Origin of the sequence: Bacillus sp. FJAT-27245 (assembly GCF_001273955.1) — a bacterium.
Lineage (GTDB): Bacteria > Bacillota > Bacilli > Bacillales > Cytobacillaceae > Bacillus_D.
In genome coordinates this window covers 735,251-791,660 of record NZ_LIGI01000001.1, presented here as the reverse complement: position 1 = coordinate 791,660, position 56,410 = coordinate 735,251, and the positions used below count along the sequence as shown (strand labels likewise).

At 46.3% G+C, this 56,410-nt stretch carries 56 protein-coding genes, 13 tRNA genes and 2 riboswitches (1 of these 71 only partly in view); of the genes, 14 read left to right on the top strand and 55 right to left on the bottom strand.

What is annotated here, in order from left to right:
- Together ADU24_RS03835 and ADU24_RS03830 are read right to left on the bottom strand one after the other, a co-directional pair.
- On the bottom strand, positions 1-1,071 hold the 5' portion of the coding sequence (locus tag ADU24_RS03835; RefSeq protein WP_053365384.1) for a GAF domain-containing sensor histidine kinase. Its footprint begins 48 nt before the window's first position; only the first 1,071 of its 1,119 coding nucleotides appear in the window; the start codon lies at positions 1,069-1,071; its stop codon lies beyond the left edge, outside the window.
- Positions 1,072-1,252: 181 nt separating this feature from the next.
- Positions 1,253-2,977 (bottom strand): phospho-sugar mutase, encoded by a 1,725-nt coding sequence (locus ADU24_RS03830; protein WP_053365383.1) that lies wholly within the window; start codon positions 2,975-2,977, stop codon positions 1,253-1,255.
- A 187-nt stretch (positions 2,978-3,164) separates the two neighbouring features.
- Here ADU24_RS03830 and ADU24_RS03825 point away from each other — a divergent pair, with 187 nt between their 5' ends.
- Complete coding sequence (locus tag ADU24_RS03825) at positions 3,165-3,599, top strand: disulfide formation protein C (RefSeq protein WP_053365382.1); 435 nt, start codon at positions 3,165-3,167, stop codon at positions 3,597-3,599.
- Positions 3,596-4,081: a thioredoxin family protein gene (locus ADU24_RS03820; RefSeq protein ID WP_053365381.1), complete on the top strand. Its 486-nt coding sequence runs from the start codon at positions 3,596-3,598 to the stop codon at positions 4,079-4,081. The genes ADU24_RS03825 and ADU24_RS03820 overlap by 4 nt, the downstream gene beginning before the upstream one ends.
- A gap of 43 nt (positions 4,082-4,124) precedes the next feature.
- Here ADU24_RS03820 and ADU24_RS03815 read toward each other — a convergent pair whose 3' ends face one another.
- Complete coding sequence (locus ADU24_RS03815) at positions 4,125-4,520, bottom strand: DUF5365 family protein (RefSeq protein ID WP_231689559.1); 396 nt, start codon at positions 4,518-4,520, stop codon at positions 4,125-4,127.
- Between the two features lie 130 nt (positions 4,521-4,650).
- On the opposite strand from ADU24_RS03815, the gene ADU24_RS03810 reads away from it, so the two are divergent.
- Positions 4,651-5,571 (top strand): RluA family pseudouridine synthase, encoded by a 921-nt coding sequence (locus tag ADU24_RS03810; RefSeq protein ID WP_231689558.1) that lies wholly within the window; start codon positions 4,651-4,653, stop codon positions 5,569-5,571.
- A 63-nt stretch (positions 5,572-5,634) separates the two neighbouring features.
- Here ADU24_RS03810 and ADU24_RS03805 read toward each other — a convergent pair whose 3' ends face one another.
- Together ADU24_RS03805 and ADU24_RS03800 are read right to left on the bottom strand one after the other, a co-directional pair.
- Positions 5,635-5,892 carry a GlsB/YeaQ/YmgE family stress response membrane protein gene (locus ADU24_RS03805; protein ID WP_053365379.1) on the bottom strand — a complete coding sequence of 86 codons (258 nt, stop codon included), beginning with the start codon at positions 5,890-5,892 and terminating at the stop codon, positions 5,635-5,637.
- A 436-nt stretch (positions 5,893-6,328) separates the two neighbouring features.
- Complete coding sequence (locus ADU24_RS03800; RefSeq protein WP_053365378.1) at positions 6,329-7,156, bottom strand: aldo/keto reductase; 828 nt, start codon at positions 7,154-7,156, stop codon at positions 6,329-6,331.
- 287 nt (positions 7,157-7,443) lie between these two features.
- On the opposite strand from ADU24_RS03800, the gene ADU24_RS03795 reads away from it, so the two are divergent.
- Together ADU24_RS03795 and ADU24_RS03790 are read left to right on the top strand one after the other, a co-directional pair.
- Positions 7,444-8,061, top strand: a complete 618-nt coding sequence (locus ADU24_RS03795; RefSeq protein WP_053365377.1) for a DUF47 domain-containing protein — start codon at positions 7,444-7,446, stop codon at positions 8,059-8,061.
- Positions 8,062-8,073: 12 nt separating this feature from the next.
- A complete protein-coding gene (locus ADU24_RS03790) occupies positions 8,074-9,072 on the top strand; it encodes an inorganic phosphate transporter (RefSeq protein ID WP_053365376.1) in 999 nt (332 codons plus the stop codon).
- Between the two features lie 148 nt (positions 9,073-9,220).
- Here the strand turns inward: ADU24_RS03790 and aspA are convergent, their stop codons facing one another.
- The 6 genes from aspA to ADU24_RS03760 form a co-directional block, all read right to left on the bottom strand.
- Positions 9,221-10,663, bottom strand: a complete 1,443-nt coding sequence (gene aspA, locus ADU24_RS03785) for an aspartate ammonia-lyase (protein ID WP_053365375.1) — start codon at positions 10,661-10,663, stop codon at positions 9,221-9,223.
- Positions 10,664-10,800: 137 nt separating this feature from the next.
- Positions 10,801-13,677, bottom strand: a complete 2,877-nt coding sequence (locus ADU24_RS03780) for an ATP-binding protein (protein WP_053365374.1) — start codon at positions 13,675-13,677, stop codon at positions 10,801-10,803.
- Positions 13,664-14,035: a response regulator gene (locus ADU24_RS03775; protein WP_053365373.1), complete on the bottom strand. Its 372-nt coding sequence runs from the start codon at positions 14,033-14,035 to the stop codon at positions 13,664-13,666. The genes ADU24_RS03780 and ADU24_RS03775 overlap by 14 nt, the downstream gene beginning before the upstream one ends.
- 106 nt (positions 14,036-14,141) lie before the next feature.
- Complete coding sequence (locus tag ADU24_RS03770) at positions 14,142-15,554, bottom strand: glycosyltransferase family 2 protein (RefSeq protein WP_053365372.1); 1,413 nt, start codon at positions 15,552-15,554, stop codon at positions 14,142-14,144.
- A gap of 2 nt (positions 15,555-15,556) precedes the next feature.
- Complete coding sequence (locus ADU24_RS03765; RefSeq protein ID WP_053365371.1) at positions 15,557-16,591, bottom strand: HEAT repeat domain-containing protein; 1,035 nt, start codon at positions 16,589-16,591, stop codon at positions 15,557-15,559.
- Positions 16,581-18,188, bottom strand: a complete 1,608-nt coding sequence (locus ADU24_RS03760; RefSeq protein ID WP_053365370.1) for a diguanylate cyclase — start codon at positions 18,186-18,188, stop codon at positions 16,581-16,583. The genes ADU24_RS03765 and ADU24_RS03760 overlap by 11 nt, the downstream gene beginning before the upstream one ends.
- Positions 18,189-18,437: 249 nt before the next feature.
- Between ADU24_RS03760 and ADU24_RS03755 the strand changes: the two genes are divergently transcribed.
- Positions 18,438-19,052, top strand: a complete 615-nt coding sequence (locus ADU24_RS03755) for a DNA-3-methyladenine glycosylase (RefSeq protein WP_053365369.1) — start codon at positions 18,438-18,440, stop codon at positions 19,050-19,052.
- A gap of 49 nt (positions 19,053-19,101) precedes the next feature.
- Here ADU24_RS03755 and ADU24_RS03750 read toward each other — a convergent pair whose 3' ends face one another.
- From ADU24_RS03750 to ADU24_RS03735, 4 genes are all read right to left on the bottom strand, one after another.
- A complete protein-coding gene (locus ADU24_RS03750; protein WP_053365368.1) occupies positions 19,102-19,497 on the bottom strand; it encodes a cytidine deaminase in 396 nt (131 codons plus the stop codon).
- A gap of 20 nt (positions 19,498-19,517) precedes the next feature.
- A complete protein-coding gene (locus ADU24_RS03745) occupies positions 19,518-19,688 on the bottom strand; it encodes a XapX domain-containing protein (protein WP_053365367.1) in 171 nt (56 codons plus the stop codon).
- 25 nt (positions 19,689-19,713) lie between these two features.
- Entirely contained in the window at positions 19,714-20,388 is a 675-nt protein-coding gene (gene deoC / locus ADU24_RS03740; protein ID WP_053365366.1) for a deoxyribose-phosphate aldolase, read from the bottom strand.
- A gap of 89 nt (positions 20,389-20,477) precedes the next feature.
- Positions 20,478-21,428 carry a sugar-binding transcriptional regulator gene (locus ADU24_RS03735; RefSeq protein ID WP_197277467.1) on the bottom strand — a complete coding sequence of 317 codons (951 nt, stop codon included), beginning with the start codon at positions 21,426-21,428 and terminating at the stop codon, positions 20,478-20,480.
- Between the two features lie 216 nt (positions 21,429-21,644).
- Between ADU24_RS03735 and ADU24_RS03730 the strand changes: the two genes are divergently transcribed.
- Complete coding sequence (locus ADU24_RS03730; protein WP_053365364.1) at positions 21,645-23,825, top strand: MMPL family transporter; 2,181 nt, start codon at positions 21,645-21,647, stop codon at positions 23,823-23,825.
- Between the two features lie 115 nt (positions 23,826-23,940).
- Here the strand turns inward: ADU24_RS03730 and ADU24_RS03725 are convergent, their stop codons facing one another.
- The 9 genes from ADU24_RS03725 to ADU24_RS03680 form a co-directional block, all read right to left on the bottom strand.
- The gene (locus tag ADU24_RS03725; RefSeq protein WP_053365363.1) at positions 23,941-24,282 is read right to left on the bottom strand and encodes a cupin domain-containing protein; all 342 of its coding nucleotides are present in this window, start codon (positions 24,280-24,282) and stop codon (positions 23,941-23,943) included.
- 371 nt (positions 24,283-24,653) lie between these two features.
- Positions 24,654-25,205 carry a 2-oxoacid:acceptor oxidoreductase family protein gene (locus ADU24_RS03720; RefSeq protein ID WP_053365362.1) on the bottom strand — a complete coding sequence of 184 codons (552 nt, stop codon included), beginning with the start codon at positions 25,203-25,205 and terminating at the stop codon, positions 24,654-24,656.
- 2 nt (positions 25,206-25,207) lie between these two features.
- Positions 25,208-25,951 (bottom strand): thiamine pyrophosphate-dependent enzyme, encoded by a 744-nt coding sequence (locus tag ADU24_RS03715; RefSeq protein ID WP_231689557.1) that lies wholly within the window; start codon positions 25,949-25,951, stop codon positions 25,208-25,210.
- The gene (locus ADU24_RS03710; protein WP_053365361.1) at positions 25,948-27,012 is read right to left on the bottom strand and encodes a 3-methyl-2-oxobutanoate dehydrogenase subunit VorB; all 1,065 of its coding nucleotides are present in this window, start codon (positions 27,010-27,012) and stop codon (positions 25,948-25,950) included. The genes ADU24_RS03715 and ADU24_RS03710 overlap by 4 nt, the downstream gene beginning before the upstream one ends.
- Positions 27,013-27,084: 72 nt before the next feature.
- On the bottom strand, positions 27,085-27,315 hold the full coding sequence (locus ADU24_RS03705) for a 4Fe-4S dicluster domain-containing protein (protein ID WP_053365360.1): 231 nt from the start codon (positions 27,313-27,315) through the stop codon (positions 27,085-27,087).
- Positions 27,316-27,327: 12 nt separating this feature from the next.
- On the bottom strand, positions 27,328-27,999 hold the full coding sequence (locus ADU24_RS03700) for a hypothetical protein (protein ID WP_053365359.1): 672 nt from the start codon (positions 27,997-27,999) through the stop codon (positions 27,328-27,330).
- Positions 28,000-28,199: 200 nt separating this feature from the next.
- Positions 28,200-28,520, bottom strand: a complete 321-nt coding sequence (locus ADU24_RS03695; RefSeq protein ID WP_053365358.1) for a hypothetical protein — start codon at positions 28,518-28,520, stop codon at positions 28,200-28,202.
- Between the two features lie 329 nt (positions 28,521-28,849).
- Positions 28,850-30,973 carry a putative bifunctional diguanylate cyclase/phosphodiesterase gene (locus tag ADU24_RS03685; protein WP_053365356.1) on the bottom strand — a complete coding sequence of 708 codons (2,124 nt, stop codon included), beginning with the start codon at positions 30,971-30,973 and terminating at the stop codon, positions 28,850-28,852.
- Positions 30,974-31,239: 266 nt separating this feature from the next.
- Positions 31,240-32,391, bottom strand: a complete 1,152-nt coding sequence (locus ADU24_RS03680; RefSeq protein WP_053365355.1) for a S1C family serine protease — start codon at positions 32,389-32,391, stop codon at positions 31,240-31,242.
- A 216-nt stretch (positions 32,392-32,607) separates the two neighbouring features.
- Here ADU24_RS03680 and ADU24_RS03675 point away from each other — a divergent pair, with 216 nt between their 5' ends.
- Positions 32,608-33,888, top strand: coding sequence for an ArsB/NhaD family transporter (locus ADU24_RS03675; protein ID WP_053365354.1), 1,281 nt, complete (start codon positions 32,608-32,610; stop codon positions 33,886-33,888).
- Between the two features lie 14 nt (positions 33,889-33,902).
- A complete protein-coding gene (locus tag ADU24_RS03670; protein WP_053365353.1) occupies positions 33,903-34,181 on the top strand; it encodes a hypothetical protein in 279 nt (92 codons plus the stop codon).
- Positions 34,182-34,203: 22 nt separating this feature from the next.
- On the opposite strand, the gene fbpA is transcribed toward ADU24_RS03670, so the two are convergent.
- The 7 genes from fbpA to ADU24_RS03640 form a co-directional block, all read right to left on the bottom strand.
- A complete protein-coding gene (gene fbpA, locus ADU24_RS22470) occupies positions 34,204-34,371 on the bottom strand; it encodes a Fur-regulated basic protein FbpA (protein ID WP_082306800.1) in 168 nt (55 codons plus the stop codon).
- A gap of 84 nt (positions 34,372-34,455) precedes the next feature.
- Positions 34,456-34,555: riboswitch (SAM riboswitch) on the bottom strand.
- A 67-nt stretch (positions 34,556-34,622) separates the two neighbouring features.
- Positions 34,623-34,725, bottom strand: a riboswitch (SAM riboswitch).
- An 89-nt stretch (positions 34,726-34,814) separates the two neighbouring features.
- Positions 34,815-35,114 carry a hypothetical protein gene (locus ADU24_RS03665; protein ID WP_053365352.1) on the bottom strand — a complete coding sequence of 100 codons (300 nt, stop codon included), beginning with the start codon at positions 35,112-35,114 and terminating at the stop codon, positions 34,815-34,817.
- A gap of 30 nt (positions 35,115-35,144) precedes the next feature.
- On the bottom strand, positions 35,145-35,873 hold the full coding sequence (locus ADU24_RS03660; RefSeq protein ID WP_156324507.1) for a hypothetical protein: 729 nt from the start codon (positions 35,871-35,873) through the stop codon (positions 35,145-35,147).
- 264 nt (positions 35,874-36,137) lie between these two features.
- The gene (locus ADU24_RS03655) at positions 36,138-36,764 is read right to left on the bottom strand and encodes a class I SAM-dependent methyltransferase (protein ID WP_053365350.1); all 627 of its coding nucleotides are present in this window, start codon (positions 36,762-36,764) and stop codon (positions 36,138-36,140) included.
- On the bottom strand, positions 36,764-36,970 hold the full coding sequence (locus tag ADU24_RS03650) for a DUF3951 domain-containing protein (RefSeq protein ID WP_053365349.1): 207 nt from the start codon (positions 36,968-36,970) through the stop codon (positions 36,764-36,766). The genes ADU24_RS03655 and ADU24_RS03650 overlap by 1 nt, the downstream gene beginning before the upstream one ends.
- A gap of 19 nt (positions 36,971-36,989) precedes the next feature.
- On the bottom strand, positions 36,990-37,367 hold the full coding sequence (locus ADU24_RS03645; protein ID WP_053365348.1) for a PH domain-containing protein: 378 nt from the start codon (positions 37,365-37,367) through the stop codon (positions 36,990-36,992).
- Positions 37,367-38,146 carry an NRDE family protein gene (locus ADU24_RS03640; protein ID WP_053365347.1) on the bottom strand — a complete coding sequence of 260 codons (780 nt, stop codon included), beginning with the start codon at positions 38,144-38,146 and terminating at the stop codon, positions 37,367-37,369. The genes ADU24_RS03645 and ADU24_RS03640 overlap by 1 nt, the downstream gene beginning before the upstream one ends.
- A 119-nt stretch (positions 38,147-38,265) precedes the next feature.
- On the opposite strand from ADU24_RS03640, the gene ADU24_RS03635 reads away from it, so the two are divergent.
- The gene (locus tag ADU24_RS03635; protein WP_053365346.1) at positions 38,266-38,832 is read left to right on the top strand and encodes a hypothetical protein; all 567 of its coding nucleotides are present in this window, start codon (positions 38,266-38,268) and stop codon (positions 38,830-38,832) included.
- Positions 38,833-38,845: 13 nt separating this feature from the next.
- Positions 38,846-39,415 (top strand): hypothetical protein, encoded by a 570-nt coding sequence (locus tag ADU24_RS03630; protein WP_053365345.1) that lies wholly within the window; start codon positions 38,846-38,848, stop codon positions 39,413-39,415.
- A 169-nt stretch (positions 39,416-39,584) separates the two neighbouring features.
- Here the strand turns inward: ADU24_RS03630 and yhbH are convergent, their stop codons facing one another.
- From yhbH to queG, 7 genes are all read right to left on the bottom strand, one after another.
- Positions 39,585-40,754, bottom strand: coding sequence for a sporulation protein YhbH (yhbH, locus tag ADU24_RS03625; protein ID WP_053365344.1), 1,170 nt, complete (start codon positions 40,752-40,754; stop codon positions 39,585-39,587).
- Positions 40,755-40,966: 212 nt separating this feature from the next.
- On the bottom strand, positions 40,967-41,164 hold the full coding sequence (locus tag ADU24_RS03620) for a hypothetical protein (protein ID WP_053365343.1): 198 nt from the start codon (positions 41,162-41,164) through the stop codon (positions 40,967-40,969).
- 90 nt (positions 41,165-41,254) lie between these two features.
- Positions 41,255-43,150: a PrkA family serine protein kinase gene (locus tag ADU24_RS03615; protein ID WP_053365342.1), complete on the bottom strand. Its 1,896-nt coding sequence runs from the start codon at positions 43,148-43,150 to the stop codon at positions 41,255-41,257.
- Between the two features lie 348 nt (positions 43,151-43,498).
- Positions 43,499-44,248, bottom strand: a complete 750-nt coding sequence (gene nfsA, locus ADU24_RS03610) for an oxygen-insensitive NADPH nitroreductase (protein WP_053365341.1) — start codon at positions 44,246-44,248, stop codon at positions 43,499-43,501.
- Positions 44,249-44,378: 130 nt separating this feature from the next.
- A complete protein-coding gene (gene trmL / locus ADU24_RS03605) occupies positions 44,379-44,852 on the bottom strand; it encodes a tRNA (uridine(34)/cytosine(34)/5-carboxymethylaminomethyluridine(34)-2'-O)-methyltransferase TrmL (protein WP_053365340.1) in 474 nt (157 codons plus the stop codon).
- A gap of 99 nt (positions 44,853-44,951) precedes the next feature.
- Complete coding sequence (locus ADU24_RS03600) at positions 44,952-45,839, bottom strand: amidase domain-containing protein (RefSeq protein WP_053365339.1); 888 nt, start codon at positions 45,837-45,839, stop codon at positions 44,952-44,954.
- A gap of 91 nt (positions 45,840-45,930) precedes the next feature.
- The gene (gene queG / locus ADU24_RS03595) at positions 45,931-47,064 is read right to left on the bottom strand and encodes a tRNA epoxyqueuosine(34) reductase QueG (RefSeq protein WP_053365338.1); all 1,134 of its coding nucleotides are present in this window, start codon (positions 47,062-47,064) and stop codon (positions 45,931-45,933) included.
- A 107-nt stretch (positions 47,065-47,171) separates the two neighbouring features.
- Here queG and ADU24_RS03590 point away from each other — a divergent pair, with 107 nt between their 5' ends.
- On the top strand, positions 47,172-47,846 hold the full coding sequence (locus ADU24_RS03590) for a B3/B4 domain-containing protein (protein WP_053365337.1): 675 nt from the start codon (positions 47,172-47,174) through the stop codon (positions 47,844-47,846).
- 19 nt (positions 47,847-47,865) lie between these two features.
- Positions 47,866-48,285: a hypothetical protein gene (locus ADU24_RS03585; protein ID WP_053365336.1), complete on the top strand. Its 420-nt coding sequence runs from the start codon at positions 47,866-47,868 to the stop codon at positions 48,283-48,285.
- Positions 48,286-48,338: 53 nt separating this feature from the next.
- Here ADU24_RS03585 and ADU24_RS03580 read toward each other — a convergent pair.
- The 3 genes from ADU24_RS03580 to ADU24_RS03570 form a co-directional block, all read right to left on the bottom strand.
- A tRNA-Gly gene (locus ADU24_RS03580) sits at positions 48,339-48,412 on the bottom strand.
- Positions 48,413-48,696: 284 nt separating this feature from the next.
- Positions 48,697-49,041, bottom strand: a complete 345-nt coding sequence (locus ADU24_RS03575) for a hypothetical protein (RefSeq protein ID WP_053365335.1) — start codon at positions 49,039-49,041, stop codon at positions 48,697-48,699.
- A 258-nt stretch (positions 49,042-49,299) separates the two neighbouring features.
- Positions 49,300-49,950, bottom strand: a complete 651-nt coding sequence (locus ADU24_RS03570; RefSeq protein ID WP_053365334.1) for a YdeI/OmpD-associated family protein — start codon at positions 49,948-49,950, stop codon at positions 49,300-49,302.
- Between the two features lie 297 nt (positions 49,951-50,247).
- Between ADU24_RS03570 and ADU24_RS03565 the strand changes: the two genes are divergently transcribed.
- The gene (locus ADU24_RS03565; protein ID WP_053365333.1) at positions 50,248-50,640 is read left to right on the top strand and encodes a nuclear transport factor 2 family protein; all 393 of its coding nucleotides are present in this window, start codon (positions 50,248-50,250) and stop codon (positions 50,638-50,640) included.
- A 71-nt stretch (positions 50,641-50,711) separates the two neighbouring features.
- On the opposite strand, the gene ADU24_RS03560 is transcribed toward ADU24_RS03565, so the two are convergent.
- From ADU24_RS03560 to ADU24_RS03495, 14 genes are all read right to left on the bottom strand, one after another.
- Positions 50,712-53,837, bottom strand: a complete 3,126-nt coding sequence (locus ADU24_RS03560; RefSeq protein WP_082307020.1) for a S8 family serine peptidase — start codon at positions 53,835-53,837, stop codon at positions 50,712-50,714.
- A gap of 435 nt (positions 53,838-54,272) precedes the next feature.
- Positions 54,273-54,854 (bottom strand): DUF6241 domain-containing protein, encoded by a 582-nt coding sequence (locus ADU24_RS03555; protein WP_053365331.1) that lies wholly within the window; start codon positions 54,852-54,854, stop codon positions 54,273-54,275.
- 510 nt (positions 54,855-55,364) lie between these two features.
- A tRNA-Leu gene (locus tag ADU24_RS03550) sits at positions 55,365-55,446 on the bottom strand.
- Positions 55,447-55,474: 28 nt separating this feature from the next.
- A tRNA-Cys gene (locus ADU24_RS03545) sits at positions 55,475-55,549 on the bottom strand.
- A gap of 8 nt (positions 55,550-55,557) precedes the next feature.
- Positions 55,558-55,632, bottom strand: a tRNA-Gly gene (locus ADU24_RS03540).
- Positions 55,633-55,636: 4 nt separating this feature from the next.
- Positions 55,637-55,711, bottom strand: a tRNA-Gln gene (locus ADU24_RS03535).
- A gap of 21 nt (positions 55,712-55,732) precedes the next feature.
- Positions 55,733-55,808, bottom strand: a tRNA-His gene (locus ADU24_RS03530).
- A 15-nt stretch (positions 55,809-55,823) separates the two neighbouring features.
- Positions 55,824-55,897 (bottom strand) — tRNA-Trp (locus ADU24_RS03525).
- A gap of 7 nt (positions 55,898-55,904) precedes the next feature.
- A tRNA-Tyr gene (locus tag ADU24_RS03520) sits at positions 55,905-55,989 on the bottom strand.
- A 7-nt stretch (positions 55,990-55,996) separates the two neighbouring features.
- A tRNA-Thr gene (locus tag ADU24_RS03515) sits at positions 55,997-56,072 on the bottom strand.
- A gap of 10 nt (positions 56,073-56,082) precedes the next feature.
- Positions 56,083-56,155: transfer RNA gene (locus ADU24_RS03510), tRNA-Phe, on the bottom strand.
- Between the two features lie 5 nt (positions 56,156-56,160).
- Positions 56,161-56,237 (bottom strand) — tRNA-Asp (locus ADU24_RS03505).
- 3 nt (positions 56,238-56,240) lie between these two features.
- Positions 56,241-56,314: transfer RNA gene (locus tag ADU24_RS03500), tRNA-Met, on the bottom strand.
- A 20-nt stretch (positions 56,315-56,334) separates the two neighbouring features.
- Positions 56,335-56,410, bottom strand: a tRNA-Val gene (locus tag ADU24_RS03495).

Here is a 56,410-nt window from a genome sequence, read left to right as displayed (position 1 = left end):
TTCGATACGGAAAGAGCCGCCAAGCCTTTCCGCCCGCTCCTTCATGCCCTTCAGCCCTAGGGAGGGCAGCTCATTTCCGCCAACATATTGGAACCCGCAGCCTGGGTCGGTGATATCCAGTGACAGCCAATTTCTTTCAACCTCTATTTTTATTGTAATTTTTGTTTGCCCGGAATGCTTTTTGCAATTGGCCATTGATTCCTGGCCAATCCGCCAAATTCCTTCTTCAATTTTTCCCGGCAGGTTCAGCACCCCTTTAACAAGGATGTCCAGCTCGAGGCCAAGCATTTGCGCGTAGCCACGAAGAGCGCTGACGATGCCATTCTCAAGGCCTTGGGGGCGTAATTGCCAAATCAGCGCCCTCATTTCATTCAACGCTTCCTGGGCGAGTTCCTGAATATAGGTGAAAGTCTCTTTCACTTCGGCATTTTCCGCCATTGAAACCCCTCCCTTGGCCGTCAGGCTCACAGAAAACAGCAATTGGTTAACAGAATCATGCAAATCCCTGGCAAGCCTGTTCCGTTCTTCGGTAAGGGCAAGCTCCTGTTCACGCTGGCCAAGTTTGATTCGCTTTAGGGATGTGCCAATTTGAAGGGCCACCGATTCAAGGAGCGCCAATTCCTCTTTGTTAAAATGGGTTTTATGCGGGGAGCCGACATTCAATATCCCAAACTTTTCATCACCCGCTCTTAACGGAACCGTTGCATGATGCGTCAGCTCTCCGGTGTCGCCAAGATTGTTCAGGATCGCATCTTCCAGCCTTTTGCATTCCATGATGTTTGTTGCCTTCGCTAGCCTGCCATTTCTGTACTTTTCGATACACCAGCATTCCCCGGCACACATGGGAGCAAAGTCCGAGCGGGACAAAGCTTCGGGAAGGTTTGTCCGTGCCGCGAGCCTGTAGGAGCCTTCTTCATCAAGCAGAAAAATCCAGCCCGTTTTTAGACCGGTAACACTGAGTAATTTTTCCAAAACATCCGAGAGAAGTTCATCCGTCTCCGTACCTTTATTCAGCAGCTCGGCAATTTCCTTTAAGATGCCAAGCTCCTGCAATCTTGACTCCGCCTCCATCCGATTTCCCCCACCTATGTTTTCTTTCATTATACATTTTTCTGAAAAGTTTGCCTTAGCCAATTGAATGGGAATGGCTACGACCTAAGCCTGAGTTTTTTTAAAAAAAAGCAGCGGTTGAAGTACATTATCCGGAAATACGAAAAACCCGGGAATCCATTCAGGTTCCCGGGCGAATCCATTATAGTTTTGTATTTACCAGTTCCATGAACTCGGCTTCAATCTGCTTTAGTTTCTTCCTGCTTGCTTCAAGGCTCTTGTCATTTACCCCGAAGTAAAATTTGATTTTCGGTTCGGTTCCCGATGGCCTTAGGCAAACCCAGGAGCCGTCCTCAAAGAAATATTTCAAGACATTTGATTTTGGCAACTGGATCTTTTCAATTCCTGCTGAAGAAATCCTGACACTTTCAAGATAATCCTCCGAAGTAACGACCGACATGCCGGCAAGTGCTGAAGGCGGATTGGAACGGAAGCCCGCCATGATTTTTGCGATTAGCTCGGCCCCATCCTTTCCCTTCATCGTCATTGATTGGAGTCCTTCCTGGAAGTAACCATATTTCTCAAACACATTCATAAGGCCGTCATAAAGGCTCAATCCCTTTTTCTTGTAATGCGCGCAAACCTCGGCTGACATGAGCGCGGCTTGAACTGCATCCTTGTCACGGGCAAAATCGCCAATCAGGTAACCATAACTTTCCTCATAACCAAAAAGGAAAACCTTGTCACCGGCCGCTTCATATTCCTTGATTTTCTCGGCGATGAATTTGAATCCTGTCAGGACATCGATTGTCTCCAGTCCATAGGCCTCGGCAATCCTCCGGCCAATTTCGGACGTGACAATCGTCTTCAGGACGACCCCGTTTTCCGGAAGGGTTCCTTTTGCTTTTTTCTGATCAAGAATATAATCAAGAAGGATAGCCCCAGTCTGGTTTCCTGTCAGAACTTCATATTCACCGGCATGGTTCTTAACGGCGATGCCGAGCCTATCCGCATCCGGGTCGGTGGCAATTAGGATATCCGCGCCAACCGTCTTTCCGTCGCGAATGGCCAGTTCGAATGCCGCATGTTCCTCCGGATTTGGGCTTTTTACTGTTGAAAAATTCGGATCCGGACGTTCCTGTTCACGAACGATGTGGACGTTTTTATAACCGAGCGCTTCCAAAGCCGCCCTGACAGGTTTGTTCGCCGTCCCATGGAGCGGAGTAAAGACAATCTCGATTGGCGACTTCTCGGCAATTGATCGATTTTCCGAAATTGTAGCCAGCTTATTAATATAGGCGTTGTCTATTTCATTTCCAATTGTTTCAATAAGGCCAGCTTCTCGCAGTTCTGCCTCACTTTTTACGTCAATGAGCAATTCATTATCGATTTGATTTACCTTGGCAATCACTTCATCCGCCGCGGCAGGAGGCAATTGGCCGCCGTCTTCCCCATACACCTTATAGCCATTGTACTCAGGCGGATTGTGGCTTGCCGTAATAACGATTCCAGCTGCCGCGTTCAAGTACCGGACCGCGAATGAAAGCTCAGGTGTTGGACGCAGCTCATCGAATACATAAGCTTTAATCCCCCTTGTCGCAAGCGTCCTTGCAGCCTCCATTGCGAACTCCGGGGACTTGTGGCGGGAGTCATACGCGATGGCGACGCCGCGCCTTTTCGCATCCTCACCTTTTCCTTCTATGTAAGAAGCAAGGCCGTTGGATGCCTTACGGATGGTATAGACATTCATCCGGTTCGTACCCACGCCGATTTCCCCACGCATTCCCCCGGTGCCAAACTCCAGGTTCTTATAAAAAGAATCCTCAAGAAGTTTGTCATTATCCTTCATCGCTTCCAATTCAGACTTTAATTCGGAATCCAGCCCTGTGAATTCCATCCATTTGGATGCTTTCTTTCTCCAGTCCATTGTAATTCCTCCGCTTCTCAAAACCTATTTTCTATTTGCCTATAGCAAAAAGACCGCTGTCTTCTTATATCATCTCTATTCTAAAGGGTTACCCAGCGATTTTCCACAATCGTCAATTTTCGACCCGGCCTGGGATTGTACAAAATTAAATTTTTCCCTTAAGATATTGAAAAAGAGGTGAACAATAGTGAAAAAGGACAGCCGGGAGAACATTTTATTTTTCGCATGGGCCGTATCCATTTTGGCGATGTTCGGGAGCCTTTATTTTTCGGAAATCCGAAAATACGAACCGTGCGAACTGTGCTGGTATCAGCGTATCCTCATGTACCCACTAGCGCTCCAGCTTGGCATTGCCACTGTGAAAAAGGATTACCGGTTTGCGCTGTACAGTGCGTGGGTGTCAGCAATCGGCATGAGCGTTTCCGCCTATCATTACTCCCTGCAGAAGCTCCCATTCATGGCAGAAGCAGCCCCAGTGTGCGGTAGGGTGCCATGCACCGGCCAATACATTAACTGGCTCGGCTTCATCACCATCCCATTTCTCGCCCTAACGGCGTTTACTCTCATTTTTGTATGCAGCATGATTATTTTGAAAAGAAACAAGGGGGAACATGTATCGTGAAGAAAGTACTAATATTTCTCGGAGTCGTTGTCCTGCTCTTCATTGGCACGGCCTATCTGACAAATAAACAGAATGAAAATAAAACAAGCGGGAACAACCCGTATGGAGACAAAAAACTCGCTCCTGAAACAATTGCCCAGTTGGATGACCCAAATTACCAAAATATCGTCACTCTCGAAAATCTTGAAAAAAAGCTCGCCAACCACGGGGATTTGACCGTTTATTTTTATAGCCCGACTTGCCCGCACTGCCAAAAAGTGACGCCAATCCTGATGCCGCTCGCCAAGGAAATGGACGTTGATATTCTGCAACTCAATGTGCTTGAATATGATTCCGCCTGGGACGTTTACAAAATTGACGGAACCCCAACCTTGATCCATTTTGAAAATGGCGTTGAGACAGCTAGAATCGTCGGTGAAAGGAATAAGGAGCAATTACAGGAATGGCTAAAGAAAAACGCATTGGAAAAATCCGCGGAATAACAAAAACGCCTGCTGCCGGCAGGCGTTTTTGCTTTGGGACGGATTAAACAAGAAGCTGATTGGCCGCGGGTGTAAACACACTGAAAAAGGAATCGGCGCGTTTTCGCGATGGCAGGAAAGAATCATACTCGAACGGAAAGAGTAGGCCATAGTAACGCAGATTTTCGGCATTCTTCATAAAAAGCGCCTTGTGATGGTCACTCGGTTTAGGCGATTCAAGGATGGAAATAAGCGTTTGCAGGCTTGCCATAACATAAAAAGCATCCCGTAACGTCCCGTATGCGTCCTGGCTGTTCCCGTTATGTAACACTCCAAGCCTTTCAAATTTTTTGATTTCCTTGTCCGAGAAATACCTTGGAAAAATGCCTGTATAAAAATGCTGAATTAAGTCACCGATTTCTTCATCCTGGCCAGGGGTCGAGGCAAAAACGATTTTCACGGAAAAACCACCTTTGTTACATTTGTAATACTGACGTAATATATCATTAGAATAGCACATCTAGAACTGTAAATTGGATGGTAATTTCAACCACATACAACCAGAAATGGGAGTGGAAAGGAGCGGTAAGGTGCTGAATACCAAAAAAACAGGAAACTTTCTGGAATTGGCGATTCCCGATTCATGGGAAGGCATAAAAACAGCGCAGATTTTCACGGAAAAATGGGGGGTTCCGAAAAAACTTACCCACCAGTTCAGAATGGAAGGGAAAGTTCTTATGAAGGGTAAAAGGGTAGATTGGGAAATGCCGCTGCCTGCCGGAACAAAAATCCATGTTTTGCTTTACGAAAACACGGAGCCGCAAGTTGAGCCATTTTACATGGATTTGGACATTCTCTATGAGGACAGCCATTTGCTGATAGTGAATAAGCCACCCTTTATAAATACCCACCCAAACTCCCCAGGCGATAACGAAACGCTCGTGAATGCAATTACAGCCTATCTCCAGTCGTCCGGAAATGGCGGGATTGTCCAGCAAATCCATCGTCTCGACCGGGATACCACAGGTGCGATCGTGTTCGCAAAGCATCCCCTTGCCGGCGCCATTCTTGATAGGATGCTCGAGGAGAGGGCAATCAAAAGAACGTACATCGCCGGGGTACAGGGGACAGCGCTTAGGAAAAAAGGGACAATTAAGGAACCAATCGGAAGAGACCGCCACCACGCAACCCGGAGGCGGGTTTCCAAAACAGGCCAGGACGCTGTAACTCACTACCGGGKTTTAAAAACCGACATTACGAAAGGCGTGTCATGGGTCTCCTGCTGGCTCGAGACAGGCCGGACGCACCAAATCCGGGTCCATTTCAGCCATATTGGGCATCCGCTGGCAGGCGACTTGCTATATGGCGGGAAACCTATCTTTAAACGGCAGGCCCTCCACTCAGCAAAAATTGAATTTTCACATCCCATAACGATGGAACAGATTAGTGTACACGCGCCGTTTCAGGACGAACCGCAGATATTTGAAGGAATTGATGTGGAAAAGATATGAGGCGTTTCGTTTTTTCCTTGGCATTAAAATAGGCCTCCCAAAAGTGGGAGGCCCTAATAATTATTAATGATTTGACCTTCTGAACGATTTCATAATCAAGCTTAGCAGGAAGACAAGGATTACTGCGCCAATAATGGCCGGAATTATCGCAAAGTCAGCTACGACAGGACCCCAGTCACCCAAAATCGCTGTACCCAACCATGCACCTACAAAACCTGCAATAATATTACCTATAATTCCGCCTGGTACATCCCTGCCAACGATCATTCCTGCTAACCAACCGATGATACCTCCAATAATTAATGCCCATAGAAAACTCATGTAAATTCACTCCTTGAATAGTAGTTGTTTTGTTAAAAAATGCGCCTTTTGTTCCGGCTGCTGCAGCCACAAACAGTGACGGTGTAACAAGCGGGACGGCGATGCCGTCTCTTGTTTTTCCCTAACTGTTTGTACCTATAAAATACCCCCATTTTATTAAAATAAACACAATCAATTATTCTCCATTTTATTAGGAAGAGAGATATTCTTCACAAAAATGCCAGAAACTTGTATACCGTGGTTTTAAACTATGCACACTCATTGGAAGACCTGGCCAATTTGAGCGACAATCAAAAACCGAGTATATAAAACGGGTTTGCGTGCCATTCTTCCTGGACTTTGCCCTACTTGTCACCGATAAAGAAATTGGACATTTCATCGTCCCGCTAAACTAAAAAGCCTGCGCTAATGCGGCAGGCTTCACATATTAATCACATTAAAAATCAAAATTATCCGGATCCGCCCCAAAACGGGTACCCGCATCCAGGCTATTAATCAATTCCATATCTTCCGCCGATAATTCAAAGTCAAACAAATCCGCATTTTCCCTAAGCCTCGTTGGTGTTATCGACTTTGGGATGACTGCAACGCCGTTTTGGAGATGCCAGCGGAGAATGACCTGCGCTGGTGTTTTTCCATTTTTTTCAGCGAGTGCGGTAAGGACTGGATCAGCAAGGATCCTTCCTCTCGCAAGGGGAGACCATGCCTGGACAAGGATGTCATTTTTCACACAAAACTCCCTCAGCTCCTTTTGGGCGAGTGCGGGATGAAGTTCGACCTGGTTGACCGCCGGCTTTAACATGCTTTGGCCCATCACGTCCTCCAGATGGTGAATATTGAAATTGCTCACCCCAATGGCCCGTACCTTGCCTTCCTCATACAGTCGCTCGAGCGCTTTCCACGTTTCAACGTATTTGCCTTTCACAGGCCAATGGATTAAATAAAGGTCTATGTAGTCGAGCCCAAGTTTGCCAAGGCTTGTTTCAAAAGCCTTCAAGGTTGAATCGTACCCCTGGTCGCTGTTCCACACTTTTGTCGTTATAAAAATTTCTTTACGGGGAATGCCGCTTTTGCGCACTGCCCGGCCAACTCCCTCTTCATTTTGGTAGAGTGCCGCCGTATCAATCAACCGGTAGCCAAGCCTAAGCGCCTCCGCTACAGTTGCTTCAACTTCAGTTCCCTCCTCCACCTTATAAACTCCAAGGCCAAAATAAGGAATCTCTACTCCGTTATCCAGTCTCGCAGTTTCAGTTATTGACTTCATCTTCATCAGCCTCCTTATACAAATTCTACATTTTATGCCGGGAAGATGCACAATATAAGGAAGAAACTTTTCCCCGGGCGGTTTTATTGCATTTCTATAGGATATATATAGAAAGAATTTGTTTTTAGTGGCAATCTTTATAACGTTGAAAAACCTTAAATTCGATCCGTCCTAATGTTAAGTTTTTGTAAATTCAACGTAAATTACTTTTCTTTTTCGACAAATTTCATTTACAATAGTTTCGTTTGGCACGTTTTTTAAACGCAATAAAAAATGGGGGTATTCGAATGGCTTTTAAAAAGAATGACAAGTTCACCACCCTTCTTGGTGAAATTGCTGCAAACCTAAAAGAAAGCGCCAATTATTTCACAGACTATAAACTCAAAAATGTCAGTGATCTTAAAACATTTTCCGAGAGCATGAAAGAATATGAATCCAAGGGCGATACGTATGTTCATTCGGTTATTAAGGAATTAAATGACGCTTTCATTACCCCGATTGAGCGGGAGGATATCCTGCATCTTGCCAACAGCATGGATGATGTCCTTGATGGCCTTGAGCATTGCGCGGCTTTATTCGAAATGTATTCAATTACGGACGCGGACGACTTTATGCTTCAGTTCACCGACGCTATCCAAAGCAGTGTAATTGAAATTGAAAAAGCGGTAACACTTCTTGCAACGAAGAAACTGCTCCAAATCCGTGAACACGCAATTTCCATCAAGGATTACGAATCAAAATGCGATGGAATCCTGAGACAGTCGATCAAACATCTCTTCTCCGTTGAAAAGGATCCAATCCGGATAATCCAATATAAAGAGATTTACGAAACACTTGAAGACATTGCTGACAGCTGCCAGGGAGTGGCTAACACGCTTGAAACCATAATCATGAAAAACGCGTAAGGAGCTTTAACTATGGATTCTGTATTTATATTTACCGTAGCGATTGTTATTTTCGCTCTTGCGTTTGACTTCATTAACGGTTTCCATGATACGGCGAATGCGATTGCCACCTCCGTATCGACCAAGGCATTAAAACCGCGGCATGCAATTGTTTTGGCTGCCGTTATGAACTTCGTGGGTGCGATGACGTTTACCGGGGTTGCAAAGACGATTACGAAGGATATAGTTGACCCCTTTACTCTCCAGAACGGGACAGTGGTCATTTTGGCGGCGCTTTTGTCGGGAATTACCTGGAACCTGCTCACCTGGTATTTTGGCATCCCAAGCAGTTCCTCCCATACTCTAATCGGTTCGATTGCTGGAGCAGCGATTGCTTCCTCAGGGTTTAGCACAATCGAATATCAGGGCTTCCTGAAAATTCTTCAAGCCTTGATTTTCTCGCCAATTTTGGCTTTTGTCGTAGGTTTTATCGTTTATTCGATTTTTAAAATCATTTTTAAGGATGCCAATTTGACTAAAACAAACCGCAACTTTCGGTTAATCCAAATTGGAACAGCAGCCTTGCAATCTTATACACACGGTACCAACGATGCTCAAAAGGCAATGGGGATTATCACAATGGCCCTTATTGCCAATGGGTATGTAACAACTTCGGACATTCCATTCTGGGTACAGTTTGCCTGTGCGACAGCAATGGGTCTAGGAACATCTGTCGGAGGCTGGAAAATCATTAAGACTGTCGGCGGAAAAATCATGAAAATCCGCCCGATCAATGGCGTTGCCGCCGATTTAACTGGAGCAGCGATCATATTCGGTGCGACATACATCCATCTCCCGGTCAGCACAACCCATGTCATCTCCTCTGGTATCCTCGGTGTGGGTGCCTCCCACCGCCTCAAGGGCGTAAAATGGGGAACGGCGCAAAGGATGCTGATCACATGGGTCATCACCTTGCCAATTTCAGCGGCGATGGCGGCAGGTTTCTATTATATTTTGAACCTTTTCCTATAAAAAAAATGGGCCTTCCGATTAGTGAAGGCCCTTTTCGTACTAGGATAAGGCTATACTAAATTTGCAAATACATATTGATTGTATAGTTATCTTATCTAAAAAAGCAGGAGGCATCTTCATTTATTTGAAGATGCCTCCTGTCATTTGCTTATGCCTCAACCAATACTTTCTTCTTTAAAAGCTCTTTTCCCGCAATGCCTGGATCGGTCATTTCAAACGGATGGAGGATGGCGTCTAGCTCAGCCTCAGTCAAAACTTGTTTTTCCAAGCATAGCTCACGGACCGATTTTCCGGTCTCAATGGCCTCTTTTGCAATGGCGGCAGCCGTTTCGTATCCCACATGCGGGTTGATTGCGGTAATGATGCCGACACTGTTATTGACATACTCCTCAAGCCTTTCGCGGTTTGCCTCTATTCCCTCAAGGCAATACTTACGGAAAACCTCAAAGACATTTGTCATGATCTTAATCGACTGCAACAGGTTGAATACGAGGACTGGTTCCATGACATTCAACTCGAATTGGCCCGCTTCAGAGGCGAGGCAAATCGTATGGTCGTTGCCGATGACCTGGAATGCCACCTGGTTCAACACTTCGGCCATGACTGGATTTACTTTGCCCGGCATAATGGACGATCCCGGCTGGCGCGGCGGCAGCATAATTTCAGCGAGTCCCGCCCTAGGTCCCGATGCCATCATCCTCAGGTCGTTCGCAACCTTCGACATATTCATCATGCACACTTTAAGCGCAGCCGAAACTTCGAGATAGCAATCCGTATTTTGGGTTGCATCGACGAGATGCTCCGCCTTTACAAGCGGAAAACCGCTGTTTTGGGCAAGGTAGCCGACGACACTTTCGATATAGGCCGGATCGGCATTCAAACCGGTTCCGACAGCCGTCGCGCCCATATTCACCTCATAAAGATGCATCCTTGAGTTCCTGACTCTTTCAATATCCCGCCAGAGCACTCTCGCATACGCCTGGAATTCCTGGCCAAGCCTGATTGGAACCGCATCCTGCAAGTGGGTCCTGCCCATTTTGATCACATCGTCAAATTTCTTCGCCTTTTCAGCAAACGCATGATTAAGGGCCTCCATATTTTTCAAAAGGCCTTCAAGCGAAGAAAGCACGGCGATATGAATTGCAGTCGGAAATGCATCATTTGTCGATTGCGCCATATTTACATGCGTATTCGGGCTGATGTATTGATAACTGCCTTTTGGCTTTCCAAGCAGTTCAAGGGCCCGGTTAGCAATTACCTCGTTTGCATTCATATTTACCGATGTACCCGCGCCGCCCTGGATTGGGTCAACGATAAACTGGTCATGCCATTTTCCTTCAATCACTTCATCTGCGGCAGCAATGATCGCGTTAGCGATTTTGCCATCAAGCTGGCCTGTATCCCTGCTGGCCATGGCCGCCGACTTCTTTACAACCGCCATCGATTTGATTAGGCTTGAATCAATCGTGTAGCCAGTAATCGGGAAATTTTCAACCGCCCGCATTGTTTGAACCCCATAATAGGCTTCATTTGGGACTTCCTTTTCCCCGAGGAAGTCTTTTTCGATCCGGTATTCTTTCTTTATGTCCATTTTTTCCGCCCCTTCGCAAGTCCCTTCCCATCTTAAATCCCTAAACACATTTATTATACCTTAAATAAGGTAAGAAAATCAGGAAGATTCAATGACATTTCGCCCCCTTTTTAAAATGGGGAAATTGATTTGGCTTTTTAAAAGTTGTCGCCTTGGCCCGGAACGAAGATTTGTCCAGACTTCCCCAAATTCAAAAGAGTTTGCATAATTGTTTTCGACAGTTGGCTCGGTTTGTATGGTTTTACGAGATAGTCCTGCGCTCCAAGGCCAAGCCCCCGTATTTTTTCATCCAGGGCACTGGAAATGATAATCGGAAGGTTTTTCAAGTCTTTACTTTTCTTCATTCTGTTCATTATTTCCCATCCGTCCAATTCTCCTCCCCCTAAGACAATATCAAGGACCAGGGCGTCTGGGGGCCGTTTTGCCATTGCTTCGAGTGCGGCTTCCCCATTGGAAAAATAGGTGACTCGAAAACCATTTTCCCGTAATTCCTGAACAATTAGTTCCCTAAGGCTGGAATCATCCTCAACCACCATCACCCGGTAACCAGAGCCGTTGCCCTCTTCTATGTCGGCCTTCTCCTCAATTTTTTTCAGATAGGCGGGGAATGTTACGGTAAAAGTAGAGCCTAAATCAGGAACCGAGCTGACTTTTATATCTCCTCCGTGCTCTTTAATAATTTCCTGTACAATTGCGAGCCCCAACCCTGTCCCGCCTATTTTCCGCAGGTCCGAATTATCGACGCGGTAGAATTTTGAGAACAGCTTGCCCATCGCCTCTTCCGGAATGCCGATTCCAGGGTCCGAAACCTCAACATTCAGATTGCCGTTGTCCCCAAAAACAGTAATGGTAATCGTCCCGCCTTCAGGAGAATATTTAATCGCATTGCTGAGGAGATTCCTGAATACTTGTCCTATCTTTTCCTCGTCTCCAATCATAGTGGCCGGACTATCCGCTACGACAAAGTGGATTTCATGTTTCGTAGTTGTATCTTTATAAAGGTCAACCACTTGTTGGACGACTTCGTTTAGGTTGATTGGTTTTTTATCGTACTCCATTTTTCCGGCTTCCATCTTTTGGACATCAAGGAAGTCATTAATCAGGCTTGTCAAACGCTTCGCCTCACTTAAAATTGTCGTCGTATACTTTTTCTGCCTCTCCGGCTTTAGATTCCGGTTCAGCATAAGCTCGCTAAAACCGAGAATACTTGCCAGGGGCGTCCTTAATTCATGGCTTACGGTGCTGACAAACTCCGATTTCATTTGGTCGACTTCAAATTCCTTCGTAATATCCCTGTGGACAAAAACCGTTCCAAGCCGTTTCCCTGCGTGGCAAACAGCCTCGCTATAAACCTTGATAACCTGGCCAGTATCCTTTTTAGTATACGTAAACGTATGAGATTCACCATTCTCTTCACCCAAAAAGGCTTCAGTTAAGTAGACAAGAAACTCATCATTTTCATCAATAAAGGAATCCAGCATGGTAGTCCATTGCTCTCGGCCTATTCCTATTGGATGGCCATCATTTAACCCGAACATTTCGCAAAATTTCCTATTCAACTGCAGGATGGTGCCTTCCTGATTAACGAGCTGGACTCCTTCCTTGATTGAATCGAGTATACTTTGATTGAGCTTCCTTTCCTTTTCCGATAGTTCAAAAATAGAAATTTTATCTACAGCTATGCCTATATTTTTTGATAAGATTAGCCAGTCTTCATAATCCTCTTGCACGAATGGTTTTCCCAGCCTCGTAAAACACATGACCGCGGCGATATCCCTTTCCGCTGTAAAAACCGGAATATAAAGGTCCTGGCAAAAGAAACTCTCATCGTGCAACCCTTCTTCTCCGGACTGTGTGCGCCTTTCAATTAAAATGGGACCTTGTTCCGCAACAATTCTTCCAACCATTCCTTCCTTTAAGTGCTCGATAAAGTTCCTGCTTCCCTCGCTTGAAACCCCTTCAGCGGCAAATGACTCATCGGATAAAAGGACGATAATTCCCTTGTCCGCTCGCAAGATTCTTCTCATATTCGAAATGACGCTGCCAAGCACTTCCTGTTTGTTCAGGGAACTGGACATCCTGTTGATCAATTCGTTCCGGCTGCCAAGTTTCCTTTCATTGTTTTTCAATTCGAGAAGCGTTTTTTCAAGCTCCTCCTGCTGGGCATGGAGTTCCTCCTTTTGGTCAATGAGTGTAGTGTTCTGCTTAAGCAAATCCTGTTCCTTTTCCAACACGTTTTCTGCCATGATTCGGAAGGCAAGTGAAAGGACCCCTATCTCATCTTCCCTGTTTTCAGCCTTTGGAAGGTAGGCAGTTTTGCCATCGGCAATGTCGTTTGCGGCGGCGGAAAGCTCGGAAAGGGGTTTGCCAACCTGTCTTAGCATCAACCTTATTAGTACTAGTACTGTTAGAAGGATTCCAATAATAAATAAGATAAATGTAAGCGTCACAATTGTTTGCTTTCGAATCAGCTTGCTATACCGGTCGTCCAGTTCATCCTCAAGCCCGGCTAGATACGAGCTAAGAAAACTTCTAAAGTCCTTAACCCTCTTGGTGACTTCAGGATTGGCTTTCGCAAGCTCGGGGCCCTTTACCCCATTTTCAAATGCAGAGAATAGCCGGGTAGTGACTTCACCAAAATAGTAGTCGGAAAAACTGTCAACTTCCTGAAGGAACACTAGATCCTTTTCTGATGAAGCCTTCTGTCCAAAATCATCACTAAGCCTTCTAATTACTTCCTCCTTTTCAATTGTACTGTCCCTCATATTGTCATTTCCGAAAGCAAAATAGCCCCTTGCGTCAAAGAAGGCCTCGTTATAAGCTTCACTTATTTTCTGGGCTGTCAATGCCTTTTTCTTTAGGGTAGTCCTTTCTTCTGTATAGGAATCGCTAATTTCGTTCAGGATTAAGAGCAGAATGCCGGTTCCCACGAGAAAAAAGAGCAGGAATCCGCCCATCATCACGCCAAATCGCCGTGCAAGGCTTTTTCTCAGGTAGTTTCTAATCATTTCCATTCAGTATTTCCTCTACCTTCCCCAAAAGCTGGGCCGGGCTGAAAGGCTTCGATATGAAATAGTCCGCACCCGCATTTAGGACCTTCTCCTGCTCGTACTGCTGGCTTTTCGCTGACAGCATCACAATTTTCGTCCCTTCGCTCCTCGCCTTTCCACGAATCATCCCAATAAGTTCAAGGCCAGTATACACGGGCATCATATAATCGAGAATGATTAGATCATACGTATTCTGTTTGATCAGGTCGAGCGCTTCCTGGCCATCGGCGGCTTCATCGATCTCAAAACCACTGTCCTCAAGCGTATCCATTATGAGCATCCGTAAAATTTCTTCGTCTTCCGCCAGCAAAATCCGTTTCATCACGATTCCCCTTTCGTGCTTGCTGTTTTTTATATCTCATATCTGATAGCAACGCCAAAAACATCGATTTAAGCAGATTGATAAGAAAACCTTTTTTTATTTTGCATCATTGGGACACCCCTTTTCTTTTCATTTCTCCCCAACTCTTATCCCTTTTAATTAATTTCCATATCCCTTCGCAGCGCCAAAGGACGGTTAGTGGCCTGTACCAAATCGTCTCGGTCAGGGAGTACAAAAAGAGCTTCACAATATCCCGAACCTGAGGATATTTTGTTAAAGACCATTCTTCCAACACGACAGCCGCCATGGAAATAATCGAACCATAAAGCAACGACAACAGGAATATAAGTGTCCCAAATTCAAGATACGTTCCCCCTAAAAACAGAGACAGGATGATAAAGATATATCCAGACAATTCAAAAATCGGTCCTAGAAACTCGACTAACCAGAAATAAGGGAAGGCAATAAAGCCAATTGATCCGTATTTCGGATTGAAGGTCAATTTCCGGTGGGCCCAAAGGCTTTCAAACAGTCCACGATGCCACCTGCTCCGCTGCCGGCGCAATGTGGTCATGTCCTCAGGCACTTCCGTCCAGCACACGGGATCGGGGACATAGACAACCTTTTTCTTCAGGCCCTTTTCCTTAATAAGGCGGTGCATTCGGACAACGAGTTCCATATCTTCCCCGACCGTATCCGTCTTGTAGCCGCCAGCTTCTACAACCCAGCGTTTCGAGAAAACTCCGAACGCCCCGGAGACGATAAGCAGCAGATTGTGCCGGCTCAGGCCAATCCTTCCCAGCAAAAACGCCCGCAAATACTCAATGATTTGCATAACAACAAGAGGATGGCTCGAAATCCCGATTTTTAATATATGGCCATCCCGAATTTTACAGCCGTTCGCAATCCGGACGCTTCCCCCTGACGCAATGACTTCCTCATCTGAATCAATAATTGGCTTCATAACCTTCTGAAAAGCATCGTGTTCAAGGACAGAGTCCCCATCAAGGGAGCAAATATAAGGATAGTTGGAAAAATTCAGCCCGGCATTCAATGCATCCGCTTTACCGCCATTTTCCTTGTCAATCATATAAAGGTTGGGGAGAAGCGACGATTGATAGATTCCCCTGATCGGTTTTGAAACGAGCTGCTTCCGGATAACTTTGCTGATTTCCTTCATCTCATAATGATCAATCATTTTTTTTAGTGTTTGATCCTTTGAACCATCATTTACAACGATGACTTCGAAAAGAGGGTAATTCAAGGACAGGAGGGAACGGACGCTTGGAACGACCCCTGCCTCCTCGTTATATGCCGGGACTATGATTGATACCGGCTTTGTATAAATCTCGTTTGTATACTCCATGTATGCCTGTTTCCTGTCGAGCTGCAATTCTTTTCGAAGCTGGGCAACAGAAATAAATAAAATGATCCAATAAAAAATAATAACTCCACACATATAGATGGCAATAAACCAGCCAAAAAACGTCATAATATCAAGCCACTCAAGATTTGCCATCGTTAAACTCCTTTATTGATCCACTCTAGGGCCATATCCCTGGCAAACTCATCCTTCGTTGTATTAACTATTTCCTGGAGGATGGCACTTCCGCCAGGAAATTTGGCAAGCGCTTGCCCTGCTTGGGAACGGACCCACCACGTTGGATCATGGATCAACTCTACGAGACGCGGAATCCCTTTTTCATCCCTCATCGAGCCTATGATTCTTGCGGTAAGCATCCTTTCTTCCCAGCTGCCTGATGTTGTGAGCGGCAGGTAATCGCCAAGATTGCTAACGTAGCCGATCGAAGCGATTGCCTTCAGTGCCCGCAATCTTGTTTCCCCGCTGTACGCTTGGAAAATAGATTCGAGAAAAGGCAAGTAGCGGATGTCCTTCTTTACTCCTATCACGTCCAATACGGCATGCCGCAGTTCTAGCCTGGCTTGGTGGAAGCCAATTGTGAATTGGTCAAAATGTCCATCCTCAAGCCTGATTAGAATATTGCGGCATTCAAATTCCGATAATAATGAAAATCTCCTGTTCAAATATTCATAAAGATTGATAAACTGGAAATTGGCAAGGATGCGCAAAATATGGATTAGTTCATCCCTTGAAGTCCGTTTTTGCCCAAGCATCGTAAACAAGTCTTTCAGGAGGGTGCCCATTTTAAAATTTTCGATAGAGTAGAGGGCATTCATCCTTGAACTCCATTTGCGGCTTTTCAATTTGTGGCGGTAATAATCCGTAAGGTGCAGGACAGCCAAATCTGTCAGGTTCTTCCGTTCTTCACCCTCTTCAAGGATTTCCGCGTATTTAGCGAGAAGCTCCTCCACGGCCTTTTTTTCGACTCGGCTCCTTGGAACAAGCTTTCTGGAGACGGCGCCTTCCGTTATATACTCAAATAGATATGGATTGTATTTTTCTTTGTATTCATTAACCTGGGCCCTTTTCTTGTTCGCCACAGTCTTCCTGATGGCGAGATAAAGCAAGAGCAGGAAAAGGATGCCTATGAACACTGCAGCCAAGATTGAAAGCGCGTACAGTTCAGCTTCCATTATTCGGCCTCTGGATCAAAACTTTAATTCTTGCTTCAAGCTCCGTTAAACTAAACGGCTTTGTGACATAATCATCTGCACCAAGCTTAAGTGCCCTGGCTATATCGTACTCGTTCTTCCGTGCAGTCAGCATGAGGATTTTTACTGATGTGCCTTCCGATTCTTTCCTAACCTTCTGGAGTACTTCAAGCCCATCCATTACCGGCATGACCCCATCTAGAATCAGGAAATGCTCTCCCTCGAGTGTCAGCTGATTTGAATCAAAAAATAATCGGCCATTTTCAAAGGCTTCAACGTGGATGTGAACTCCCGGAACTTCCATCCCCCTAATTATTTTGGAAAGCATTGACCTGATGATGGCATCGTCATCGATTATGGATACATGGAGCTTCTTCGTAAAGGGTTCTCCGCCGCCCCCGCATTTTGTTGCCACTTGGGACCTTCCATTTTCTTTGGCCATATAAAGGCAGCGGTCGGCTCCCCCTATTGCGTCTTCCAATGTTACCTGGTCATTGTTGACTAAATAAATCCCCGCGGAAAAGGTGACTGAGAATGACTTTCCGTTCTCCGAAAATACATGATTCCTGATTTCATTAAGAAGCCTGTTCAGGATGGCCTCCGCTTCCTGAATGCCCGTTCCAGGCAGGATAATCGCAAATTCTTCCCCTCCAAAACGGAACGAACTGTCCGTCCCCCTTGTTCTTTCTTTAATTTGGGAAGCGATAAATGATAATACGCGGTCTCCTGTCAGATGGCCAAACTCATCATTAATTTCCTTGAAGTGGTCGATATCAAGTATCGCGAGGCAAAATACCTTATTCGTCCTCGACAGTGAAGCAATATTTCTTTTGAAAATATCTTTCAGAAATCTCCGATTATAAAGACCGGTCAGTTCATCCAAAAGGGCAATCTGGTTAAACAGTTCTTTCCTCTTTAATAGCCGACCGGCCCTAGCAATAAGTTCTTCCATCTCAAACGGTATTTCAACAAAATCATCCGCGCCTCGCTTATAGGCTTCCGCCCTTTCCTTCCAGCTGCTCACATTGCCAATTACCAGCACTGGGATAAAGGAATTGCCATAATGCCTTTCAAAGTCTTCCAGTATGCCTGTTCCAAACGTTCTTCTGCTATCCACGATGATGAGATCCGGCTTGAAATCATAATTGCTTCGGAACACTTTCTCGGGAGTCGTGTAAGGCATAACTATCCAGCCATTTTCCTCGAGGGCGTCTTTGACAAGCACAATTCCGGAAATATCCTCGCTGATAATTTGAATAACAGGCAAATTAGCATCAATGTTTTTGATGCGGGAATCGTTCTCATATTCATATGTAAGGCTAATTAGGCCGTGCATAAAATTCTTTAGGTCGTTCTGTTTCCATTGCCTTGAACCATCCTCATCTAATTGCACCATCAGGTTTTCTGCCAATTCCGTAAAAGCTATAAAGCCGACTGACCCTGCCGTCCCTTTAATCGAATGAAGGAACCGGAACAGTTCGGCGTCGCTCGGCATATTAGCTCCTTGTACATCAAACCAGTCCGATAATTGGTTTTTTATTTTATCAAGCAGCATTTTTTCGAATTTTTCCATTCCCATTTCATCAACTCCAACAAAAGCCAATATGGGTAATTTAACCAAAATAGGCCGGTAATTACCGCTGAACATTCATATCCTAGTTTAGTAGTTGTACAGATTGGAAACAACGGCATAAAGCCGGTGATTCCCAGAAGTGAATTCCACTAATTTGAAGTTTATTTGTACTTTTGTCCTAATTTCCTTTTTTTCCGGGTTAAAACATGCAAGAGAGGGGAAGCGTTTTAAAAAAGGCCTAAGTTGGAGGTTTTCATGGAGATTATTGACAATGGAAAAGAAGGGCCGTATCTGGTTCCGCTTGAGCGGGAATTTTACGACCAACCGACACTCGACCTCGCCCGTTCCCTGCTCGGATGCATTCTGGCAAAGGAAACGGCGGAGGGGCTGGCCGCCGGATATATAGTTGAAACTGAAGCCTATATCGGCCCTGGCGACCGGGCGGCGCATAGCTATAGGAACAGGCGGACTAAGCGGACAGAGGTGATGTTCGGGGAATCCGGAAGGGCCTATACGTATGTCATGCATACCCATTGCCTTTTCAATGTTGTTAGCGGGGGTGAGGGCAATCCGGAGGCGGTGCTAATCAGGGCAGTGGAGCCTGTTTGCGGGGAGGCGCTCATGTATGAACGGAGGGGTGTGGACCAGACCATTAAACTGACAAGTGGTCCAGGCAAACTGACGAAAGCACTTGGTATTACTATGGAGGATTATGGGCGAAAGGTGACGGAACCACCACTTTTCATTGCCAGGGGAATAGTCCCCGACTCCATTTCAACAGGGACGAGGATTGGAATCGGCAATTCCGGGGAAGCAAAGGACTATCCATGGCGGTTCTGGATAACCGGGAACCCGTTTGTTTCAAAATAATCGATTAAATGTCAAAAAGCCGGCAGGCAGCCGGCTTTTTGGATTACTATTATTCGAGGTCTTTTGGAAGGAATGCCCCTGGCAAAATATCCTCCGAACGGACACGCAATACTTCTCCCTTCAAATTCGTAAGGATAATATCGACTTCCGGCCCGCACAGCTCCGCAATTACCTGGCGGCAGGCACCGCATGGCGAACAAGGCCTGTCTGTATCGGCGACAACGGCAATTGCCGAAAACTCCGTAACCCCTTCGGACACCGCCTTGAATATCGCTGTCCGCTCAGCGCAGTTCGTCATCGGGTAGGCCGCATTTTCAATATTGCAGCCGCGGAATACTTGGCCGTCCTTTGACAGCAGCGCGGCGCCAACCGAGAATTTGGAATAAGGGACATACGCAAGCTCCCTCGCCTTAATCGCTTCCTGGATTAACTCCTTTTCATTCATCCTGTCCACTCCCCTTGAGCTTAGCTTTGGAAAAACCTTATTAACCATTCATAAACGACTCCGCCAAAATAAACACCAAACACTCCTACTACAGCTGAGAACACTGGCGGAGCGGGCAAAGGCAGCTTGATGAATTTAAAGAGAAGCCCAACCAGTATGCCCCCTGCCAATGCCATTAGGATTTCTTTCATCGCATTCCCTCGTATTCATTCAATTTTAATAGGCGCTATTGGAAGTTTCACCTTTTACAATCGCAACGCCTGAGCTTGCGCCAATTCTCGTGGCTCCAGCATCAATGAGCTTAAGGGCGTCTTCCCTGCTCCGGACACCTCCGGAGGCCTTGACGCCGAGTTCAGGTCCAACAGCGGCGCGCATTAGCCGGATATCCGCTTCAGTTGCGCCCCCTGTTGAAAAACCAGTGGATGTTTTAACGAAATCCGCACCCGCTTTTACTGCAAGCTCGCAAGCTCTTTCTTTTTCTTCGTCAGTCAAAAGCGCTGTCTCAATGATAACCTTTGTGAGCGCCTTTCCTTTTGCCGCCTCGACGACAGCCCGGATGTCACGCTCGACCAATTCATGGTCCCCATCTTTCAGGGCACCGATGTTAATAACCATATCAACTTCAGTAGCGCCATTTTCAATCGCATTCTTCGTTTCGAATGCCTTAGTTTCAGGGGTATTTGCCCCAAGCGGGAAGCCGATGACCGTGCAAACTTTCACCTCGGGCGTCTCCGCGAGCAGCTCAGCGGCCGTTTTTACCCATGTCGGGTTTACGCAAACTGAAGCGAATTTATATTCCCTTGCTTCCTCGGCCAGCTTTGTAATTTCCGCTTTCGTTGCATTTGCTTTCAATAATGTATGGTCAATCATGCCTGCAATATTTTGAGACATAGCAATTCCTCCTTTTTTTACACTTTAACTATACCAAATTCAAGGAACATTTGTAAAAACAATTATGAACAAATGTAAAAGATTTTTCGTCATTCGTGTTCGACTTTTTCAAGGAGGAATTGCGCGGTAAAGTGATCGGTCACCAGGATATTTGCGTAGCGCCCTTTTAGCGCCCCGTAAATTCCTTCTATTCTGTTCTGCCCGCCAGCCACCAGGATGGAGTGCTCCTTCCTCTTCAACTCCTCAAGATCGATGCCAAGCGTCCGATCATTCAGGCTTTCATTGCAGATCTTCCCGTCCCTGTCAAAAAATCTGGAGCATATATCCCCAACAGCCTTCCCATACAGGGAATCCAAATCACTTTGCGAAAAATAGCCCAACTGGAAGAGGAGCGATTCCTCTTTTACCGTGCCAACTGCAAACATCGCGATGTTTGCCTGCTTGCCAAGTTCAAGAATCCTTTTAATATGCCTGTCAGCCTCCATTGCCTGCTTCACAACAGGATGGTCGACAATTGCCGGTAGCGGTAAATTGTGCGGTGCTGTATTGAATGCTTTGCCAAACAGATAGAGAATTTCGGACGCGTATGTGTTCGTTTCCGAATGGCTGACTCCTCCCTTCAGTTGCACAACTTTCACATTGTTCACTGCTTTTTGCTTTAATTCTACCGCAGCATGGTAAACAGTCGTCCCCCAGGTCACCCCGATAATATCGCCATCTTTAACGATTTCATCGAGATAGGCCGCCGCCGCTTCGCCAAGAAATGTTTTGATGATTGTCTCTTCATATTGTGGAATGGAGACAACGATTGCCTTTTTCAGGCCGAACTTCCTTTCCAGCTCCTCAGCCAGGCTCTCTACATTTTCCATCGGATCTTTAATCGTTATCTGGACAATGCCTTCGGACTTTGCAGCCTGCAGAAGCCTTGAGACAGTCGGCCTGGAAACACCAAGCACTTTTGCGATATCATGTTGATTGTAGTCAAGAAGATAATAAAGCTTGGCCGCTTCTATTATTTTATACAATTTGTCTTTATCCACACACATCACCTACATCCTGTATCATGGTTTAATTTTACCAAAAAAACAGTCAATTAACAGAGGGTGTGCCATCCGATGGTTTTGCATGTCCCCGCGAAGGATATAGGTCTTTGTAAAAATCTATACGATTTTATGAAAAATAGCCATACATATCAAACTTCATTGTAAATTTGTGGCACAATGCAAGTAATCGGAGGAAGAACAGGAGGTAAGCCAGTGGGACGGCTAGGAAGATTTGCGGACAAATATAAGTATGTGGTGCTGGCGATCTGGGTGGCGGCAATTGTGTTTTTCGCCATTTTCGCGTTCAAGCTCCCATCCGTTTTAAGCGGCAACGGCTTTGAATACGATGGGGAATACAAACAGACAAGACACATTCTTGAGAAGGATTTTGGCCAGCCCAAATCGACCATCATCCTCCTCTTTGAAAAAAAGCATCGAGTTTCAACTGAAAAGTGGCATGCCTTTATTAATGATACGTTTACAAGCCTTGAAAAGTATAAACCGGCTTCAGGACTCATATCCCCTTTTGAAACGGACGGCATGATGAAAGGAAATTATGCTTATGGGGTTATCACATTCAATAGGGATGCCGGCAGCCTGGCGGATGAAATCGGTGAGCTTGAGCCATTTCTAAAAGATAAAAAAGGTTTAAGTGTAAAAATGACCGGCGAACCGGTTATCGTAAGGGATCTAAATGAGGCGAGCCAAAAGGACTTGGCCCGTGCCGAAATGATTGGCCTGCCTATCGCCCTCGTTGTCCTCGTCCTTGCTTTTGGCGGCCTGGTCGCCGCATCGGTCCCATTGATAATCGGGATTGTTTCCATTCTGATGACGATGGGAATCGTCTATTTCTTCAGCCATACAACGAATCTGTCCATTTTCATATTAAATATTGTTCCAATGATTGGGCTTGCACTGAGCATCGACTTCGCCCTTTTGATCATTAACCGGTACAAGGAGGAGCTGCAGACCAAATCGGTTTCGGAAAGCATTGAGGTGACTGTCGCAACCGCAGGCAGGTCGATTGTATTTTCAGCGCTGTGCGTGTTTATCGGCCTTTCAGCATTGCTTTTCATCCAGATTGATATTTTCCAAAACGTTGCCCTCGGCGGAATGATTGTTGTCTTTGTTTCGGCACTATGCGCCATCACCTTCCTGCCAGCCTTCCTTTCCATTCTTGGCCCAAGGATCAACAAGTTTACCGTTTTAAAGCCGCAGGGCAACCGGAAGAGCGGCTGGCATAAGTTTGCGAGTACGGTTATGAAGCATCCTGTCCTAATGATGCTTGCCGCCCTAGTGATCTTGCTTGCGGGGCTTATTCCCGTTAAGGATATGCATTTGACGATCCCGGGAACGAATTCGCTTCCGAAAAACTACGAATCACGCGCAGCTTACGAGACGTTCCGAAAAGAGTTCCAGCCCGAAGGAAAGCGGGACTATCAAACAGTCACAGTCATCCTTGAATCGGATGGGAGCATGGCGGAGGAATCTAATCTTGATGCGGCAAGCAATGCCATTGCAAAGTTAGCGGAAAGCAAGCTTGTCAATTCAGTGGAATCGCTCTTTTCCGCTGCGGGGGTAGCCACCGGCAAGGAGTATGCCGGTACGAAAATGCTTTTGCAGGCCGACCCAGGCCGGCTTGCCCAGCTCCAGCAGCTAGAAGGCCACTTTATTAAAGGCGGCAGGATGCTCGTAAAAGTGTATTTAAAAACCGGCGAGCATTCGGATAAGGCCCGGGAATGGGTCCGGGATTGGGCCAAAAAGGACTATGGATTGAAAACCTATTTTGGCGGTAGCATCAAGTTCGAGCAGGAAAACTTTGATGAAATTTACGAGAAAGCGCCGTACGGTCTGGTCCTCATCATTGTTTCTACTTTCATTATCCTGATGGCGGCATTCCGTTCGGTGCTCATTCCGATAAAAGCAATTCTTATGAATATGCTGAGCTTGGGGGCAACCTTCGGGATTGTCGTATATATTTTCCAGGAGGGCCATTTGGGGGCAGATCCGGCCGATATTGCCTTGATTTTGCCAGTGTTTGTTTTCTCACTCGTCTTTGGCCTGTCGATGGACTATGAGGTTTTCCTTATTTCCCGTATCCAGGAATACTATTTGGAAACAGGCGACAACAGTAAGGCGACAATCCTCGGCCTTACAACAACTAGCAAAATTATCACGTCCGCCGCGGCAATCATGATTGTCGTAACCGGCGCTTTTGCTTTTACCGGCGTCATGCCTGTGAAACAGCTTGGCGTCGGGATTGCGATTGCCATCTTTATCGACGCCACCCTCATCCGAATGGTATTGGTCCCTTCCCTGATGAAACTTCTAGGCGATTGGAATTGGTGGTTCTTTGGAAAAGGAAAGAAGGCGCCGAGTGGTGGAAAGGCGTAATGAACATACGATAAAAAATGGCGGTCCGCTCTCCGGGCCGCCTTTGTCGTTTATCATCTTTGGGTGCCTTGTTTGGGTGCCTGGCACCGTAACAAGGGCAAGGCACTTTGACGCATCAAAAATCTTTCGCATACTCAGGTGACGGAACTTTGGTTAAAACAACATACAGGCTGGCAGGTTCGCTTCCACTGTTGCTAAAGGCAAGCATTTCTTCTCCGCTGCAATGGACCGCATCGTTTGCGGCAACCTGAAGTTCCCTTCCATCGATCATGAATGCCCCCGAACCGCACACTACGAGCAGGAACACTTCTGTTCCCGGATGCCTATGAGGCGGAAGCTGCTGCCCCGGGGCAAAGTTCAAGACAAACGCGGTGCTATCACCTTTTTTAAAAATGACCCGTTTCGTTAATTTATCATCGCTATATTCCATGTATTCTACCAGTGAATGCTTTTCCATTTTAATACGCCTCCTGAGAGTTTTGTCGTTCTATTTTTAGTATAGTTGAAAATGATTTTCAATTAAGTGAGGTGAATCACGCTTGATGGAAAACTTTCCGTAAATGCTTTTTTTCAACGGAACCAGGCTTTATATTGGACACAGAAACTGCTATACATGACGTTTCGTTTGGATGGAAAAGTGAATTTTCTGGGTGGTGCGTGTCCAAAGATGACTGATGTTTGGACAGCAATGTGAATTTCCGGGGGCTGTGTGTCCAAAGATGACCGATGTTTGGACAGCAATGTGAATTTCCACAGGATGCGTGTCCAAAGATGCCACACGTTCCATTTAAAAAGCCGGAGCCTGTATGCCGGCTCCGGCTATTCTGATTACTTCATGGCGGCTTCCTGGACAATGGCTGCCCCCTTGGCCAACGCCTGCCTGTTAAGGTCGATCAAGTGGTGTTTGTCGGCGGATAGAACTTTTTTCAAAGATTCAATGAGTGAGTTATACGAAAGGATTCCGGTCGCTTCGATAAACGCCCCTAGCAGTACCATATTGGCTACCCTGCCATTCCCGAGCCCATTTGCAATGCCGGTCGCATCTATTTCAATTGACCGAATGTCGCTGCGGGCCGACTTGGCTGGGACAAGCGAGCGATTCGTTATTAGCACCCCGCCCGCCCTTACCTTTGGCTCGAATTTTTCGAACGAGGGAATGTTCAGGACAATTGCCGCGGACGGTGAACTGACTAAAGGGGAGCCAACCGGTTCGTCACTGATGACGATTGCGCAATTCGCAGTCCCTCCCCGCTGTTCGGGTCCATAGGATGGAAGCCAGGATACATTTTTCCCTTCATGCAGGCCGGCATAGGCAAGCAATTGGCCCATCGACATGATGCCCTGGCCGCCAAAGCCCGCAATGATGATTTCTTCAAGCATCCCTAATTCCCTCCTTTATAAATACCTAGAGGATAAACAGGGACCATGCTATCCTTCACCCAATCGAGCGATTCATGTGGGTCAAGGCCCCAGTTGGTCGGGCACGTCGACAGAACTTCCACCATCGAAAACCCGAGTCCTTTTTTCTGTGTTTCAAAAGCGCGCCTGATTGCCTTTTTGGCTTTTATAATATTCGGGACATCATGGGAGGAAACGCGTTCGATATATGCCGCGCCGTCCAAAGTTGCAATCAGTTCACTCACCCGAATTGGCGACCCCTGAAGACGCTGATCACGTCCAAATGGGCTCGTAGCTGTTTTCTGGCCAATGAGCGTTGTGGGCGCCATTTGGCCACCGGTCATTCCGTAAATCGCATTGTTCACAAAAATAACTGTAATGTTCTCCCCGCGTGCGGCTGCGTGAATGACTTCGCTGATTCCAATTGATGCAAGGTCGCCGTCTCCTTGGTACGTAAATACAAACCGGTCGGGCAGGACTCTCTTGATTCCGGTAGCGACTGCGGGTGCCCGGCCGTGCGCCGCCTGGGTCATGTCACAATTAAAATATTCATAGGATAGGACGGAACAGCCGACGGACGCAACCCCCACCGTATCTTCAAGAATCCCCATTTCCTCAAGCACTTCACCGACAAGCCTGTGGATGATTCCGTGGGTGCAGCCCGGGCAATAATGGGTCGGGTTTTCAGTCAGCCCAGTTGTTTTTTCAAAAACAGTTTTCATGCTCATACGGCAACCCTCCCCGCTAGCTCGGCAATTTTCGCAAAAATCTCTTCCTGGGTCGGCACAACCCCGCCATTCCTTCCGTAAAACTCCACAGACGCGCGCCCTTCCACCGAGAGGCGGACGTCCTCCACCATTTGTCCAGCGCTCATTTCGACAGATAGATACGCTTTTACACGGTCCCTTGTTTCATGAAATGGCTGTTCCGGGAATGGCCATAACGAAATTGGGCGAATCATGCCCACTTTGATTCCTTGCTGGCGCGCCCTGTTAATCGCATTCATTGCAATCCGGGCGACCGTACCAAAGGCAGCCACGATAAATTCGGCGTCCTCTATTAAATATGTCTCGTATCGGACTTCATTCTCCTTGATTTCGGCAAACTTTTTCTGGAGCTTGATATTGCGTGCCTCAAGGGCATCAGCATCGAGGTCAAGCGAAGAGATGACCCTCCGTTCGCCGTCACCGCGAGTTCCAGTCGTCGCCCATTTCTTGGGAACTTGCGCCCGTTCTGCTAAATCGCCAAATTCCACCGGCTCCATCATCTGCCCGAGCATTCCATCCCCCAATAAAATTACCGGGGTCCGGTACCGTTCTGCCATATCGAAGGCATCCTGAGTCAAATCAACAATTTCCTGGAGGCTTGAAGGTGCAAGGACCGGTGTATAATAATCCCCATGCCCGCCTCCCTTCGTTACCTGAAAATAGTCGGATTGGGCCGGCTGGATATTCCCTAATCCCGGGCCTCCCCGTACAACGTTCACGACAACCGCTGGAAGCTCCGCCCCAACAAGATAAGAGATTCCCTCCTGCTTAAGGCTGAATCCCGGGCTTGACGACGAGGTCATCACCCTGACTCCGGTACATGCGGCACCATAGACCATATTGATTGCCGCCACCTCGCTTTCGGCCTGGAGAAACAGGCCGCCTACTTCGGGCAATCGCCTTGCCATATAGGCAACAAGCTCGCTTTGGGGTGTTATCGGATAGCCGAAGAAATACTTGCACCCGGCATGGACCGCCGCTTCCGCAATAACTTCATTGCCTTTCATCAGTACTTTTGCCATAATTTTTTCCCCTTTTCTGACAGATAGGAAATGTTCGTTCTTCAATTTTATTAACTTTTTCCGGCGCGTGCCCTATATGGTTTGCCTCTTTTTCTCAGGGCGGTAGACGGTTATGACCCCATCCGGGCATATCTGGCCGCATTTCGCACAACTTATGCACTTTTCCTGATCCGTGACTGTTGCGGGTCGATAGCCTTTTCCATTCAGATAATCTGCCAGGAAGATAATCGTTTCCGGACAAACGTTTACACAAAGGCCGCAGGATTTGCAATACGCTTCGTTAAATACAACTCTTTCCTCCATCTTGTTTCCCCCTTATTCCCATGGCAATTTCATAAATCGGTCGATGAATAAGCAATCTTCCCTATTGGCAAAAACTCCGATTCCCTCCATGCCTCTCGAAACAGCGGTCGCCAAAACCGGAATGGCTAGCCGTTCAGCGGCCGCGTTTGCAAGGCATTCCCCTTTTAAAATATCTTCAGGCACGGTTTCCCCGCCGAGATTCGTGTTGTTTATAATCCCGGCTACCGGGAGCCTCGCCGCTTTCTCAATCCCTTTTATCGTCTCAATAATCCCATCGACCGTGCTGACATATGGCCGGTTCGCATTAAGGACAAATATAAGCTTTGCTCCCATATCCTTCCACTCGTGAAAATATTGGCCTAGCACAGTCGCACCGTCCTTTTCCCCACCAGCATCAATGATGACACGGTAAGAAGGGTCATGGATAACGCGGTAGATTTCCCCTGATACAACCGGCAAATCCGAAGATGCAAGCCTTGCGGACGGACCGATAAGTTCGATGCCGTTCTCTTTTAAAACCGAAACCGCATCCCTTGACCTGAAATACGGATTAATCACATCCAAATCGGCAATCGCAACCTTCTGATGCACCTTCCGTTCACGGAGCGCCAAATTAAGGGCAAGCTCTGTCTTCCCACTCCCAAAATGCCCTGCCAAAATGGTGATCCTGGCATCCATCCTCATCTCTAGCCCCACTCCCCTAACTTGTAAACGCTTACATAGGATTTTTCGATTATCCTGCCACTGCCATTATAAATCACATTTTTGCAGTTTGGCTTTGACCTTTGTCACACCTTGGAAGGAGCAGGATTCATATTATCCTTCTAATAGATAAAGCGGCCCTTTTTCATAAAAAAGACCGCTTTTAATTTGCACATATTCTTTTAGCTCATGAAGGAAAGGATGACTTTTTGCGGGATTTCAGGAGCCGTCTCTGACTTTTTCCTCAATTGGCCGCAGGAAGGCATTTCATATGAAAATTCTTCGACTTCCTCAGGAATGATTCCTTCTTCCTTGAGTCGGTCGAATACCCGCTGCATAGCGTCATCCGTATCAATCTTCTCATTTGTTCCATTTTCCTGGAAGCAATCCACACACGTTTCAACGATATTTTCATTGATCCGCTCCTCCGCGAAGACAAGCTTGCCGCCAGCCCTATTCTCAACTTCCGTGTTTTCGAGTTCAATAATTGTGGTAATATTCATTTTCCGCACCTCCGCTTTTGTATAAGTCCATTATAAAAGAACTCCACCGTGTTGTTTTCCTTCGAAAAGGAAATTCGAATAATCTTCATATGTTTGTGGCGAAATTCTGTCAGTTTTGCAGAAATTAACGAGTGGCTTCCTCTCCCATTCACTTTCACTATTTTTCGTTTTTGTTGAAAAATAATTCCTTGAATTGATTTTGAGCCTTCACCCACAAAACAGATAACAAACCAGCACGATGGTTTAAACTGTTTTTTTTGAAAACGATTGTTCACAATACGGAAAACCACCCTGAATAGTTAAAGAAAACACGGATCTATTTTTATCAATCAAACAAGCAATTGGGAGTTTTTCAAAAAGGAAAATGCCCTATCCGCCTCCAATGGCCTGCTTATAAAATAACCTTGTGTATAGTTGCAGGTGCTGCCCTCAAGAAAGCCGAGCTGCTCGGCAGTTTCCACCCCTTCCGCAACTACCTTAAGCCTTAGGCTATGGGCTAGATTGATAATCGCGGATGCGATTGATGCGTCGGTAGTATCCCGTTCAAGATTCATAATGAAAGAGCGGTCTATTTTTAATACATCAATCGGAAAATGCTTCAAATAGCTTAACGAGGAAAATCCTGTCCCGAAATCATCAATCGCGATCGTAACCCCTAGCGATTTCAAATTGCACAATACTTCGGCCGCCCGTTCAGGATCATGCATAACAATTCCTTCGGTAAGCTCCAGCTCCAGCGCGCAAGGTGGCAGGCCGGTTTCCTCGAGAATTCCCCCAATAAGCTTTTCGAGGTTTTGCCGCCGGAACTGTAACGGAGACAAATTTACGCTGATTGAAAGATGGTCATAACCAAGGTTATGCCACTTTTTGCACTGCATGCACGCTTCCCGGAGCACCCATTCCCCAATCGGAACGATAAGCCCTGTTTCTTCCGCGACATCGATGAACTCGCCGGGATAGAGGATATTTCCTCCCCAGTTCCACCGTACGAGCGCTTCAAAGCCATACACATCATTTGATTTCAAATTCAGCTTTGGCTGGTAATGCAGGATGAAGCTTTTCGTTTCCAATGCTTGGCGGAGCTTTATTTCCGTTTCCATCCTTTCCATGGCCCGCGTATCCATTGTCGGATCAAAAAGGCGATACCCATTTCGGCCATTTTCTTTCGATTTGTACATCGCCAAATCCGCATTCCTAAGCAGCATATTCATTTCATTACCATGCCTGGGGCTGATGCTGATTCCTATACTTGTCGTGATCATAATCCCGCGCCCATTAATTTGGAAGGGCTGTTTCATGATTTGGATGATTTTTTCACTGGCAACGGCCGTTTCTTCATCCTCCTCCAATTCAGGCATGAGCACGACAAATTCGTCACCCCCGAACCGGGCGACAATAATTCCCTGGGAACAAACCGAACGGAGCCTCGCGGCGACCTCCTTAAGCAATTTATCCCCCGCCTGGTGCCCCATGCTGTCATTGATTACTTTAAAATGATCCAAATCCAAAAGCAGGATCCCAAGCTTTTTATCGGTTGCCCCATGGAAATAATCTTTCAAAAATGACTCGAGGTACCATCTGTTTGGAAGGCCTGTCAAAGCGTCGTGGAAGGCCATATGATTGATGGCCTCTTCTGATTTTTTCCTGTCCCGGATATCCCGGCAAAGTGCAAGGTATACTTGCTTCCCTCCGATATGGATGAGGCGGAAATTAATGTCGACGGGAATTTCCGTTCCATCACTGGCAGCCATTCTGTCCTCGAAATGGCAGGAACGGTTTTTCTCGGGGKTTTCCTGAAGCTCGCTCATCTTAGCGGGAAGAATCCCGAAAATATGCCTGACATTCTTGGTGAGCAATTGATCCTCTCGATACGCAAGCAGCTCCATGGCCGCCGAATTCACATTTAAAAAGCCACCGTCTAGCCCGATAAGAAAAAAACAGTCCGCGGCCTGGTCGACCACATTCCTGAATTTCTCCTCGCTCTCCCTTAGTTTCTGCTCCGTATTTACCCGATCGGTTATATCGAGGCCAAATCCAAGCAAGAAATCCTCGTTCTCCGTCTGGATAATTGTTTTCCCGGTATACATGACCCTTTCCTCACCCTGGAAGCCGACAGGAACTTCCTTGGCGATCAGTTTCCGCTGCCGCCAAACCTCGAGGTCATCTGCCCTGTTGATTTCGGCAATATGCTTCGGAAAAAAATCATACACTGTCTTTCCAATCAAATCATCCAGTGCCATACCGTGTACTCTCAGAACCTCAGCGTTCGCAAACAGCGTCCTCCCCGCCCTGTCCTCCAAAAAAATATTGATTGGCAAAGAATTGAGTACGTTCAGTTTCATCGACTCGCTAATCCTGAGTTTTTTTGAAAGGTCCTGCTCTTTTTCTTCCAACTCTTCCACACGCTTAAGTAGTGCCAGATAATCCGCTTTGATTTTCTCGATCGTCTCCATCCCGCTGCCCTTCCCAGTTCAAGTTCCCCCATGCTTCTTCCCCAGATATTGAACTGTCAGTGTTAGAATAAGTGGAATTTCCATGTCCGTAAAAATGGCATAATGACATAAGTCCTTTACCAATATTTTATAATGGCAGCAGCAGCCAAAGCCCGCGGTTTGCCAAAAATTCATAAAGTTGTCGATTACTGGCTGTTCTTTGCAATACGTATGCATGGAAAAAGCCGTCCAGGAACGAACCTGGACGGCTTCAACTGTTAACGTGCTTAGGGAGCACCGTTCTCCAATTCTATTGTCGTTTTCTGCTTTTTCCCACCTCTGTAATAGGTCGCGGAAACCACGTCCCCCTCTTTCGCATCCTTAAAGAGGAAGCTGCGTAGATCCAGTACCGAATGAATTTTTTTCCCGTCCAATGAAGTGATAACATCATATTTTTCAAGCCCTGCCCTTTCAGCTGGTGAATCAGGGCTCACTTCCATGACCACGACGCCTTTTGTCACATGCTGCGGAAGATGAAGAGGATCCTTCCAATACTGGGACGGAATATCCTGGAGTGATACCGGGCCAATCCCTAGGAATGGGCGCCGTACCTCTCCATGGCTTTCAAGGCTTTCAATGACAGGGGAAGCGGCATGTACCGGGATGGCAAATCCAATCCCTTCAACTTCTTCCATAGCGATTTTCGCCGAGTTGATGCCAATCAGCTGGCCGTTAATGTCAATCAGAGCCCCGCCACTGTTTCCCGGATTAATGGCGGCATCCGTTTGAATGACTTCTGTCTGCCAATCAACCGTCCCATTTTGGTCAACGTCCACAGGCATCGTCCGTGCGGCAGCACTGATGACCCCTTTTGTTACCGTTCCTTCCAAAAAGCCAAGTGGGTTTCCAATTGCGATGGCGGAAGCCCCTGGCTGCAAATCTTTTGAATTGCCAATTTCAATAACATCCTTAACCTCGTCCCCATCGACAGTCATGACCGCCAAATCTGTCATCGGGTCGGAGCCAAGCAATTTCGCCTTCAGTTTTTTGCTATTTGTGAGGGTAACCTCCAGCTGGGTTGCTTTATCAACAACATGGTGATTCGTCACAATAAAAGCCTTTGAACCTTCTTTTTTATAAATTACACCTGAACCCGATCCGGCTTTTGCCGGGGAGGTTCCATCCAACATACTTCCTCCCTGGAAATTCGTCACACTGACTACCGCGTCTTTCGCCTTTTTGACCGCCGCTGTCACTTCCGTTTCACGGTTATCATCATCAGCATGCGCCGTTGATGATATCCGGACAGGAGAAGCTGTATCCATTTGCCCCGCGGGTAAAGTTTTTACAAGCAGCAGGCTAAGCAGGATTCCGGCAGCCATTCCCGCAAGCACGGGAACTAACCATCTTTTCCAAGATGGCCGGCCATTGATGTCCATAGTACCGCTCCCCTCTCAGTTGGTAAGCCTCCGCAAATCGCGGCAAAGCCTTCAACTCTATTTCCCTGTCTAACACAGAGGGCAAACTGATAGTTTCTTCCAGACTTGTATTCCGGCTATTGTGTTTTTTATTTTATTTAAATATAATTTTAGAAAAGCATTATTAAAAAATTTAAACAGCTATCATTACACTTTTGACATTGGGAGATGGGGATTTTGACAAATCAAGCATTGCTTGCCATTGGAATTTTCCTGGTTGCCTACGCATTTATCGTAACCGAGAAAATCCACAGGACAATCATCGCGATGGCAGGGGGCATCGCCATGGTCCTCCTTGGCATTCTGAATCAGGAAACAGCGCTTCAACACATTGACTTTAACACTCTCGGGCTGTTGACAGGAATGATGCTAATCGTCGCTATCACGGCTGAAACTGGATTATTCCGCTATTTGGCTATCTGGTCGGCGAAGAAAGTGAAGGGTGACCCGTTAAAGCTTCTAATTGTCCTCGGGCTTATTACCGCGGTGGCCTCGGCCTTTTTGGATAATGTTACGACCGTACTGCTAATCGTTCCCGTCACGTTCAGCATTACGCGGCAGCTAAAAGTAAACCCGATGCCTTATTTGATAACGCAAATTATTGCCTCGAATATCGGAGGAACGGCAACCCTGATTGGCGATCCCCCGAACATTATGATTGGCAGCGCGGTCAAGGAGCTTACCTTTTCAGCATTCATCGTAAACCTGGCTCCGATTGCGATTATCGCCCTAATCGTTAATATCGTGATCCTTGGCTTCCTTTACAGAAAATCGCTTCATACGACAGAAGAGCTTAAAGCAGGGATTATGAACCTTGACGAAAAAGCTGAAATCACCGATACGGTCCTGCTTAAGAAATCGCTGTTTGCTCTCGCGGTAACAATTTTCGGCTTTTTTATCCACCAATTCATCCAAGTCGAAAATGCGACGATCGCTTTAGCCGGCGCATTCCTGCTTCTTCTTTTGACAGGGGAACATTATCTTGAGGAATCAATGAAAAAAGTCGAATGGCTGACAATCTTTTTCTTTATCGGCCTTTTCGTCCTCGTCGGGGGCTTGATGGAAACAGGCGTTATTTCACTGCTCGCCGAAAAATCAATGGAGCTCACCGGTGGGGATATTACCGCGACATCGCTGCTCATTCTTTGGGTAAGCGCCATCGCATCCGCATTCATTGACAATATCCCATTTGTCGCTACGATGATTCCGATGATTAAAGACATGGGATCGATGGGAATTACCAACCTAGAACCGCTGTGGTGGAGCCTTGCGCTCGGTGCATGCCTTGGCGGAAACGGAACCTTGATCGGCGCGAGCGCCAACGTCATTGTCGCTGGAATGGCAGCTAAGGAAAAACATCCAATTTCCTTTGTGAAATTCCTTCTTATCTCATTCCCGCTTATGTTGCTGACAATAGCCATTTGTACGGTCTATGTTTATGTAAGGTATTTACTATAAAGGGGGAAGCTGTGATGAAATTGGTTTACTTGTACGACAAACACCGGTTGGAAATTGCGGAAAAAACCGATGGCACCGATATCGAATTCACGTTGAAATTCGCGGACCACTCCCTTGAGAAACAATTTAATGCCGTCCGCGACTATTTTTACGGAAATGACGACCTGACAGATGCATATTTTTATACGAGCCTTGATAAAGAGGTAAAGGTCTCCCTGAAGCAGGAATACTACAATGAATTTCTCCTCCAGCTTTTTAAAAACCAAATCATTTCGACGCTGAAATGGGAGTAGAAAAAGGCCGGGCGCTATCACGTTAGCGCCCGGCTTCTTTTTTTAAAACTAGCATGTATTCGTTTTCAAGTGTTTTTAGAGGGGCGTCGTATAAATGCTTTTCATCGGATGTTTTGTACACATTTCTAGATAGCAGTGCTTCGATCAGCTTTTCTTTCCTCTTCTCGACCAACTCTGATAATCTTGCCACTTTCCTTCCTTCTCCTTTCCATTAAAGTTTATGAAAAAACCTCTCCCGATAAGGAAGAGGCTTGCTTGTTTGGGTGCGTATCTCTCCTTATCTCTCAGGGAATCCCTGCTGGAATTGGCACAGTACCGATAGGCCTGTTGCCGAGGCTTCAAAGGGCCATTCCCTCCACCTCTCTTGATAAGAACGGTATTCAGTTTTTTCTCGGCTACTAAAAAAACCCTTCTCGATAAAAAGAGGGTCGGGTCCGTCTCTTCTTATCTTTCAGGCTATTGCCCGCAGGAATTGGCACAGTACCCCGAAAGGCCTGTTGCCGAGGTATCATAGGGCCGTTCCCTCCACCTCTCTTGATAAGAAATATGCAATTTCATCTACCTTAGCGCATTCCTGCAGGAAAGTCAATTCCCATTACCAGATTTAGGGCGAAAGATGTGCTTCGCCACTAATTAGTGATGGTGATGGGCTCCTTTCGATGGATTCGTAATGACAAACTCCTCGCGTGGGACGTAGAAATACTGAATCCAGACCCCGTCCAAATAGTCCTCGCGCGAATCGAGGATGATGTCGATATCCTTGTCTGTGTGAACGACCTCATCATGCTCTTTGGGAGTATCAAGCACCAGGTCATAGTGGGCATGATCTCCGTGCATATGTGTGATGATTACCCGGAACATTTGGCCTTCTTCGGCAGTTTTTAGCATCTCCTTCAGTACTTTCGCGGCATTGCGATTGATTTTCACTTTCATAATCGGTAGCTCCTTTAAGGAAATTTACTTTTACAGCTGTTCAGTCTCAAACAAAGTCGGATTCCAGCCTGAATGCAACGACTGCTTTGAGGCCCATAGATTGCCAAGTAGCCTTGGAACCATTTGATTTGATGGCAGCTGATTGTTTTGCTGAAAGTATACGAAATACAGCAGGTACAGGAATGCATTCGTTTTAAGATGGATGTCCGTGAAATACGGCTCATTTTCGGTGGCAGTCGCAAATGAACGCGTTTCCGCCCCGGCGATGTAGCGCGTTTCTTTCCCTTCAAAAACATTTTTCACAAAATGGATGTTCCCAACTACAGTAGGATCGTCCTCGCCATCCGCATTTGCAAGCCGGGCCTGTTCTTCTGCCGGAAATCCACTCAGATTTTTCACCAGCACACTCGTATGGGCGTACGCCTTATCAAACCCTTCATTCTTTGGCAGCAGCCCTTCCTCTTCAAGCAGGTCCACAAGCGGCAGGATTGCCCCTTCCTCCACATATGCGGGCCTGGCTGACTGTCTCGCCCATTTCAAGCCAGACAAACTTTTCGAGGTGAAAAACGTCATAAAATACCAATTGCCGCAGTCATCTTCGGCAAGCTGCAAAACGGTTTCGCCCGGCCGACGGTAAACGCGGAACCTGCCCGCCTGATCAAACATGAATGGCTCTTGGTCCAATTTCTCCCAACCAGCCAAGTATGTATTTCCCGGCTTCACAATTGGAACCGCTATATGAATATAGTAGACAAACATCCCAAAACACTCCCTGACAAAATGCGCAAGCGCCTTCGCGACAAGCAAAAACCGCTTGTCCCTGCGATGATTATTCTAAGGAGCTTTCCTTAGTGGTCAGCCCCGACAAGCTTAAGACGGGGCCCGCAGGACGGGCCTGCTCTCCGGAGGGAACCGGCTTAAGACCTCGAGGGGCTAGGCGCTGAAGCTGGATTACAATAACTTATTTCGAGTTGCACCAATGTTCGATTTTATTAATTCCTTTAGCGGCAAAAAAGTCTCCCTCTACCATTCCCGAATACCGGCCGTTTCACACATTTCCTCGGTGTTCCTGCACTCAATCGTAAGAAAAAGGCCTTTATAGTATGTCTTCGTGCTTTTGATATGTATATTGGCCCTCCTTAATTCCGAAACCGTGTCCCGGTTAAGGTTGCAGCCGCCGCATATCCTTCGCCAAACCGGGTTAAGGAGGGACTGCATTTTTGCTAGCGGCCTCTGCGGCATTTTCACATGCTCGAAAAACAGAATCGGCGCACCCGGTTTTAAAACCCTTTTGATTTCCTTAAGCGCCTGTTGGGGATCCGGGATTGTGCAGAACACAAGCGTCGCCACGGCCGCGTCGAATGTATGATCCGGAAATTCAAGCCGCTCCGCCGATTGCTGATGGACAACAATAGGAACTTTCGCCTCGCTAATCCGGCGGTCAGCCCTATCAATCATATGGAAATCCGGCTCAATAGCATCAACCCTGTCCGCTTTCGCATAAAGGGGGAAGTTGATCCCTGAGCCGGAGCCGATTTCGAGCACCCTTCCCTCTGCTTTCTCCAGCAAGCCTTTCCTAATCTCTTTAAACGTTCCCTTCTCCAAACCTTTCATCCCCGCATCGTACAGGGCTGCAAACCATTTACCCATTAACCAATCCCCTTACCGTCCCCCGAGCGTTCATCCAAAACGATTTCCACACTATTTTCTGGAAAAGCGGTCGGCGATTGCCCGGTAATTTCATCAAATGGGGTATAAGCCGGCTTGATGTTTTTCCTTTTGAAAAAAGCCTTATAGAACGCAATCACAACAATGACAACAATTCCAATAGAAAAGGCTACCGGTAAAAAGGCCATCTTCCATTCCCCCTAAAATTTATTTCAGCACATACGCCGCTAGCACGCTTTGGAGCTCATAGATGTTCAAGCTTTTGTTAAATTGCTTCTGCAACGGCATCGGGCTTCCGGAAACCCAGATTTTCAACTCCGCATCCAAGTCAAAACTGCCGGCCGTTTCAATGCTGAAATGAGTGATACTCCGGTAAGGTATCGAGTGGTACTCCGTCTTCTTCCCGGTAATTCCTTGCTTATCGACAAGAATGAGCCTCCTGTTTGTGAAAATAAACATATCCCTCACAAGCCGGTACGCTTTCTCGATCGACTCTCCCGGAGCCAGAACCTTCGCATACTCCTTTTGCACCTCCGGAAGGCTCACCTCAGAAGCATTGCCCATTAATCCGTCCAAAAATCCCATCACGAATCCCTCCTTTGTAAACTTAAAGGCAGTTTAAACCTATTTTCGGTATATTCTTCCCCGTCATAAACCCTCTCGGTGTACGATAATTCTTCATCTCCCAGCAGCAGGACTGTGGAACACCTCGTCCCATATCCTTCACTCCTAATAAAAAGCGGTGAAAGAATCCGCTCCCATTCAAGCCCGATACCCGTGTCCGGCAAGTCCACATCCGGGGCCGGGTCAGCGTGTCGCAAAAGTCCAAACAATGCCTGCTCCAATCCATCGGCATCCAGCTTAAGCAGCTCTCCAAGCCCTTTTTTACCCCGGATGACCTTTGGCCACGGCGTATTGAGCAGGTGGTTGCTGACCCCATGTATACCCGGCCCCACTTCCCGCGCCACCCCCTCCATATTTGAAAAGTAATGAAGGCTTTTCCCGTCGTCCGCAAGCAAATTATAGCCGGGATACAAATCTCCCGTTGCCGCAAGGCCAGACATATAGTCACCTGATGCCATCCCGCCTTTTAAAAAACCGGCCACAAGCTCTCCCCGCGACAGCTTTCCAGCGGCATTCATTTGGCCAGGGTCACGGTAATTCGTCAGCGCGGCAAACCGCCCATCCGTGCTAACTCCCATCCACGTCCCCATCTTTTCAAGGTCCCGCCCCGCAAGGATTTTCGGCTCATCCTCCCAAAAATCCGCCGATGCCGTGGGCCTCGCATAGCTCTCATCCCGGTTCGCCGCCACAATCAGCCTGTACCGCGGATGGGCTTTATACGCAAACAAAATGAGGCACACCCCATTCGCCCCCCTCCAGTCTCTTACACCAATAGTATCCCATTTTGGAAACGAATGTATCATGTTTTAGCTCGAATAGGCAATACTAAGCCATACTGACCCTTATGAGGTGAAAACAGATGAAGCGAAGATGGATTATCGGGCTAAGCACCCTTTTTATCGTATTCATGGCCATTTTGTTTATTTACTATTTTAAAAAAGGGGACAACTCCAGATGGCAGGTAGCCTTAGGAGGGATAGGCGTAAGCGCCCCGCCGCTGCTCCTTCTCTTCGCCAAAAGAAACCCGTTCAATCTTCCCTTAATTGTTGGCTACTATATAGCCATTTTCTGCACAACCTATCTCGGTTCAATTGCCTCGTTTTACTTAAAACATAGGTGGTGGGATTCGACAATCCATTTTTATAAAGGCATCCTCGTCGGCTTTATTGGAATTGCCCTCTATAAACTATGGGTCCCCGACAGCGCCAGGCATGCCGTGTCAAGGCCAATCGTTTTTTTATTTACATTTTCGCTGGCGGTTTCATCAAGTGTACTTTGGGAAATATATGAATTTACAGGGGACCAGTTTTTTACCCATACAATGCAGCTCGGCGGCAACAAGGACACGATGTTCGACTTGCTTGCCGGAACGGGCGGCGGCCTTCTGGCGGGAATTTATGCCGCAGCGAGGAAGGTACATTTATAGAGGAGGCGGTTGAATGGGCCGCAAGCTTGTAATTATTTTCAGTCTTATTTATATGGTGTTCATGGCCTGGCTCGCTTTCCGCTACCATGCCGCGAACGATTCATTCAGGTTTTCCGTGGCGGCCGCGGGAATTGGCTGTGGCGCGGTTCCGCTTATCCTTGGCTTTTTTATCAAATGGAAATTCAATCTCCCGCTCGTCCTGTCCTACCTTGTCTTCCTCTTCGGCTCCCAATACCTTGGCTCGATTAAGGGATGGTACGGCCTTGGCTGGTGGGACACTTTCCTTCATGCGATTAGCGGGGCAATTCTCGGCTTTGCCGGTGTCGCGCTTTATGAACGGATGATTCATCGGGATGCAGGAAGCCTGATTTCGCCCTGGTTCGTCTTCCTATTCGTCTTTACCTTTGCCGTATTCGGAGGAGTCGTCTGGGAAATCTACGAATTCAGTTCCGACGAGCTATTTGGGATGGATCTTCAGGGAGGCGGCAACAAGGATACGATGACAGACCTGATTGCAGACACCCTCGGCGGCCTCGCTGTCGGCATTTGGTCCGGTGTACGTACTAAAATCAGGAAAGGTTAACCGTGGAAAAAGCCAGCGTTTGCTGGCTTTTTGAAAACATATGAATGTATAAAATTTGTCTAACTCTAGCGCCCAGCGCCTAGTGTACTTCGCTCCCCTCGCTACGATAAGTCAACATCGGGGCCCTCCAGGCCATACGGCGCTAAACGTGCGCTTCCGCTTTTCTATATTACGCATATTTCTTTTCTTCCTCATTTGAAAAGAAGCTTTTCATCGCATTAAAGACATCCGCTTTTTGTTTAAGGATATAATGCCTGAACTTCTCATTTTTAATGTTTTTATAGGCAGTCATCAATGTCGAGTGGCGGTTATACTGGTTGACCTCGCCGTAGCCGAACATATTCGAGACATTCATCAATTCCTCGACAAGTTTCACACAGCGGGCATTGTCTGAAGTAAGGTTATCCCCATCCGAGAAATGAAATGGGTAGATGTTGAATTTTATAGGATCATATTTTTTCTGGATAAGTTCGAGTGCCTTGCGGTATGCGGAAGAACAAATCGTCCCGCCGCTTTCTCCTTTTGAAAAGAAATCTTCCTCTGATACAACCTTAGCCTCCGTATGGTGTGCAATGAATTCGATCTCAACCGTCTCGTATTTCGTCCTGAGAAAGCGGGTCATCCAGAAGAAGAAGCTCCTCGCCATATACTTTTCCCATAACCCCATCGATCCGCTCGTGTCCATCATCGCGAGAACAACGGCCTTTGAATCAGGCTTGATGATTTCATTCCAAGTCTTGAATTTCAGGTCTTCGTTGTAAATTGGATGGAACGCCGGCTTGCCCTGCATCGCATTTCGTTTAAACGCCGACATCATCGTCCTTTTTTTATCAATATTCCCCATCAGCCCTGTCTTTCTAATATCATTGAATTCGATATGCTCAACAACATGCTCTTCCTGTTCCTTCCTTTTCAGGTTGGGCAATTCGAGCTGCTTGAACAGGGCTTCCTCGAGCTCCATCATTGATACTTCCGCCTCAAAATAGTCTTCMCCCGCCTGGTCGCCTGCACCTTGGCCTTTTCCGGGCCCTTTCTTGTCGCCCGAACCGTCACGGGCAACGACATCGCCTACCTTGGACTTTCCATTTCCCTGGCCGACATGCTTATTTTTATCATAGTTATAGCGAATTTTGTATTCATCCAATGAACGAATCGGTATTTTTACAACATCGCGGCCATTTGACATAATAATGCTTTCCTCGGTAATCAAGTCTGGAAGATTATTGCGAATCGCCTCCTGGACTTTTTCCTGATGCCGTTGCTGGTCATCTTGGCCTTTTCGGTGGAGGGACCAATCTTCCTTTGAGATCACAAAATGGTGATTGTTCTCATCGATCATTCCAAACCCCTCCTTATTCAGTTTGTTCCGCAAAGCCTGCAAACTTCTAACCATTGGCTCCAAAACACTTCAGTAATATTGGTTACTCTATCCTATGCCATACTTGTGGATAATTTACAAATTATTTCGAAAATTGTCCCCGGAAGATTTTGGAGGAATCTATTGACAGTTTGATTATTCCAGGCTCGGAAAAATAAAATTCCCCCGCCATTTTAGCGGAGGAAATCGTCTTTCTTCACATGTTGGATCGGATCTGGCTTTTTTCCATAGTCTTCCTTAAGTTCCTTGCCTGTTCTGCGGTTCTCCATCTGTTTCCCGAGATTTTTAATCTCTTCCATGTCGGACGCCATTGACCCATTATCCGGCTGGTAGTCTTTATCCAGCCCTACTTTTTTATCCTTTTTTTCCATCGGTTTCACCTCTACCGTTCTTTTTCCCCGAATCTATTTTTCATAAACTAAGAGCCGGAAAAAGTATCCGGCTCTTTGTAATTATGATATCTAACGGTTCAGGAGGCTTCCGACATACCTGAGCAGTTCGTTTGCCGAGGTAGAATTATAGCCATGCTCATCAATGAGGCGCGCCACAACATCATTTATTTTCTTCAGCTGCTGCTCGTCAGGCGTTTTTGAGGAGGTTGTGATTTTGACGACGTCCTTCAGGTCGGCAAACAGCTTCTTCTGAATTGCTTCCCGAAGACGGTCATGCGAATTGTAATCAAACCGTTTCCCTTTCCTTGCATACGCCGAAATCCGGATTAGGACTTCTTCACGGAACGCCTTTTTCGCATTTTCCGAAATGCCGATCTGTTCTTCAATCGATCTCATCAGCTTTTCATCAGGCGAGATTTCTTCACCTGTCAGCGGATCGCGCAATTTTGCCTTATTGCAATAAGCTTCTACATTATCAAGATAATTGTCCATCAGCGTTTTTGCCGACTCCTCATATGAGTAGACAAACGCCTTCTGGACTTCTTTTTTAGCGATGGTGTCATACTCTTTCCGCGCAAGCGAAATGTAATTCATGTACTTCTCGCGCAGTTCGGCGGTAATGGAAGGGTGCTGATCCAACCCGTCCTTTAGTGACCTCAGCACATCGAGAGCATTGATTGACGCCACTTCTTTCCGAATAATCGTCGACGATATCCGGTTAATGACATACCGCGGATCAATGCCGCTCATGCCTTCATCCTGATATTCCTTCTTCAATTCGTCTACATCGGCCTTATTGTAGCCTTCAACATTTTCACCGTCATAGAGCCTCATTTTTTTCACAAGATCGATGTCGCCCTTTTTCGGTTCCTTCAGCCTTGTCAGAATCGTGAACATCGCGGCAACCCTCAACGTGTGTGGCGCAATATGCACATCGGAAACATCGCTTTCCCTGATCATTTTTTCGTAAATGCGCTCTTCCTGGGAAACTTTAAGGTTGTAAGGAATCGGCATGACAATAATCCTTGAATGGAGCGCCTCATTTTTCTTGTTAGAGATGAACGAACGGTATTCCGTTTCGTTCGTATGCGCGACGATTAGCTCGTCAGCCGAGATGAGCGCAAAACGGCCCGCCTTAAAGTTTCCTTCCTGGGTCAATGAAAGCAGGTGCCAGAGGAATTTTTCATCACACTTCAGCATTTCCTGGAATTCCATCATCCCCCGGTTCGCCTTGTTCAGTTCGCCATCAAACCGGTAGGCGCGCGGATCGGATTCCGAGCCGTACTCGGCAATCGTTGAGAAATCAATGCTGCCGGTCAAGTCGGCAATATCCTGCGATTTCGGATCGGACGGGCTGAAGGTGCCAATCCCGATCCTCCTGTCTTCGGAAAAGAAAATCCGCTCAACCTGGACGTCCTCAATTCGGCCGCCGTATTCCTGTTCGAGCCTCATCATGTTAAGAGGTGATAGATTCCCTTCAATCCGGATTCCATATTCCTCGTAAAAATCCTTCCGTAAATAATGAGGGATAAGATGAAGCGGATCTTCGTGCATCGGGCAGCCCTTTATGGCAAAAACAGCGCCGTTGTCGGTATGGGAATAGGCTTCAAGCCCCCGCTTCAGCATGGTCACAAGCGTCGATTTGCCGCCGCTGACCGGCCCCATTAACAGTAATATCCGCTTGCGGACATCAAGCCGTTTCGCGGCGGGGKGGAAGTATTCCTCTACCAGCCTATCAAGCGCCTCTTCAAGGCCAAAGAGCTGCTGATTGAAAAATTCATATGTCTTTTTGCCCTTTTCCTTCGTTATCCCGGCATCTTTAATCATATTATAAACACGGGAATGGGCGGATTGGGCTACCCATGGCTTTTCTTTTAAAAGCTGCAGGTACTCGGCAAATGTGCCTTCCCAACGCAGTTTTTCTTCCTCTTCTCTGTACATCTCGATTTTTCTTAAAATATCCATAAAGTAAAGTCCTCCCCCTGTCGCTAAAATCAGAGACGATTACTATACTCTATGCGGGCACCGATTTGAACATGCAAATGGGCTTCGAGGAAAAATCTGGACGGCGCATTAGAAAAAACAAGGTTATTCGTTTCCAGAACGGCCGAGTTAGGCTATAATGGATGTGCATGTCAATTCGTTTTGATTTTCCAGGACAAAGGGGGCTTACATAACATGCGACTGCTTTTAATATTGGGTGTCAGCGCTGCATTTCTCGCAGCCATCTTCGCGTCCGGATACAACGATAAGCCGGGTTCGAACAGTAAATAATCGCAAACAAAAAGCTGCCTGCACGGCAGCTTTTTTACATTATTTTAAATCCATTTTGTTTTTGTTGACGAATTCCTTCATATACATTCTGCTCTTCTTTTCAAGCATGCCGGCGATTTGGCCGCTCCACGTATCGCTTCGCTTCCCGGAAGTACGTTCCTCATAATAGGCGGCAATCTCCCTGTCGTATTTTTCTAGCTCCTCCATATAAATATCAAGATCCTGCTCATAGCGGTCTTCATGGTACACATGCCCGAATGGGAGACGCGGCTTTTTCCCCGGATCCTGGGCAGGATAGCCGACAGCCAAGCCAAATAGCGGGATAACGCGTTCCGGCGTCGCTAAGATTTTTTGCACTTCATCCAAATTGTTGCGTAGTCCGCCAATATAGCAAATTCCCAGGCCCAACGATTCTGCGGCAACAGCTGCGTTTTGCGCCGCCAGGGCCGCGTCAATGACAGCGACCATGAATTTTTCAGTGCTCTCTATCGAATCAAGCACTTTCCTGCCTTCCTTTTCGCCGATAAGGCTATGCCTGTACAAATCCGCGCAAAAGACAAAAAAGTGCCCGTTCTGCTCAACATACGCCTGGTTTCCCGCAACCTCCGAAAGCCTGCGCTTCTTCTCCGGGTCCTTTACCCCGATAATCGAATACGCCTGGATGAAGCTGGACGTCGAGGCCGCCTGCGCACATTCGACAATCGTTCTGATTTGTTCATCTGTTAATGGCTTGTCCTCGAATTTTCTGATTGACCTATGGCCAAGAATCGTTGAAATCATTTCATTCATGGCAAACACTCCCCTGCTGCGAATAGTGGTAAAGATGGGATTGTTAAAAATAACTGCAATGCCCGCTAACCCCGGAGTGTACCGGAGCGTTCCTTGAAAGCCGGGCAGAAAGGGGCCTGCCAGGCAGGCCCTACATCAATCCGGGATAGTTTTGCTGCCTTAATGCCTCGTAAACGAGAATTGCCGCCGTATTGGACAGATTGAGCGAGCGAATATGCCCGTTCATTGGAATACGCAGGCATCTCTCCCGATTGGCTTCAATTACTTCCTCTGGAAGGCCTGTTGTTTCTTTTCCAAAAATAAAATAATAATCCTTTTCCAAATCACTGAAATCAAAGGAAGAAAACGGCTTCTCACCGAACTTCGTTATATAGTAGAATTCCCCGCCATCGGCTGCACGGTAGAAATCATCAAGTGAGTCGTGATAGACAAGCTTTACATGCTCCCAATAGTCGAGCCCAGCCCGTTTAAGCTGCTTATCATCCGTCGAAAAGCCTAGCGGCCGGATTAAATGGAGCCAGGCACCCGTTCCGGCGCAAGTCCTTGAAATATTCCCGGTATTCGCCGGAATAAGCGGCTGATATAATACAATATGCACTGCCAAAATGTTTCACCCCATACTTTATGTAACGGACGCCATCATGCGGCGGCCGGTTCCCCAGACATACATTCCACTCCGTTATTATACCACTCAGCCTTTTCCTTACAACCATTCGCGGCTGTCATCGACAATCGTATAAAATTTATACTTTATTTTTGGAGTATAGGCGGAAGAATCCGTGTACTCCCAATACCGCATCCGGCTGTTGTACGTATGGGCGTTCACAAGCGGCATTCCATAGGCGTCTTTTGCGACTACAATCGTATTGTGGTCGAAGCGGCCATCCCCCTGGAAATCATAGCAAATCACATCACCCGGTATGAGTTCATCGGGACTTCCGACTTCCCTTGCTCTCAGGCCTGCTTTTGAGCCTGCCAAATACCACCGCAGTGAATTTGCCACAGCCCAGCTATAGCTATAATTGTTACTGCGCATCCACCATCCCTGGCCGCGGTTCGGATAGCCCCGCATTGGCGCCCCGCCCGCGTAAAGGCATTGCGAAATATAATTGGTGCAATCAACGTCGAACTTTTTAAAAGCGGGATTGTACGAGTTCCACCAGCGCTCCGCGTATTGGACGGCCTTCCTTCGATCATAAGCGTAGGATGAACGCTCCCCGCTATCTATTTCAAGAACCGAAACATCACCAGAAAAAGCCGCTTCAATTCGCTCTGGGACTACCTCGCAATCATCCTCAAGGACTCCCCGTTGAAAGTTTGCCTCCCTGACCTCGACTTCCTCCTCGAGGTACAAGTGTTCCTTTTGCTTGATCAGGTGCTGGAACTGGACTTCATACAAAACGGCTTGCCTTTCCCCGCTGAACTGCTGCCTAAGTATTTTTCCCCGTGCGTATGTTTTTACTATCGCCGCGTTCCGGTCGGCGCATGCCTGGATTTTCCGTTCATCCTTTTCGTCCATTAGCCGTTCCGCCTTTTCCGCGACAAACTCCTTAATCCTTTTTTCAAGCAATGCTTGAAGCGCATCCCGCATAACCTCGCCCCCCTTCCTACCATACTTATGAAGCGAGGGGGGAGTTTAGCCTGCCCGCACCATATAAAAAAGGACGGCGCCATGGCCAACCTTATTTCTCTATCATATTGATTCCTTTTTCAATTTCATTAAGCACTTCAGGATCCTTTTCAAATGCCTTTGCTTTTTCCAAAATAAGCGAAGCTTCCATACTGCCGATTTTCCCAAGCGCCCAAGCCGCAGTCCCCCTCATGACAGGACGCGGATCCTTTGCCATAACCTCTTTCAAATCCTCCACAGCGGTTTCATCTTTGAAGTGGGCAAGCGCAATAATCGCGTTCCGCTGAATCGGCTTTTTGCCTCGCCATGAACCAGCAACCTTTCCGAACCGCTCCTTGAATTCCCGGTTGCTGATTGTAAGGATTGGCCTCAACAGCGGCTTGGCCGTCTCCGGATCGGGCTCCATTTCCGGATGGAAGTGGTAGTCCCGGCCTTTATTTTCCGGGCAAGCGGTCTGGCAAGAATCACAGCCATACACCCGATTCCCGATTTTGTCACGGAATTCCTCAGGGATAAACCCTTTCGTCTGTGTTAAAAAGGCAATGCAGCGCTGGGCGTTAAGCTGGCCACCCTGGACAAGCGCGCCGGTCGGACAGGCATCCAGGCATTTCGTACAGGAACCACATTTATCCTCTATCGGTTTGTCCGGCTCGAATGGAATGCTTGTAATCATCTCGCCAAGATACACATAGGAACCAAATTCGGGAGTAATAATTGAACAGTTTTTMCCACTCCAGCCGATACCCGCCCGTTCCGCAACAGCGCGATCTGCTAGCTCACCCGTATCGACCATTGACTTCAGCTGCACTCCAGGTACCCTTTCGGAAAGGAACGATTCAAGCTTTGCCAATTTGTCACGGAGAATATAGTGGTAATCAAGGCCCCAAGACGCCCGGCAGAAAATACCTCGCCGCGCACCCCTTTTACTTTCAACCCTGACGGACATTTTCGAAGGGTAGGCTAGCGCGATAGCTATAATCGATCGGGGCTTTTCAAGCAGTAAAGCTGGATTTGTCCTCTTTTCGATATCAGGCTCTTCAAAGCCTGACTGATAGCCAAGCTCCTGCTGGCGAATCAGCCTGTTCTTCAGCTCATCAAATGGATCGGCTGTCGTAAAGCCGATTTTATCAATCCCGATCTCTTTGCTATAGGTAATTAGGTCTTCCTTCAACTGGCGGTAGTCCATGTTCAAACCTCCTTCCTGTCTGGTTTATTTTATAGTAAGTTCGTTAAATTCAATGGGTACATCATTCTATGATAAACTATTTTTAGGCAAATTTGGAGGTGTATTACTTGGAAATCAGCATTTCAACAGAGCTTTCCGAACTCATTCCCGGTTTTAAGCTCGGGGTTATCCAATATAAGGACATCACGGTCGGGGACTCGCCGCAAATGGTAAAAGGAAGGCTACAGCTTTTCCAGGAATCCCTTTTCTTCGATTTGGAGGATAAGAATGTAACCGATCTTGAAGGGATAGAGGAATGGCGGGCTATTTTCAAAAAAACCGGCAAGGACCCGAACCGTTACAGGCACTCGGCCGAAGCGCTCTACCGCAGGGTCCAAAAGCAAAATTATCTTACTTCCGTGCAAAGTGCGATTGATTTGAATAATTTCTTTTCGCTCCAGTATCAGGTGCCGATTGGCATATATGATGCCGATAAGCTTAGCGGCAACATTGAAGTCAGGATTGGCGGGGCTGGCGAAGAGTACCATGGACTGAACGGTAGGCCGAACTCCCTTGAAAACTTGATTGTCTCCTCTGACGCAAAAGGGCCATTCGGAAGCCCGTTTGTCGATTCCGACAGGGCACCCGTCACAACGGAAACCCTGAACGCTCTGCAAATCGTTTACCACCGTCCTTCAATGGCCAGCGAAGAGGCAGGAGAACTGACGAAATCATTAATGGACATGTTCATCCAAGTTCACGGCGGTGATGGTTCCTTTAAGGTTATAGGAAGTAAAAACTAAATCGTTTAAGGAGTAGAGTATGGAACATTCATTCCGCACATTTTTGGATGCCTATTTAGATGCATGGCGGGCATCTTCCATACCCAAGTTTGAAAACATGCTCTCACTGGATTATCAGGCGAGGGAAATCACGGGCGGGGAAATTGTTGATTTCGGATATGATGAATCAATCGAAGGATGGCGTCAGGGGTTTGATTTTGCTTTGAAAAATCAAGCCCAATGGGTCATTACCGAGCATTCTGTTTTCCCGCTAAGGGACAATGAACACTTGGTTGTCCTTTCCGCTTCAATGCTGCTTGGAGGCGTGGCTCTTGATTCCGGGCATTTATTTTTCCAGACGTTCAGGAAATTTGGCGACGGCAATTGGAGGCTTGCCAGAAGCTATATTGAAGCGGGAATTCCTTATGAACATTTAGCAAGTTTCCCCATACAGGAATAATTAAAAAACGCAATGCCTCGTCTAATGCGAAACACTGCGTTAGTAAACAAAGTTGGAGCGGGTGATGGGAATCGAACCCACGACATCAGCTTGGAAGGCTGGAGTTTTACCATTAAACTACACCCGCGAAGTAGAATCTTAGCGGATTTTGTCGAAATGACATTACTTATATTACTCCTTGTTCACAGAAGTGTCAATACTATTTCATGAAAATTTTATGTGGATTGCAGATTCTGTTTATACTGTTACAAAATTAGATTTAAGCTTGGAATCTTCATACAGATTACAGAAGAATTTCGTTCGGAGAAGCTATCGTAAGCAAGCGAAAAAGTTTACAAAAAAACCCATCAGATGTGAAAAGGCCTTCTGATGGGTTTCTATTTTTAAGTAATAAGTATTTTTACGGTGCCTTTATTCTTCAAAATGATATTTCTGAACTCCATTCTTCGGGCTCCCCTTTACTGTGGCAGGAGAATTATGCATTGATCCTCCACCAACTATAAAATCGCCATCCTTCTCTCCTCCGCGGATAAAAACATCTTTAAAACCTTCCTCGGGTACATCAAGGAAAGCGCCTGGCGCAACCAACTTTCCAGTTTTTCCGGCCTCTTTAATATCATCGAAAGTTACAGCTCCAGCACCATTAGGCTTGTTTTCAACATAGCAAAAATGGGCAGAAGCAACGGCAGCTGTTGAAAAGGTAAAGACAGAAGACAGGACCAGGATACGGACTAAACTTTTTCGTTTTTTAGCCATGTAAAAAATCCCTCACATTCTTCTAATTTAAAGAACATTTTGTTCTTCCTTTAGAATTATAAAGTTTTACACTGTGAAAAACAATAAAGGGTTTGGTGTTTTTACAAGACATAATAAAACAAAAAACCCATTGGATTTCACCCTTTCCAATGGGCTGCAGGCAGTACTAATTATTTGAACCAGTTCCATTTTGCATGATTAAATGGCCTCTTAAGAATAGAACGAATAGAATTTATGTTAGGCTGCACTTTTGTGGATTTATTTCTTTTTCTGCCGAAATAAATCGACTGATTTATACCCTTGTGATATGATTTCAACCATTTGCTCCTGCCGTTTTTCACGCGTTTTCTGTTGCTTGGCGGAAAAAATGAAACGAGCCCAATCCCTTTGATAGCCAGGGGTTAAACCCTTAAAGAACGCTAATTCATTAGGAGAGTCAGCCAATAACCCTTCTATATCTTTTACATTGTCCTCATAATCGCCTACACATTGGCTTGCCGCTGAAGACTTTTGAACTTTCTTTTTTTCACGCTTCAGTCCTACAACAGTAAAAACATCATCCATGCTTACCATTCGCGAAAACTTTAGATCGCTGTCGTCCACATACCCCTCTTCATCTACTTTCAATGCCGGGAAAATTTCATCCCGGTGAACGTAGGTTTCATACTTTTTATTCCCTTTTTTCGGATACGCGAAAAACAAATAGCCTTTTTCAAGTAATTGCTGTTCTTTAATAATGCTTTGGGTATGTTTAACCATTTCCTCAATCGTTTCTACAAATATGAAAATGGCATCATGATCGCCTGTTACTTCTATTTTATAGCCCTCAAATACATCATAATCAGCAGGCTGATGAAGAACGGCCATATTCGTATACTTGTCCAGTCTCAATTTGTTAATAATGGTCATGATAGAGCTCCTTAGTTCTATTTACTAACAGGCTAAATAATCTTACTTGCAAACCCTTATCTATATTTTTCTACTGCCATTTAGCCTGGATAGACAATCATCTACATCTTTCCATTAATCCTAGCATCCCGGCTAGCGATGAATCAAGGAACAACAAGGTATGGCCAGTACTTTTTTGGTCCTTGGGGATTTTTTTTACATCAAAACGAATGCTCCTAACTATTACCTTGATTGACTTTGGAAAAGTACTTACCTTAAGCTTGTAATAATTCAATACAATGAAGAAAGGAAGTTTAAATGAGTATGGAACAATCCTTCAACCTCTCACTTAAAGATATAGCTGTCTCTTTCCTTCAGCTTGTCGCGTCTGGAAAAGTACGTGAAGCCTATCAAAATTACATAGCCTCAGACTTTCGCCACCATAACCCCTATTTCCGTGGGGATGCTGATTCGCTCATGAAAGCCATGGAGGAAAATGCTGCCCAAAGCCCTCAAAAATCCCTGGAAGTCAAACTAGCCGTCCAGGACGGAGATAAGGTCATTGTTTACTCCCATGTTAGGCAAAACCCAAATCATCTTGGAGCAGCTGTTGTCCATATTTTTCGTTTTGAAGACAACCATATCGCAGAGCTGTGGGATGTTGGCCAAGCCATTCCCGAGGATTCTCCGAATGAAAACGGGATGTTCTAGGCGGATAGGAAACTCTTTTTAAAAATTTCAAAAGGCAAGCAGCCTGAATGGTTGCTTGCCTCCTTTAAAAATTATTTTTTACCCCCTGCATTTCCGTTGTTGCCGGTGCTGCCAACTTTTACTGTATGGGACGATGCGTTGCCTGCATTGTCCACGGCGATGACTTCAACAATTTGGCCATTTTTCAATGGCTGCTGAAGTACGAAGGATGTTTCCCCGTTTACGAATGGTTTTGCCGTAGCAATTTCACCGTCAACTTTTGCATACCAGTAGGCCACTCCACTTGTTTTGTCGGAAACATCGACTGTAACTGTTTTTCCGTCTTTCCCAAGTGTGGTTTTTAGCTTTGGCGTTGTAACGTCAAGCTTCACTGGTAATGAAACTGTTTGCGGGGTGGCGCCTTCATAATCCAGTGTTGCTTTCACCTGCAGGTAATATTGTCCTTCCGGAGCCACCTTGCCGTTATGCATTGTACCATCCCATGTCCAGTCGGAGAATAGGTAGTACATTGCTCCTCGGCCGCCGTCATAGTAATTTTTACGTACATATTCATCGGATGCAATTTCTTTTACTACCTTGCCGTCAGCATTCAATACATTTATATTGAATTGTTTTGCATTGCGTAGCAGTGAAAGAATCATAGTTGCACTATCGTTTTTACCGTCACCATTTGGCGAAATGGCAATCAAATTAGGGTTGAGATCGCCTGTTGCCTGGTCTGTACCCAGGTAATCATAGCCGTTTTCGGCACGCGTCACAACGCCTGTGTATCCATAGTAGGACATTGGGTCCCAAGCAGGAGTATCAAGGATTGGTGCCGCATTCCAGTCGCCTTTAAAGCCGACATATGGGACGACCAAATCAGGGTTTGTATCAGTTGGGTCTGTTAGTTTAACAAAGCCTTCCAGCCAGTAGCCATTCGTAAAATAGGATTTTAACGTTGCATCCCAGCCACTGATATCTACAGAAACTTCAAATGTTGTTTTGCCTTTGGCAGGAACTTCAATTGAGTTGACTGCCTTTCCATTGACTGTCGCAACTGCTCCTAAATCCAGTGCACCAAATTGGTTCGGTACTGATACAAATATCCCGCCTCCATTAACAGGCCTATCTGTTTGAGCACTTGCACTGACATCATATGCTACTACGTTGTCAGAGTGATTTTCCGCGGTTAAGGTGAATGTTACAGCATTGTTCTTTACTTCTTTCAGGGCAACCTTTGCTTCACCTGTTTTAGAGTCAGTTACCGTTACCGGCGTTGACAATGCCGCATGAAGCTGCATGAGGCCAGCCCCCTGGCGGCGTGGAGATACAGGTGCACCACTGAAATTTACTGGTTTAGCGGTATTTAATAAGAATTTCTTCGCAAGCTTGGATCGATTCGCGCCTTGAAGTCCGAATTCATTATCCACTCTTTCAAGAACCAATGCAGAACCACCGGATACGTGTGGCGCAGCCATTGATGTACCGCTCATAATCTGGTATTCGTTATGGTCCGCAGTAGAGTAGATTTGTCCGCCTGGGGCGGTGATTTCCGGTTTGAAATCAAGGCTAGGCGTGATGCCCCATGAAGTGAAGTCGCTCATCTTGCCTGCATTACTGTTTGGTACGGTCATCTTACCACCAGCGAAGTTTACAGTAACTGTTTTCCCAGCTTGAAGTGCTGCTGCAAAGCGATCTCCATCTTTCTTTAACATGAACAATTGTGGAATTGTAATCGCTGCTTCGGTCGCCATATTAACGGTTCCATCCGCATTGTTGTAAATAATTACTCCTGCAGCTCCAGCGGCTTGTGCATTTTTTGCCTTGTCAACAAAGCCGATTACTCCGCGCTGGATTAATGCAAACTTTCCTTTTAAATCTTTGTCTTTAAGATCATCAAGTTGTCCTAATCCTCCATAAACCAATTCAAAGCTTGTTCCAGCTGTCGGTGCGGTCTGGCCGGCTGATAGGAACATTACACTTTCAGCATTGCCGCCGTCAATTGAAACATTAGCCGCATCTACATCCATGTGAGTGTTTTCGTATGATGCGACGGAAATGGAATCCTTGGATACGCTCGGTGAACCAACTACCCCATAATCAGGATTTGAAGCGTATGGATGGAAATAGCCATTCGCAAAGTAAGTTGAGTTACCAGCAGAAATGGACATTACCACTCCATTGTCCACAGCGCGTGTAATCGCCTGTTGTTCAGGTGATTTCGCATCTACGAACCCAGCAGTCGAACCGAGGCTCATATTCAATACGTCCGCGCCAAGCTTAATTGCATCGTCAATCGCTTTAATATAAATATCGCCCCATGTAGATGCCTGCTCTTCGCCAAATACACGTAAAGCCAACAATTGAGCTTCTGGAGCAACGCCTTTAATGCCGCCATTTTCTTCGTCACCATTGGCGGCTACGGTCCCAGCCACGTGCATTCCGTGCATTCCCGTAACGGCATTGCCATCAAGAATGTTATCGTTATTGTCCATGTAGTTCCAGCCATAAGGGACCTTGTCATTAAAATACTTGCCTGGAAGGCTTGACTCGGCAATTTCGTTCTGTACTGTGCCTTGTGATAATTTAGCTTTTGAAGAATCAGTCAAAAGGAAGTCTTTATGAGATGGATCGGTTCCAGAGTCGATGATCCCGACAACCATTCCTTCCCCGTTGTATCCAAAGTCACGCCATGCTTTCTGTGCCTCAACCAGTTCTTTGCTGTACTTCATATCCGGCTTTTCAGTTGGAAGTTTATACTCGTTTGCGAGGTATACTCCTTTTACCTCTGGCACTTCCTTGATTTTTTCAATATCACCGTATTTTACTTTCGCGCTAAAGCCGTTAACGACGGCATTGAATTCCTGTTCGTATTTAATGCCAAGTTTTTTTCCGTTGATGCTATCCTTTGCAGCCTTTTGTTTGTCTTTTGCAGCTTTTTCCAGCTGCTTACGCTCGGCTTTGGCCAGCTTATCGTACTTTACACCTTTCTTTGTTGCCGTTTCAACAGGTGGGCTGCCATCCAATTCAACAATAACGCGAACCTCTTTGTCCGGATCAACGCTTTGTTGGTCAGTTGCTGTGAGATTTGTTTTTGATAGTGTCGGTTTATGTAAATCTAATTGTTCCGGTGTGATATTGCCTATAGAGGCAAACCCACTGTTGCCAAATGCTAATAAGAAAATAAATAATATCGCAGTAATTCTTTTCCGCATGTCCTTCCCCCTAGTCTTTTTTGAAAAATACAATAGATATCCTCCTTCTGTAGTTTCCAACTGAAAACATTAAATTTTCAGTATATTGTTACTATACTAGAATCCTATTTTTGGTACTAGCGAAAAAAGTCGTAGGTCTTTAGAATCAAATCGCCAATATCAGCTTCATATATTGAATTTAGTAATCGAAATATAACGAATTTAGTCAAACCTATAATGTTATTGGGTTAAAATTGTAAATTAGGGGTAAAAAAACTGACGAAAAACAGGGGAATTCTTCGAAAATTTATTAAGAGTTTAATCAGGGAACAAATAGAAGTCGCATTTTCAAAATTACGTAATGGAAAGCTTATCATTATTTAGGCACATTGAGGGAGGATTCTTCCATTTTACTAAAATTAGGCCCCTTCCTAAAAGGTATATAAAAAACACCGATTAATCGGCGCCTTTCGCTAAAACCTCATAATTCTCCTTTATGAACGCTTCTTCTTCCGCCGGTGTAAATACCCCGAATGCCTGACCAACAGTTCCTTCTTGAAATGCCCATATAGTATCGTGTTGCAAATCAATCCCATCAAAATTTCCGACAATCCAATTATTCAGCATGTCTAGGTAGGCATCCTCCTTCTCATATGCACTTTTATTCGCTTCCACTACCTGTAACAATCGCTTAATTCGTTCTGGAGTTATTGGGGTTAAGCCCCACTTTTGATCAGCTTTAATTTTCTGATGGGTCATTTCATGCAAAGTTTTCTGCATTGATTTTTCTGCCATATCGAGTGGATATTTTTTCTCAATCTGCTGTTTTGTCAGCACTTCTTTAAACAGGAACGCCGGTGCAAATTCATCTACAGGTTCATTGACTGTTGTGGTTATTCCAGTTGCCCCCACTTTACTTTCTATAGTTGGATTAGTTCTCCTGGCTTCGTGCTTTTCAGAATTGTCATATGCGAAATAACTTCCTACTCCTATAGCGGCAACAGCCACTATCCCAGCAATCCCCATCCACTTTTTCATTTCCGCGCTGCTCCTCCTAATGGGTATATAATTTTCCCGCTTATTCTTTTCGAATATCAAAGAGATTGCCTTTTGACTTAATTCAACTGCATTTCAATTTGGCATTACAAACAATCTTTATAGTTGCTGCTATAAACAAATAAATTTCTTTCTAAGCCTCGGTAATTCCGCTCCAAGGAAATCACTCCCATATATTTACTATACTATAGCATTATCCGACACACCCATTTTGCTGGCAACTACTTTTCATCTTTAATTTTCGACAAATACTAGCAATGAGCCTCCTAAAAGGGAGCGAGAGCATGGGGACAATAGAGGTAGCGTTTGGATCTATCCGTTAATGGTTTTTTCAAATACTTTTTGTCCGGTTATTTTATTTTTTTCTTCTCCATACGTTTAACCATTTACTTTAGAAGGTCCTACCACACAATGATTATTTTTGGAGTGACTCCGGAAAAAAGAGAAAAGACCCTAACATTAAGTTAGAGTCTTGGAATTAAGCATTTTTGATACCGGTGGCCGGGGTCGAACCGGCACTCCTCACGGAACACGATTTTGAGTCGTGCGCGTCTGCCAATTCCGCCACACCGGCATAATAAAATGAATTGGACTTTGTATTATGGAGGCGGCAACCGGATTTGAACCGGTGAATAAAGGTTTTGCAGACCTTTGCCTTACCACTTGGCTATGCCGCCGATATATATGGAGCGGAAGACGGGATTCGAACCCGCGACCCCCACCTTGGCAAGGTGGTGTTCTACCACTGAACTACTTCCGCGAAATGGCTGGGCTAGCTGGATTCGAACCAACGAATGACGGAGTCAAAGTCCGTTGCCTTACCGCTTGGCTATAGCCCAATATAATTATTTTAACATAAATGGGGCGATCGAGGGGAATCGAACCCCCGAGTGCCAGAGCCACAATCTGGTGCGTTAACCACTTCGCCACGACCGCCATTATTAGAAAAATTGGCAGGGGTAGTAGGAATCGAACCCACACCAAAGGTTTTGGAGACCTTCGTTCTACCTTTAAACTATACCCCTGTATAAATGGTGGTGGGGGACGGATTCGAACCGCCGAACCCTGAGGGAGCGGATTTACAGTCCGCCGCGTTTAGCCACTTCGCTACCCCACCGTGAAAATGGTGCCGGCTAGAGGACTTGAACCCCCAACCTACTGATTACAAGTCAGTTGCTCTACCAATTGAGCTAAACCGGCATGATAAATATGGCTCAGGACGGAATCGAACCGCCGACACAAGGATTTTCAGTCCTTTGCTCTACCGACTGAGCTACTGAGCCATAAATGGCGGTCTGGACGGGACTCGAACCCGCGACCTCCTGCGTGACAGGCAGGCATTCTAACCAACTGAACTACCAGACCATATTGCGGGGGCAGGATTTGAACCTGCGACCTTCGGGTTATGAGCCCGACGAGCTACCGGACTGCTCCACCCCGCGACGATAAAAACAAAAACTTATGGTGGAGGATGACGGGATCGAACCGCCGACCCTCTGCTTGTAAGGCAGATGCTCTCCCAGCTGAGCTAATCCTCC

Excerpts from the sequence above, each read along its gene's own strand:
- ADU24_RS03830 (WP_053365383.1), bottom strand. The coding sequence starts at position 2,977 with ATGGACTGGAGAAAGAAAGCATCCAAATGGATGGAATTCACAGGGCTG.
- ADU24_RS03805 (WP_053365379.1), bottom strand. The coding sequence starts at position 5,892 with ATGAGTTTTCTATGGGCATTAATTATTGGAGGTATCATCGGTTGGTTA.
- ADU24_RS03800 (WP_053365378.1), bottom strand. The coding sequence starts at position 7,156 with ATGAAGTCAATAACTGAAACTGCGAGACTGGATAACGGAGTAGAGATT.
- ADU24_RS03795 (WP_053365377.1), top strand. The coding sequence starts at position 7,444 with ATGGCTTTTAAAAAGAATGACAAGTTCACCACCCTTCTTGGTGAAATT.
- ADU24_RS03790 (WP_053365376.1), top strand. The coding sequence starts at position 8,074 with ATGGATTCTGTATTTATATTTACCGTAGCGATTGTTATTTTCGCTCTT.
- aspA (WP_053365375.1), bottom strand. The coding sequence starts at position 10,663 with ATGGACATAAAGAAAGAATACCGGATCGAAAAAGACTTCCTCGGGGAA.
- ADU24_RS03780 (WP_053365374.1), bottom strand. The coding sequence starts at position 13,677 with ATGGAAATGATTAGAAACTACCTGAGAAAAAGCCTTGCACGGCGATTT.
- ADU24_RS03775 (WP_053365373.1), bottom strand. The coding sequence starts at position 14,035 with ATGAAACGGATTTTGCTGGCGGAAGACGAAGAAATTTTACGGATGCTC.
- ADU24_RS03770 (WP_053365372.1), bottom strand. The coding sequence starts at position 15,554 with ATGGCAAATCTTGAGTGGCTTGATATTATGACGTTTTTTGGCTGGTTT.
- ADU24_RS03765 (WP_053365371.1), bottom strand. The coding sequence starts at position 16,591 with ATGGAAGCTGAACTGTACGCGCTTTCAATCTTGGCTGCAGTGTTCATA.
- ADU24_RS03760 (WP_053365370.1), bottom strand. The coding sequence starts at position 18,188 with ATGGGAATGGAAAAATTCGAAAAAATGCTGCTTGATAAAATAAAAAAC.
- ADU24_RS03755 (WP_053365369.1), top strand. The coding sequence starts at position 18,438 with ATGGAGATTATTGACAATGGAAAAGAAGGGCCGTATCTGGTTCCGCTT.
- ADU24_RS03750 (WP_053365368.1), bottom strand. The coding sequence starts at position 19,497 with ATGAATGAAAAGGAGTTAATCCAGGAAGCGATTAAGGCGAGGGAGCTT.
- ADU24_RS03745 (WP_053365367.1), bottom strand. The coding sequence starts at position 19,688 with ATGAAAGAAATCCTAATGGCATTGGCAGGGGGCATACTGGTTGGGCTT.
- deoC (WP_053365366.1), bottom strand. The coding sequence starts at position 20,388 with ATGTCTCAAAATATTGCAGGCATGATTGACCATACATTATTGAAAGCA.
- ADU24_RS03725 (WP_053365363.1), bottom strand. The coding sequence starts at position 24,282 with ATGGAAAAGCATTCACTGGTAGAATACATGGAATATAGCGATGATAAA.
- ADU24_RS03720 (WP_053365362.1), bottom strand. The coding sequence starts at position 25,205 with ATGCTTGAAGAAATCATCATTGCGGGCTTTGGCGGCCAGGGCATCATG.
- ADU24_RS03715 (WP_231689557.1), bottom strand. The coding sequence starts at position 25,951 with ATGAGCATGAAAACTGTTTTTGAAAAAACAACTGGGCTGACTGAAAAC.
- ADU24_RS03710 (WP_053365361.1), bottom strand. The coding sequence starts at position 27,012 with ATGGCAAAAGTACTGATGAAAGGCAATGAAGTTATTGCGGAAGCGGCG.
- ADU24_RS03705 (WP_053365360.1), bottom strand. The coding sequence starts at position 27,315 with ATGGAGGAAAGAGTTGTATTTAACGAAGCGTATTGCAAATCCTGCGGC.
- ADU24_RS03700 (WP_053365359.1), bottom strand. The coding sequence starts at position 27,999 with ATGAGGATGGATGCCAGGATCACCATTTTGGCAGGGCATTTTGGGAGT.
- ADU24_RS03695 (WP_053365358.1), bottom strand. The coding sequence starts at position 28,520 with ATGAATATTACCACAATTATTGAACTCGAAAACACGGAAGTTGAGAAT.
- ADU24_RS03680 (WP_053365355.1), bottom strand. The coding sequence starts at position 32,391 with ATGGACATCAATGGCCGGCCATCTTGGAAAAGATGGTTAGTTCCCGTG.
- ADU24_RS03670 (WP_053365353.1), top strand. The coding sequence starts at position 33,903 with ATGAAATTGGTTTACTTGTACGACAAACACCGGTTGGAAATTGCGGAA.
- ADU24_RS03665 (WP_053365352.1), bottom strand. The coding sequence starts at position 35,114 with ATGAAAGTGAAAATCAATCGCAATGCCGCGAAAGTACTGAAGGAGATG.
- ADU24_RS03660 (WP_156324507.1), bottom strand. The coding sequence starts at position 35,873 with ATGTTTGTCTACTATATTCATATAGCGGTTCCAATTGTGAAGCCGGGA.
- ADU24_RS03655 (WP_053365350.1), bottom strand. The coding sequence starts at position 36,764 with ATGGGTAAATGGTTTGCAGCCCTGTACGATGCGGGGATGAAAGGTTTG.
- ADU24_RS03650 (WP_053365349.1), bottom strand. The coding sequence starts at position 36,970 with ATGGCCTTTTTACCGGTAGCCTTTTCTATTGGAATTGTTGTCATTGTT.
- ADU24_RS03645 (WP_053365348.1), bottom strand. The coding sequence starts at position 37,367 with ATGGGATTTTTGGACGGATTAATGGGCAATGCTTCTGAGGTGAGCCTT.
- ADU24_RS03635 (WP_053365346.1), top strand. The coding sequence starts at position 38,266 with ATGAAGCGAAGATGGATTATCGGGCTAAGCACCCTTTTTATCGTATTC.
- ADU24_RS03630 (WP_053365345.1), top strand. The coding sequence starts at position 38,846 with ATGGGCCGCAAGCTTGTAATTATTTTCAGTCTTATTTATATGGTGTTC.
- ADU24_RS03620 (WP_053365343.1), bottom strand. The coding sequence starts at position 41,164 with ATGGAAAAAAAGGATAAAAAAGTAGGGCTGGATAAAGACTACCAGCCG.
- nfsA (WP_053365341.1), bottom strand. The coding sequence starts at position 44,248 with ATGAATGAAATGATTTCAACGATTCTTGGCCATAGGTCAATCAGAAAA.
- ADU24_RS03600 (WP_053365339.1), bottom strand. The coding sequence starts at position 45,839 with ATGCGGGATGCGCTTCAAGCATTGCTTGAAAAAAGGATTAAGGAGTTT.
- ADU24_RS03585 (WP_053365336.1), top strand. The coding sequence starts at position 47,866 with ATGGAACATTCATTCCGCACATTTTTGGATGCCTATTTAGATGCATGG.
- ADU24_RS03575 (WP_053365335.1), bottom strand. The coding sequence starts at position 49,041 with ATGGCTAAAAAACGAAAAAGTTTAGTCCGTATCCTGGTCCTGTCTTCT.
- ADU24_RS03570 (WP_053365334.1), bottom strand. The coding sequence starts at position 49,950 with ATGACCATTATTAACAAATTGAGACTGGACAAGTATACGAATATGGCC.
- ADU24_RS03565 (WP_053365333.1), top strand. The coding sequence starts at position 50,248 with ATGAGTATGGAACAATCCTTCAACCTCTCACTTAAAGATATAGCTGTC.
- ADU24_RS03560 (WP_082307020.1), bottom strand. The coding sequence starts at position 53,837 with ATGCGGAAAAGAATTACTGCGATATTATTTATTTTCTTATTAGCATTT.
- ADU24_RS03555 (WP_053365331.1), bottom strand. The coding sequence starts at position 54,854 with ATGAAAAAGTGGATGGGGATTGCTGGGATAGTGGCTGTTGCCGCTATA.